Below are 44,188 nucleotides of genomic sequence, written 5' to 3' on the forward strand. Positions count from 1 at the left end.
GCCCCGGGGCTGCCCCGGCGATCGTGACGTCGTTGTCGTCGGCCCGGACACCGCGACCGGTCATGAGGTCACCGGCTGGGCCGGGGCCGGAGCCGGGGTGGCGGCACGGGCGCGGTCGGCGATCTCGGCGCCGCGCGCGAACCAGATCCCCTCGTCGGCGCGCACCGTCGCCAGGAAGCGTTCCAGCATGCGCAGCCGTCCGGGCCGGCCGATGATCTGCGGATGGACGGTCAGGACGGCGAGTCCGCCCCGGTCGTGGATGGCGTTGCACTCCTCCTGCCACAGCTCGGCGACCTCGCGGGCGGAGCGGATCGTCCGGTCCCAGCTGGAGGCGTCGAACCAGAAGTGGGGGGCGTCGTCGAGGATCCAGTGCACCGGGAGCTCGACGATCTGGTGCGCCGGGTGCCGGTAGGGCACGGTCGCGTCCATCAGATTGGAAGCGTAATCAAACCCATGCTCGATCAGCAGGTCCAGGGTGTTCGGGCTGATGTCCCAGGAGGGCGACCGGTAGCCGTGGATCCGAGGAGCGAAGCGGCGCAGCGCGTCCAGTCCGCGGCCCAGCTCGTCGGCCTCCTCGTCGCGGCTCATCAGGTGCGGGGAGCGGTGCGTGAACCCGTGATGTCCCAGTTCGTGGCCCCGTGCGACGATGGACTCCACGGCGCGCGGGTGACGTTCCGCATCGCCTCCACAGACGAAGAACGTCGCCGGCACATCCAGGCGGGACAGTATGTCGAGAATTTCCGGTAGCGCCCGTTCCACGCCGTACCGGGCCTGGGACAGCACTCCGGGCCGTGCCGCATTGGCCGGGTCTTCGGCGAGCCAGAGTTCCTCAGCGTCGAAATCGACGGTCAGCGCCATCGCGGCGCGGCTGCCAGGCGGCCACATAAGAAATTCCTCTCGCTCTGCGTGAACCATGTGCAGATTCGAGGAACACACTAATGCCCGGACTGGTTGCGGGAACTCCGTAATCTTACGTACGGGCAGCCGCGGGCCGTCCGGTACACGGCCCGGAGGGAAACGCCGGTAGGGGGCGTACGTAAAGATACGTATATGGCCCCGGTGCGGGATTTGCCACTCTACGGACATCCCCATGAACCCCCGTTGAAGCAACGGCGACGGAGAGCGACCATGCCGGTGTCCCCATCCACGAATCAGCAGCCTCGGGCTCAGCTCACGAGAGTCCTGCGGCTTCCCGCGATCGTCCTGTTCGGCCTGACCTACATGTCCCCGGTGGCGGTCTTCACCACCTACGGGATCGTCGACGAGCAGACCCGCGGCCACCTCCCGGCGGCCTATGTGCTGGCCCTCGCGGTCATGATGCTGACGGCGCACAGCTACGGCCGAATGGTCCGCGCCTTCCCCGAGGCGGGGTCGGCCTACAAATACGCGCAACGAGCCTTCGGCGGGCACGTCGGATTTCTCACCGGCTGGGCCCTGATGCTGGACTATCTTTTCCTGCCGATGATTTCCTTCCTGCTCGCCGGAATTTATTTGCATGCGCAGTTCCCGGCGATTCCCCAGCAGGTGTGGAGTATCGGACTTCTACTGATCGTCCTGGTCTTCAATATCCTCGGCGTGAAATTCCTGAGCCGGGTGACCGCGGTCATCATGGGAGCCACGGCGGTCCTGCTGTTCCTCTTCATCCTCCTGGCCGGCACGAAGACCCAGGCTTCGCCTGGCCAGATGTTCGACTCCTTTGTACCGGGGTCGGGCCAGTGGTCCCTGCTCACCGGGGGCGCGGCGATCCTCGCGCTGGGCTTCCTGGGCTTCGACGCGGTGTCGACGCTCGCCGAGGAGGCCCACGATCCCCGGCGGACCGTGCCGCTGGGCATCCTGCTGACCACGGTGATCGGCGGTCTGCTGTTCGTGCTGGTGGCCTGGCTCGGCGAGCTGGTGCGGCCGGGCGGCGGCTTCGCCGACCCCGACTCCGCGGGTGCCGAGCTGATGAGGTCGGTCGGCGGCGCGGCCCTGGCCACCGCGTTCACCTTCATCTACGTGCTGAACTGCTTCGGGTCCGCGATGGTCTCGCAGGCCAGCGTCGCCCGGATCATCTTCTCCATGGGCCGCGACGGTGTGCTGCCGCGCCGCCCGTTCGGCAATCTGCACCCGCGCTTCCGCACCCCCGTGGGGCCGCTGGTGCTGGTGTCTCTGGTGGCCGTGCTGTCGGCGGTGCTGAGCCTGGACGACGCGGTGGTCATGGTCAACTTCGGCGCCCTGGCCGCGTTCTCCATGGTCAACCTCAGCGTGATCAAGCACTATCTGTACCGTCGCGGCCCCATCACGCCGCTGTCCTGGCTCCTGGACGGCCTGCTGCCGGCGCTCGGCTTCCTCAGCACGGTCTGGCTGTGGACCAGTCTGACCGGTACGACGTTCACGGTGGGCCTGATCTGGATGGCGGCGGGCATCGTCCTGCTGGCCGTGATCACCCGGGGCTTCACCCGCAGACCGCCGGAGCTGCGGATGGACGAGGGCGAGATCGACGCGGAGGCGGGGGCGGACGCGGAGGCGGAGGCCGATGTCGACACCGTCGGCGGCACGGGCGCCGACGCCCCCGCCGGGGACACCCCGCACGCCCCCCGCGCGGACCGCACCGGCCCACTCGCCTGATCCCGTACGCCACTTGATGCCGTACGCCACTTGATGCCGTACGCCACTTGATCCCGTACGTCGCCAGATGCCGTACACGCCGAATCCCGTACGTCGCCTGGATGCCGCACGTCATCAGATCCCGTACGCCCCCTTCCCGGAACGGAAGAGCCACACCCATGAGCAACAGCCTGTTCGACCCCCTCACTCTGCGTTCCCTCACCATCCCCAACCGGATCTGGATGGCGGCGATGTGCCAGTACAGCGCGGCACCCGAGGGCCTTGGAACCGGCGCCCCCGACGACTGGCACTTCGCGCACCTCGCCTCCCGCGCCGCCGGCGGGGCCGGGCTGATCCTCACCGAGGCCACGGCGGTGACGCCCGAGGGCCGTATCACCCCCTACGACCTCGGCCTCTGGAACGACGAGCAGGCCCGGGCGTTCCGCCGGATCACCGCCTTCCTCAAGGCCCGGGGCACGGTGCCCGGCATCCAGCTCGGACAGGCCGGCCGCAAGGCGTCCACCGAGCGCACCTGGGTCGACGACGGCGCCCCCATCCCACCGGGCCACGGCCACGGCTGGACCCCGGTCGCCCCGAGCCCGATCGCCTTCGACGAGGCGTCGACCGTGCCCCGGGAGCTGAGTGTGCCGGAGATCAGGGGACTGGTGGTGGCGTTCGCCGACGCGGCCCGAAGGGCGCTGGACGCCGGGTTCGAGGTCGTGGAGATCCACGGCGCCCACGGCTACCTCCTCCACCAGTTCCTCTCCCCGGTCAGCAACCACCGCACCGACGCGTACGGCGGCTCGTTCGACAACCGCGCCAGGTTCGTCCTTGAGGTGACGGACGCCGTGCGCGCGGTGTGGCCGGAGCACCTGCCCGTGCTCTTCCGGGTCTCGGCGACCGACTGGCTCCAGGAGAGCGGCCGACCGGAGCCGGGGTGGACGGCGGACGACACCGTGCGTCTGGCGCGGGAGCTGCGCGCCCACGGGGTGGATCTGCTCGACGTGTCCACCGGTGGCAACCTCCCCGACGCGGATATCTCCGACTCTCCCGACTACCAGGTGCCGTATGCCGAGCGGGCGCGCGCCGAGGCCGGCATCCCGGTCGCCGCGGTCGGCCGGATCACCGCGCCGCGGCAGGCCGACGCCATCATCGCGAGCGGGCGGGCGGACGCCGTGCTGCTCGGCCGGGAACTGCTCCGCGACCCCTACTGGCCGCGCCGGGCGGCCCGTGAGCTGGGCGGCGAGGTGACCACCCCGGTGCAGTACCTGGCGGCCTCGTAGCAGGCGGCTGCCCGCGCCGCCGGACGGCGCCCGGGCAGGACATCACCGTCCGTTCCCAGCGCCTTGCCGAGCTCCAGGCGATCTCTGACGGTCCTCGCCCTTTCTACGTCTCGTAGTAGTTTGGACCGGCCGGTGAGAGCCCGGTGAGAGCCCTGTCGGGCGGAGGGGACAGCCGAGCAGAGGGAGGTGTCGGCGTGACGGGCGGCAGAGAGTCCGGGAGACGTGCGCGCGGGGAGCTGGAGGGCGAGGTGCTGGCGGCTCTGTGGGCGGCCGGCGGGCCGGCGACGGCGGCAGTGGTGCATGAGCACCTGGGTGGGGACACGGCGTACACCACGGTGCTGACGATCCTGACCCGGCTGTGCGAGAAGGGGCTGGTGACCCGGCGGAAGGAGGGGCGCAGCCACCTGTACGCGCCCGTGCACGACCAGCCGGGGCTTGCGGCGGCGGGGATGCACTCGCTGCTGGACGAGGGCGGGGACCGTGCGACGGTGCTGGCCCGGTTCGTGTCGGACCTGTCCCCGGAGGACGAGCGGCTGCTGGAGCAGCTGCTGCACGGTGACGGCCCCGGGCGGGGGTAGGAGTGTGTACTGGCCGGTGCCGCAGCGTGCACGGGTGCTGCTGACCCCGCCGGTGCCCCGCTGCAACGGTGCGATGGTGACCTTCGCGGTGCTGATGGCAGCAAGCGGGTCAGCGGGCCGGGGTGTGCCGGTCGTCCGGGTCCCGGGACTGGTCCGGCTCCGTGGCCCGGCGGCGCAGCAGGTGGCGTACGACCACGAGGGCGAGGGCAACGCCGGCCGCGGTGAGCACGTACAGCTCGTACCGCTGGACGGCCGGGTACAGGGTGCCGATGTGGTCTCCGGCGAGGGCGCCGAGAGTCACCCAGAGGCCCACCCACAGCGCGGCCCCCAGGGCGTTGAAGGCGAGGAACCGGCGCCAGGGCATCTCACTCAGTCCGGCGACGATGCCGTTGGCCTGGCGCAGGCCCTCGATGAAGCGGGCGACCGTGATGACCTTGCCGCCGTTGCGGGCGAAGAACGCCTCCGCCTTGGCGACCCGGGCCGGAGTGAGCAGTACGTAGCGGCCGTAGCGTGTCACGAGGCGGTGGCCGCCGTAACGGCCGATGACATAGCCGATGTTGTCGCCGCAGACGGCGGCGAGGAAGGCGATCACGGCGACCGCGACGACGTTCAACTGCCCCGCTCCCGCGTACACGGCGGCGGCGATCAGCACTGTTTCCCCGGGAACCGGCACACCGAAGTCCTCCAGGAAGAGCAGGCCGCCGACCGCCGCGTAGCCCCAGTGATTGAGCAGCGGTGCAAGGTCGGCGAAGACCCCGGGCAGAGGAGGCGGTGCGGTCATCACGGATCACCTCTCCAGCCGAGGCTACCGGGCGGGCTGCGCGACGGCTCCGGTCAACAGCGGTCGCAGGGCGCCACGGCTCAGGGCCGCGACCAGCGGGGTGGCCCAGCGGCGCAGCGCCAGGCCGGTCAGATGGGCGACGGGGAGAGCGAGCAGGACGGAGCCGAGGACGTCGTGGGGGTAGTGGGCGCCGACATAGAGCCGGGTGAAGCCCTCCACCACGGCGAAGCCGGCGGCGATGGCGCTCAGCCGGCGGTCGAGCAGAAAGAGCGCGGCCACGGCCGCGGCGGCGACGGTGGCGTGACCGCTGGGGAAGGCGTAGTCGGAGCGTGTGGGGCAGGCGTCGACGAGATAGGCGTGGGGCATCGACCGGCACGGCCGCGCCTCGGCAACGATCTTCTTGACCACCTCGGCGACGGCGAAGGCGGTCACGACGGCGACCGGCGCGGCCAGCGCGACGGTCATCGCCTCCGTAGCGCGGCGGCGCGCCGACCACCAGCCCGCGAGCGTGAGGACCGCGAAGACGCCCAGGCCGAGGTTGGTCCACAGCTCCAGTGGGGTGTTGAGCCACTTGGTGTCGCGGGCGAAGTCCGTGACGGAGGTGAACAGGGAGCCGTCGATACCGGATCCGTCGAAGGCGGGCTGGACGGCGGCCGGCAAGGTCATAGGCGGATGTCCTTACAGGCGAACGCGCGGCGGCGCGGAACAGCCCGCGCTGTCGGTCAGACCTACGCCTCGATGAATGAGTGGTGACGCCGGGGCGAGGCGAAGGTGACCACAGAGCCAAGCTACTACATGTTGTAGGAGTTTCTGTCCGGCAAGTCTTCGCATCCCGCCGCCCCCCCCGCCGCCATCCCCGAGCTTCTACATCATGTAGTAGTTTTCGTTGTCGGTGCCCACCGCAATCGCCCGGCCGGACAGGGCGTGGCTTCGGTCTGCCCACGGCACTGCCGTCACCCGGGCATGCCCGGCCGGGCGCACATCCCGTCAGGAGGCTGATCGACCGTGCCCCAACGCGACGACCTGGTGCCGGAGCCGGTGCCCTCGCCCTCCGCCGCGCCGCTACGGAACTCAGGGCCCCGGCGGATCGCGATCATCTCCGCGAGTGTCGGCGCGGGCCACGACGGCGCGGCCGCGGGGCTCGCCGACCGGCTGACCGCGCACGGGTACCTGGTGGACCGGCACGATTTCCTCGAACTGCTGCCCGCCGGTACCGGAAGGCTGCTGTGCGGCGCCTACCACCGCCTGCTGACCTGGGCACCGGCCGGCTACCAACGCCTCTACCAGGCCACCGAGAACGCGGCGCGCCCCGGCGCGGTGTGGCGGTCGCTGTTCCGCGGCGCCGAGCGGCGCATGCTGGGGATACTCCGGGCGGAGACGTGCGCGGTCGTCTCGACCTACCCGGGGGCCAGCCAGGTTCTCGGCGCGCTGCGGCAGCGTGGCCTGCTGACGGTTCCGGCCTTCACCTATCTGACCGACTTCTCCGTCCACGCCCTGTGGGTCTCGCCCGGCATGGACGCGCATCTCGCCGTGCACGCGATACCGGCCGCTCAGGCGCACGCGCAGGGCGCGGCCGGTGTCACCGTCGCCGGTCCGGTCACCGATCCACGCTTCGCTCCCGCGACCGCCGGGCAACGGTCCGACGCCCGTGCCCGGTTCGGTCTGCCCGCGCGGGTACCGCTCGCCCTGCTGGTCGCGGGCTCGTGGGGAGTCGGTTCGGTGCGGCGGGCCGCTGCCGAGATACGGGAGACCGGGGTCGCGGTGCCCGTGGTGGTGTGCGGGCGCAACCAGGCCCTGGTCGAGCGGTTGCGCCGGGACGGGATCGAGCACGCCTTCGGCTGGGTCGACGACATGCCCGGCCTGATGCACGCCTGCGACGTCCTGGTGCAGAACGCCGGCGGGCTGACCTCGTTGGAGGCGTTCGCCGCCGGGCTGCCGGTGGCCGGCTACCGCTGCATCCCCGGCCATGGCCACACCAACGCCGCCGCCCTGGAAGAGGCAGGGCTCGCAACCTGGATCCGCGATCCGGCAGACCTCGCCCCGGTACTCGCCGAACTCCTCCACGGACCGCGCGGCCGGGCTCAGCGCGCGGCAGGACTCGCCCTGCACCGATCCGCCCCCGGACCCGTGCCCGCCATCGCCGCAAGATCCAGGACACAGCCTGCTCCAGACGCACAGTCGGCGACGACGCGCCCCCTGGCCGGGCGGCGGCTCACCCTGACGATGGCGACCGCGGCGGCCACGGTCGCCCTCGGCGTCGCCGCCCCGCTCGCCTACGCCTACACCGAAACACCCGCCCGCTTCACCGCTGTCGCCCACTACCTGGACGGAGACGGACGATGAGGCCGACCCGTCCCGCACTTCTCGCCGCCGCTGCTGTCCTGCCCACGCTCGCCGCCCTGCACGCCGCCCCCGTGATGTCCACCTTCGGGCCGCTGCGCAACAAGGTCATGCCCCGCCTGGCCGGCCAAGGCCGACCGGACCGCGTCGCCCTCACCTTCGACGACGGCCCCGACCGCCTCTCCACCCCGTACTTCCTCCGTCTCCTCGAAGCACGCGGGATCCACGCCACCTTCTTCGTGCTCGGCTCGATGCTGGTCCGCTCGCCCGGGCCGGCGAAGGAGATGGCCGCCGCCGGACACGAGATCGCCGTCCACGGCTGGCACCACCGCCCCCTGCTCCTGCGCGGCCCCCGGGCCACCCACGACGACCTCGCCCGCGCCCGCGACGCCGTCACCGATCTCACCGGCCGGCCGCCGACGCGCTTCCGGCCCCCGTACGGGGTGATGACCACCGCCGCCCATCTGGCCTGCCGTCACCTCGGGTTGACCCCCGTACTGTGGACCTGCTGGGGCGAGGACTGGCGCAAGAAGGCCACTCCACGCTCAGTCCACGACACCGTCCTACGGGACCTGCGCGGCGGCGGAACCATCCTGCTGCACGACTCCGACTGCACCTCCGCCACCGGTTCCTGGCGCACCACCCTCGGCGCGCTGCCCCACATCCTCGACACCTGCCAGGCACGCGGCTGGCAGGTCGGTTCCCTCCAAGAGCACGGCATCTTTGGCGATCGCACCGACCGCCGACCGCTGGAGCACCGCACCGTTACACGGTGACCCGGCCGATCCCGCCGACGACCGCGACCAGCAACGGCTCTCCCGCATCACCGAGTTCGCGGTCACGCTCGGCCGCGCCCTTGGTCCGGTCCGGACACGGTAAAGAATGAAGAAAGTTCCAAACTGAAGTCGATTGATGGTTCATCCTTCGTTCATCAACTGGGGTGAACTTTTTTCCATCCGGACTCTACGGTCGCGACATGCGACAGATGCGTGTAATGACCGTGGGCGACGTTGTCGGCCCCGAAGCGGCTGCGTGGCTCGGCGCCCGCCTGCCGGAACTCCGTGCCGAGTACGAGCTCGACTGGATCGTGGTGAACGCCGAAAACGCGGCCGTCACCGGCCCGTTGCCGTACAACGGATTCGGTACCACTCGCAAGGAGCTGGACGTCCTCATCGCCGGTGGCGCCGACGTCATCACCGGCGGGAACCACTCGTGGGACGGTCCCGAGGTCGCGGAGTCGTTCGCGTACCCGCAGGTCGTCCGCCCCCTGAACGTGCCGGAGACGCGCGGAAAGGGTGTCCTGACCATCGGTGAGGGCGACAAGACGCTGACCGTGGTGAACCTGCTGAGCCCCGGCGCGGTGGGCAAGGGATGCCTGGCCCCGAAGCCGACCGACCTGTGGGACGCGTGGACGGAGTTGGCCGAGGGCGGTCTGCTCCAGGGGACGGTCGTGGTCGACCTGCACAGCGGGTCGCCGGGGGAGAAGGCGTGGTTCTCCGGCGCCGTCGACGGGCAGGTCGCCGCGGTCGTCGGCACACACACCCACGACGGGACGAAGCTCGCACACGTGCTGCCCGGCGGCACCGGCTTCGTCGCGGAACTCGGTATGGTCGGCCGCCTGGGCTTCAGCGGGTACGGGTTCGACCCGATCCACTTCGTCAAGGAGTACCGCGGTGAGGACACCTCCTCACTGCCGCCTTTCCAGCTCGCCACCGGTGATTTCACCCTGGGCGCGGCGATCTTCGACATCGCCGACGGGCTCACCACATCGGTGATCCGCGTCGATGCCGGCTGAGCACCGTTCCTCTCCTCATTCCTCTCCTCCTCGAACCCCTCCAGAGAGCAGTCATGATGTCCATCTCCCCCGTGCGCCGATGGCGGCGACGGCTTCCGGCCGTCGCCGCGACCGCGGCAGCCGCCGCGTTGGCCCTGAGCGCGTGCTCGTCGTCGTCGACCGCGTCGAACGCGTCGAACGCCCTGAGCGATGAGATCACGATCGCGGACCACGCGATTCCGCAGTCGCTGGACCCGATGAACTCGGCGTCCTACGAGGTAACGCAGCTGACCTTCCTGTGGGGCGGCTACCTCACGAACTACTCCGACGGGAAGGACAGCGGCACCCCGCAGCTGGCCAAGTCGGTCACCGCCTCCTCCGACGGGCTGACCTGGACGGTCAAGCTGCGTTCCGGGCTGAAGTTCTCCGACGGATCCGCCCTGACCTCCAAGGACGTCGCCGCGTCGCTCGACCGGATCCTGTCGACGCCGAACGTCGCCGGTGACAACTTCATCGGCCCCGCGATGAGCAGCATCAAGAAGGTCACCGCGCCCGACGACAACACCGTCTCGCTTGCAATGAACCGTCTTTATCCGGGCATGCCGGCCGCTCTCTCGGTGCCGGAGATGGTCATCCTGCCGGCATCGGGCATCGCCAAGGGCGACAGCTTCTGGAAGCACCCCGTCTCGGCCGGCCGGTTCAAGTTCGACACCATCGACACGACCAACGGCAAGTTCACCCTCTCGGCGAACAACGACTACTACGACACCACGCCGCGCAAGGTAAAGAAGATCAACTTTGTCTCCGTCACCGACGCGGCAACACGTCTCGCGCAGCTCAAGAGCGGGCAGGTCGACTACGCTGACAACATCCCGGGGAACCTGCTGTCGCAGGTGAAGAGCCCGTTCACGCTCGATACGGCGAAGTGGAACGGCGGCCAGATGGGGCTGTCGGTCAACTTCAACAACCCCATCGCCGGTGACCAGCGTGTCCGCCAGGCGATCTCGCTCGCCGTCAACCGTCAGCAGATCGCCGACTCGGCGCTCGGCGGCGAGCGCGTCGGGCTGCCGCTCTACGGTGTCCCGTGGAACCAGGACAACAAGTCGCCGAACGTCAAGGCCACCAAGCAGGACATCGCCGCGGCGAAGGCGAAGCTCAAGGGCACCAAGTGTGAGAACGGGTGCACCATCCCGCTCGTCACCGTCACCGACTCCGCATGGCAGGTGCCGCTCGTCGCGCAGGTCGTGCAGCAGCAGCTCAAGGCCATCGGCATCCAGCTGGAGATCGAGAACACGCCCTTCACCCAGGCCGCCGACCGTCTCAAGAAGGGCGACTGGGGGCTGTTCACCCGGTGGATCGGCTACTACGAAAACACCCAGAGCTACCTCGGTGGCTACATCTACGGCGACCCGACATCGGCGAACAACGCCAACTTCTGGGGAACGCTGCCGACGAAACCTCACATGCCGGAGCTGAAGAAACTGTCGGACCAGTTGAAGACCGCCTCCCCCAGTGAGGCGCCCGGCCTGGTCGAGAAGATCAACGAGGAGTACGTGAAGGAGCTTCCGTCGATCCCGCTGACGACCCTCAGCTACGTGGGTGTGTCCCGGTTCCCGAGAGACGTCGTCCACAGCGTGGGCGCTTCGTACCTGGTCCTGCCGTAACCCGCGGGAGGGGCCCGCACCGCGGGCCCCTCCCTCTCCCTGCCACACGGCTCCTGCCGTTCCCGAGAGAAAGCACCGCAGATGTCCTCAGCAGTCTGGCCCGGTCCGGCGGCCCGCCGGACCGGTAGCCGCGCAGGCAAGCGCCTGGCCGCCACGGTGAGTCCGATCGTCCAGGCGATCGTCGTGACCCTGCTCGTCCTGATCATCACGTTCTTCCTCATCCGGACGCTGCTCGGTGACCCGGCCGTCGTCATGATCGGGGGGAACACCGGCGCGAGCCCGGAGCGGATGGCGGCGCTCCGCACCGAGCTCGGACTCGACAAGCCGCTCCTGACGCAGTTCCTCGACTACGCAACCGGTCTTCTCCACGGCGACCTCGGCAACTCCTTCCAGCACCCGACCACCACCGTGGCGAGCGTCGTCATGAACGGTGCCGGGGTCACGTTCGCTCTCGTCGGTGTGACGCTCCTGATCTCGTGCGTCGTCGGCATCGGGGTCGGGCTGCTCGCCGCGGGCGGCAACTGGCCGGTGTTCGACAACATCATCCGCGTGCTCTCGCTGCTCGGTCTCGCGGCACCGGGCGCGCTGATCGGTCTCGTGCTCATCCTCACCGTCGCGCTGCGCGGAGGGCTGTTCCCCGCCGGAGGGTGGGGCAGCGGCTACCCCGACAACTTCCAGTACCTCATCCTGCCCGCGGTGACCGTGTCGTTCTGGCTGACCCCGATCATCCTCCGTGCGGTGCGCGAACGCGCCGGAGAGGTGCTGCACGAACCCTTCGCCGAAGCCGCCGCGGCGCGCGGCATGTCGCGGACCCGGCTGATGCTCCGCCACGTCGCCCCGAACTGCGCCGGTCCGGTGCTGGCCATCATCGGCGTCAGCCTGAGCTACCTGATCAGCGGTGCGGTCATCGTCGAGATCGTCTACGGCCTCCCCGGTATGGGACGGGCGATGACGACCGCAGTCGCAGCGCTGGACTTTCCCGTCATCCAGGGCATCGTCCTCCTCACCGGCGCAGTGGTCGTGGTGCTCAACCTGATCGCCGAGTTGGCCACGCGCGTGATCGACCCGAGGACCGCCCGGTGACCGCCGTCGTCGAGCCGCCCAACGTGGCGGCGATGCCCCGGCCCGCTTCCTCCCGTCGCCGTCTCAGCCTGAACCTCCGCGCCGAGCGGCTGGTCGGACTGACGATCGTCGCGGTCCTCGCCCTGGCGTTCATCATCGTTCCGATGGTCAGCTCGGTGTCGTCCTCCGACATCGCCGCGACGCCGCTCGCTCCGCCCAGCACCCACCATCTGTTCGGAACCGACCAGCTCGGCCGGGACATCTTCGTCCGCACCTTCGAAGCCGGCCGGATAGACCTCGGGCTCATCGTCGTCAGCATCGCCGTCGCGGCATTCGGCGGGGCGCTCCTCGGCCTGATCGCCGCCTACCTTCCGGCCGTTGGCCGTGTCGTGATCAGCAGGATCACCGACGCGACGATGGCGTTCCCGTACATCGTGCTCGTGATCGGGCTCGCCGCAGCGCTCGGCAACCGTGAGCTGATTCCTGGCCTGCCGCGCGGCGCCGCCGCGATCAGCATCGCGATCGCGATCGCGTGCTGGCCCCCGTACACCCGGCTGACCATGTCCCACGCCCTCCTGCTCCGGGAGCGGGACTCCGTCGTCGCCGCCCGCGTCCTCGGATACGGACCGGTGCGCATCCTGTTCCGGCACATCGCCCCGGCGCTGGTGTCGATGAATCTGTCCTACGCCGCGACGCAGGCGGTCGCGACGACCGCGCTGGTCGGTTCGCTGGCCTTCCTCGGCGTCGGCATCGTCCCGCCGACACCCGAACTCGGTCAGATGATGGCCGACAGCATCGCCCTGCTGCCGATCGCCTGGTGGGCACCGATCATTCCCGGCCTTGTCGTGCTCGTGCTCGGCGTCGGCTTCGCCCTCATGGCCGACTCCGCCGGTGGAAGGAACTCCCGATGACCGCTCTGCTCGACGTCCGCGACATCAACGTCACCATCGCACGGACGAAGGTGCTCACCGATGTGTCCCTCGCGCTCGACAGCGGTGAAGCGCTCGGCATCATCGGTGAGACCGGCTCAGGGAAGACCATGACCCTGCGCGCCGTCACGGGCCTGCTGTCCTCGGCCGGCGGCCGGATCGAGTCCGGCGCGATCCACGTCGACGGCCGCGACGTGACCCGTGAGTCCCTGCGGAGCCGGCAGCGCACCCTCCGCGGAATCGTGTCGATGGTGCCGCAGGCGAGCATGTCGAGCCTTGACCCGCTGCAGCGCATCGGCAGCCAGGTGCGCGAAGCCCTGCAGCAGACCCGGCGCACCCGGGCGACCGATGACGACGTCAACCACGCGCTCGAGGCGGTGCGACTCACCCCGACCGAAGAGCTGCTGCGCTCGCGACCCCACGAACTCTCCGGTGGGATGCGGCAGCGAGTGATGATCGCGCTCGCGCTCGCCTCCGAACCGCGCCTGCTCCTCGCCGACGAGCCGACCACCGCGCTGGACGCATCCGTCCGCTTCAGCGTGCTGAACCTCTTCACCGAGCTGCGGCGCGAGCGTCGGCTCGGGCTCGTGATCGTCTCGCACGACATCAACGCGATCGCGTCCGTGACCGATCGCGTTGTCGTCATGAACCAGGGGCGGGTGGTCGAGACCGGCCGCACCGCCGAGGTGCTCGGGAACCCACAGGATCCGTATACGCAGATGCTCGTCAGTGCCCTGCCGGAACGCACGCCTCGCGGGTACTACCTTCTGGCGCGCCCCGGGAGCGTCGGCTCGGAGGACGCCACCGACAGCGGGTACGTACCGGTGCCGGCCCGAGCGGAGCCGACCGGGAACGTGTCGACGGTCGAGGCTCGCGGGCTGGACTTCTCCTACGGCGACCGGCAGATCCTGCACGACATCTCCGTCCGCGTCCGGGCCGGCGAACGGCTCGGGATCGTCGGCGAGTCCGGCAGCGGGAAGTCCACGCTCGCCCGGCTGCTCACCGGCGTCCTCCCCTCGGACCAGGTGACCGTCGACGGCGGGCCGTGGCGCCGCTTCGGCGGCCGGCAGCCGCAGCGGCACGAGGTGCAGCTGATCCTCCAGGACCCGTTCGCATCCCTCACCGAAACGCAGACCGCGCTCGCGAGCGTCGAGGAAGCATGCCGGACGGTGCAGAAGCTGCCGCGGCGGGCAGCGCACGAGCGGGCCCTCGAACTGCTGGAGGCGGTCGGCCTCACCGGCGATCTGGTGCACCGGCGACCGGGCCGTCTCAGTGGCGGGCAGTGCCAGCGCGTCTCGATCGCACGCGCCCTGGCCGCGAATCCGTCCATCCTCGTCGCCGACGAACCGACGTCGGCGCTGGACCTGTCCGTGCAGGCGGGCATCGTGAACCTGCTGCTCACGCTGACCACGCAGCGTCCGCTCGGCCTCGTCGTCGTGTCGCACGACCTGGCGGTGATCTCCCATCTCTCCGACACCATCGTGGTGATGAAACAGGGGCGCATCGTCGAGGCCGGTCCCACCGACCAGGTCCTCTTCCGGCCTGAACACCCCTACACCCAGCAGCTGGTGTCCGCCAACCCCTGGCTCGCACCGAACGCGGCACCCGATCCGGACGTGGCCCCCGGTCCGAACGCGGCACCGGATCCGGACGCGGCCCCCGGTCCGGACGCGGACCGGCGAACCGGGACCCGCACGCTGGAACAGACCGACGCGTAGCCGTGATTCGAACCGAACCGAACCGAATCGAGTGCGGCGCTCGCGCGTCGAGTGCCGACAATGCTTGGATAAGATCATGTCCGTTGACCTGACTTCGGCGCCGCACACGAGCCACGATCGCGGCACACTCATCGCACGGATACGGGCGCTCCTCCCGTCGATGTCACCCACCCAGGCAGCCGTCGCGAACGTCGTTCTCACCAACCCCGCGGGTGTCGTCCGCATGACGGTCAGCGACCTCGCCACGGTGTCCCGAAGCTCCGTGGGCAGCGTGGTGCGGTTCTGCAAGGACCTCGGGCTCAAGGGGTTCCACGAGTTCAAGCTGCAGCTCGCGTCGGAGGCGCCGGCCGACGCCGCTGAGCACGACGTGGCACAGGACGGAACACCGAGCTCGATCATCGCGTCGGTGTTCCAGTCGACGTCCCGGTCGATCGCGGCGGCGGAATCGAGCATCGACCCGAAGGAGTTCGAGCGCGCGGTCCACGCGCTCGACGCCGCACAGCGGATCGTGCTCGTCTCGACCGGCCCGTCCGCGCCGTTGGCGATGGACACCGCCCTGCGGTTCCGCAGCGTCGGCCTGCCGATCGAGAATCCCACGGACCCGATCTCGCAGCACATCTCCGCGTCGATGCTCACCGCGGGTGACGTCTGCCTGGCGATCAGCCACACCGGCAGAACACGCGAAACGGTGGCCGCGGCGGAAGCGGCCCGTGATGCCGGCGCAACGGTCGTCGCGGTGACGAGCTTCTACCGCTCACCGCTGGTCGCGGCCTCGTCGGTAACCCTCGTCGCCGGTTCCGGCGAGACCCGGTTCCAGATCGAGGCGATGATGAGCCGGTTCATCCATCTCGCGGTCCTGGACGCGCTCTACTCCGCGGTGACCGCGGAGAACGCCGAACGCACCCTGCGCGGCGCGGCGTTGTCCGCGCGCGCCGAAGAGACGCACCGTATCTGACCGCGCGCTCCCCCTCTGTCCGGCCGTTGCCGGGAGTGGGGGAGCGCCTTCGTTGTGCGCCGTGCGCCGGGACACAACGAAACGGCGCGGCCCCCGGGACGAGGGAACCGCGCCGCGATCGCCGCTGACGCCTACGCCCACGCAGTGGGCTTGTCGAGCGCGTTGAACTCGAACTCGGTGAGCACGCCGTAGTGGTCGCTGGCGGTCGGGTACTCGTTGAACACGACCTTGCTGCTGTTGATCACGCTCTCCACCTCCAGGTGGTTCTCCGTCGAGCCGGCGAACACATAGTCGATGCGGCGATGGTGCGGCTCCTGCACCCAGTAGTTCGGGACGATGCCCTGTGCGTCGACGACGCTGCGTGCCACCCACGGGCTGTCGGTCGTCCAGGTGTACCCGGGAGTGCCGTCCCCGGCGATCGCCCAGCTGTCGCGGAACGCCGCGCTGCGGCCGTTGATCGCGGACTTGCCGGTGTAGAAGCGGATGCAGTCCTGGTCGGGGGCCGCGTCGAAGTCGCCGGCGAGGATCGTCGGCGCCGCCTGGCGTCGCCGCTCCTCGAGTTCGGTGATGAACAGCGCCTGCTCGACGCGGGCCGCCTCGCGGGTGAACTTGAAGCTCGGCCGGGCGCCGAGGAAGAGCATGTCCACGCCGATCGGGAGAGGCACGACCGCCTCCCACACATACGGGCCCTCCTCAGCCGGGAGCTGGTGCACGTCGATGCTCTTCGGTGCCCAACGGGTACCGACGGCGGTGCCCCACGCGGGCCAGCCCACCGGGGTGTAGTCGGAGACGTGGTGCCAGTGCAGGGGCGAGTTGTCGGACACGAGCTGGAACACGTCACGCTCCGGGGTGCGCACCACCTCCTGGAGGAACACGATGTCGGCGTCGAAGGTGCGCAGCCCCTCGAGCAGAAGGGAGTCCCGCTTCTCACGGTCCCGCGGGTCCATCCAGATGTTGAGGGTGAGCACGCGGAGGTTCATTTTCTTGGACATGTCGCAACCCTAGGAGCCTTCGATGAACAATCTTCCACCCATGACTAAACGATGGAAGTAACCTCAGCGGCTTCGTCAGTGTCCGCCGTGGTCGTTGAACTGGTCGAAGTCGATGTCGAGCTCCACGCGATCGGCGCGGAAGCGTGTGCTCGTGTACTGCAGCGGCGTGCGGTCGACGAGCGTGTTGACGGACCGCACGACCAGGACGATCGATCCCGCCGGAAGGTTCATGTCCTCGGTTTCGGTCCCATTCGCGATGCGGGAGCTGACCGCGCTCCAGGTGCGGACGTAGTCGTCGATGCCGACGGCGCGAAGCGCCTTGGTGATGGACCGGGTCTGCCGTAGATGGATGTCGAGGTCCGGCGTCAGGGCGACGTCGAACCAGGAGGTCGACCGTGCGACCGTGGTCCCGTTCACATCGGAGACGGTCTCGACCTGCAGCGCGGGCCGTCCGTCGAGCCGCAGCCGGGTGGCTGCTTCGTGAGGTGGGTTTGCCACGATCTCCGCGGCGATGGGCCGGATTGACGTTGCGCCCGCCCGGCCGATGCTGTCGCTGAGGCGCGTGCGCAGACTGATCCGGTGCACCAGGAGTGTGTGCGGGACGACGAACGTGCCGCTGCCCTGGCGTGTCGCCACGAGACCTTCGGCGGCGAGAGCCGCGACAGACTGGCGCACGGTGTTGCGGTGCACGCCGAATCGGTCGGCGAGCTCGCCTTCGGTCGGCAGTTTCGCTTCGGGCGGGAACGAGCCGTCGACGATCTCGCTGCGGAGCTGGTCGGCGATGAGGCGCCACGTCGAGTAACCGGTGGCAGAACGTGTGACGCGAGACATGATGCATCGAACACTACCGCCTGTCTGTGGCCTCGCGGACAACCCGACCGCGAGTTCACCTCGCATCCATCCCATATTCGTCTAGCTAGATGGACAAATCTGCGATGGCTCGTTACGTTTCGATTCGTCCAAAGAGCCAGACAAATCTGGAGGCACGAGTGACGAGTCCGACTGAGGCACATGCGGCGCGAAGGCGGTGGATGCGAACCCTTGCGCAGGCGTCGCCCCATCAGCTCGCCGACGCCTGGGGCGCCGGGGAGGCGAAGCCCGAGATCGAGGCGATCCGCGGCCCCGAAACGGGCCTGGTCATGGTCCGCGGCCGGGTGGGCGCCGGCGGGGACCGGTTCAACCTCGGTGAGGCGACGGTGACCCGCGCCACGGTACGGCTGCACGGCGGGCCGCTCGCGGCGGACACCGTCGGCAGTGCGTATGTGCTGGGGACCGACCTTGAGCACGCCTGGTTCGCGGCGGCGTTCGACGGTCTGCTGGCGGACGAGCGGCTGCGCGCGCAGGTGCTCCACGACGTGGTCGCGCCGCTGGAGCGTAGCCAGGCGTCCTACGACGACACCCGACACGCAGAAGCGCGCAGCACCAAGGTTGACTTCTTCACGGTCGCAAGGGAACACGAATGAGCACCCCGTCCACCACTGCGCCGGCGCCCGGTTTCGCCGATCCGTCGATGGAGGCGCAGCGCGTGTTCCGCGCCGTCCTCGACGCGCTCGCCCACCCCGGCCGCTCGTATCGGATCGCCGGTCCGGCTCAGGCGCCAAAGGCGCTCGGCACGGGGCTCGCGGCCGTCGCGCTGACCCTGTTCGACGAGGACGTGTCGGTGTGGCTGCACCGGACGCTGGCGGAGAACCCCGACGTCACCTCGTACCTGGCCTTCCACACCGGCGCGCGGACGACGAACGGGCCCGGGTCGGCGAACTTCGTCGTCGCCACCCCGGACACGCTCCCGGCGCTCGATGCGCTCGCGCTCGGCACCGATGAGGCGCCTCACCAGTCGGCCACCATCGTCCTCGACGCGCGGACCCCCGGCGTCGGGGCACGCTTCACCGCGACGGGTCCCGGCATCGACGGCCGGGTCGAGATCGAGGCCCCGTGGGCACCCGAGGGGTTCTTCGCCGCGTGGACCCGCAACGGCGCGCTGTTCCCCCGCGGCGTCGACCTGCTCGTCGTGAGCGACGACTGGGTCGTCGCACTTCCTCGCACCACGCGTCTCAGCGCGGTGTCCGATCAGGATCAGGAGGTCTGATGTACGTCGCAGTCAAGGGCGGTGAGAAGGCGATCGCCAACGCCCACGCGTTGCTCGCCAAGGAAGGCCGCGGTGATCCCGACATCCCGGCGATCAGCCAGGAAGCCGCCGCCGGCCAGCTGCCGGTCCTGGTGTCCCGGGTGATGACCGAAGGATCCCTCTACGACCCGAAGCTCGCGGCACGAGCAATCCTGCAGTGCCAGGGCGACGTGCTCGAAGCGATCACGCTGGTGCGTTCCTACCGGACCACGCTGCCGCGGTTCGGCTACTCCGAACCGATCGACACGGCCGAACTTCCCCCGCAGCGACGCGTGTCCGCAACGTTCAAGGACATCCCCGGCGGGCAGCAGCTCGGTGCCACGTTCGACTACACGCACCGACTGTTCGCCGACCCCACCAGCGACGGCCCGACGGACCCCGACGCCGATGCCGTGCCGATGCCGCGCGTGTCCGACCTGCTCGGCTCGGGCGCCCTTCTTGAGCCGGACCGCGCCGCGGACTGGACTGACCCGGAACCGGCCGACCTGACGCGCGAACCCACCGTGTTCCCGATGACCCGGGCGGAGCGGCTCCAGGGACTGGCACGCGGCGACGAAGGGTTCCTGCTCGCCCTCGGGTACTCCACCCAGCGCGGGTACGGGAGCACGCACCCGTTCGCCGGTGAGATCCGCGTCGGAGAGGTAGAGGTCGAGTTCGACGCACCCGAGCTCGGCTTTCCGGTGCCGCTCGGCCGGATCGAGGTCACCGAATGCCAGATGATCAACCAGTTCACCGGTAACGCGGACACCCCCGCTCAGTTCACCCGCGGCTACGGGCTCGTGTTCGGCCGCGGCGAGCGCAAGGCGATGTCGATGTCCCTGGTCGACCGTGCCCTGCGGGCGGACGAGTTCCAGGAGCGGATCGTCGCCCCCGCGCAGGACGAGGAGTTCGTGCTCAGCCACGCCGACAACGTGCAGGCCGCGGGCTTCGTGGAGCACCTCAAGCTCCCGCACTACGTCGACTTCCAGGCCGAGCTGCACCTCATCCGGCAGTTGCAGCGCGACTTCCACGACAACGCCGGAAGCAAGCAGGAGACGAACGCGTGAGCGCCCAGCAGGTCGAGTACAACATCGGCTACCTCGACGAGCAGACGAAGCGGATGATCCGCAGGGTGCTGCTCAAGGCCGTTGCGATCCCCGGGTTCCAGGTCCCGTTCGCGTCCCGCGAGGTGCCGCTTCCCCGGGGCTGGGGCACCGGCGGCGTGCAGTTGACCGCGGCGATCATCGGCTCCGACGACACGCTCAAGGTGATCGACCAGGGCGCCGACGACACCACGAACGCCGTGTCGATCCGTGCGTTCTTCAACTTGGTGGCGGGCGTGCCGACCACGACCCGCACCGAGGACGCGACGATCATCCAGACCCGGCACCGCATCCCCGAGACGCCCCTCGGCGAAGGGCAGATCATGGTCTACCAGGTGCCGATCCCGGAGCCGCTGCGCTTCCTCGAACCCCGTGAGACCGAGACCCGGCGCATGCACGCACTCCACGAGTACGGGCTGATGTACGTCAAGCTGTACGAGGACATCGCCAAGTACGGGCACATCGCCAAGACGTACGACTACCCGGTGCTGGTGAACCACCGGTACCTGATGGCGCCGTCGCCGACGCCGAGCTTCGACAACCCGAAGCTGCACCGGAGCCAGGCGCTGCACATCTTCGGCGCCGGCCGGGAGAAGCGCATCTACGCCATCCCGCCGCACACCGACGTCGAAAGCCTCGGCTTCGAGGACTATCCGTTCGAACCGCAGAGCTTCGACCAGCCGTGCGCGATCTGCGGGTCCACCGGCGTGTATCTGGACCAGATCATCACCGACGACGCCGGCGGCGTCATGTACGCCTGCTCGGACAGCGACCACTGCGAGCGCACGGCCGCCCGCGCCGACAACGAAGAGGCCACCGCATGAGTGACGAGCGTCCGCTCCTCGAAGTACGAAACGTCAGCCATCGATACGGCGACCGGTTCGGCTGCCGCGGCGTCGACTTCGATCTGTGGCCGGGCGAGGTACTCGCGGTCGTCGGCGAATCCGGCTCCGGCAAGTCCACCTTGCTCGGCACCCTCTCGCAGCGCCTCGACACCAGCGAGGGCAGCATCCGGTACCGGCTCGACGACGGTGACGTCGTGAACCTCGCGGAACTCAGCGAAAGCGCGGTGCGCCGGCTCTGGCGCAGCGAGTGGGGCTTCGTGCACCAGAACGCGGCGGACGGGCTCCGCATGCACGTCAGCGCGGGCGGCAACGTCGGTGAGCCGCTGATGGCCAACGGGTGGCGCCACTACGGGCGCATCCGCGCGGAGGCGACCGACTGGCTCGAACGCGTCGAGATCCCCCGGGACCGGGTCGACGACACCCCCGCCGCGTTCTCCGGTGGCATGCGGCAGCGGCTGCAGATCGCCAGGAACCTCGTCGTCTCACCGCGCCTGGTGTTCATGGACGAGCCGACCAGCGGCTTGGACGTGTCCGTGCAGGCACGCCTGCTCGACCTCATCCGCTCGATCGTCAGCGACCTGGGGCTGGCCGTCATCATCGTCACGCACGACCTCGCCGTCGCCCGCCTGATCTCCCATCGAACTCTGGTGATGAAGGGCGGCCGGGTCATCGAGTCCGGTCTGACCGACCGGGTACTGGACGATCCGCAGGCCCCGTACACACAGCTGCTCGTCTCCTCGATCCTGCAAGGGTGACCATGACCACCGACCAGCCGACCCTCGCCGTCTCCGGCCTGGACAAGACCTTCACCATGCACCTTCAGGGCGGGCAGCGACTCGCCGTGCTGCGCGGGCTCGACTTCGATGTGCACGCCGGGGAGTGTGTCGTCCTCGGCGGCGCGTCGGGCGCCGGCAAGAGCTCGATCCTGAAGATGGTGTACGGCAACTACGCCGTTGATCGCGGCAGCATCCGCCTTCGCGCCGGGAACATCGACGTCGACATCGCGACCGCGAACCCCAGGGAGATCCTCGCCGCCCGTCGCCAGGCCATGGGGTACGTCAGCCAGTTCCTGCGCTGTGTGCCCCGTGTGCCCGCCCTCGAAGTCGTCGCCGAACCGCTCGTCGAGCGGGGCGTCGACGCCAAGGAGGCGAACGAGCGCGCCGCCGAACTGTTGTCCCGCCTCGGCATTCCGGACCGCCTGTGGGGGCTTCCACCGGCGACGTTCTCCGGCGGCGAGCAGCAGCGGGTGAACATCGCGCACGGCTTCATCGCCGACCTGCCGATGCTGCTCCTGGACGAGCCCACCGCCTCCCTCGACGCCCACAACCGCCGTGTGGTCGTGGAGTTGATCGCCGAGAAGATCGAAGCGGGCACCGCGATGCTCGGGATCTTCCACGACGCGGAGGTCCGCGAAGCCGTCGCGGACAGCGTCGTGCCGGTCGAGGACTTCACCCCGATGAGCAAGGCGGCGGTGTGAGTCACCGCTACGCGATCTACGCCGTACCAGGCATGGGAAGCACCGACGCCACAGAAACGCTCCTGTGCGAGCGCGCGGAATCCTGGCTCGGGCGCAGCCTCACCGGCCGCGCCACCCCCCAGGGCGTGCCGGACGGGTGGACACGGACAGCCGTCGACCGGATCACTCACGACGCGCGCCGGTACGGCTTCCACGGCACCCTCAAAGCACCCTTCCGACTCGCCCCCGGACACACCGTCGACGACGTCGCCACCGCCACCGCACAACTGGCCGCATCGACCGCGCGGGTCACGATTCCGCGGCTCACGATCAGCCGAATCGGCCGGTTCTACGCGCTCACCCCTGGCGAGGACGCGCCGGCCCTGCACGCGCTCGCCGCGTCCGTCGTGACGGAACTGGATCAGTTCCGGGCGCCGGCGACACCCGAGGAGCTCGCGCGGCGAAAACCACACACGCTCACGGAACGCCAGCGCACCCTGCTCACCGAACTCGGATACCCCTACGTGCTCGACGAGTTCAGGTTCCACCTCACCCTCACCGATCGTGTGCCGGACGACCGGCTGGACCAGGTCGAGCAGACGCTGCGGCACTGGTTTCGTGACTGCCTCGACCGGAACGTCACCCTCGCCGCGCTCGCCCTCTTCGTGGAATCCGAGCCCGGCGCCCCGTTCCGCATCCACTCACTGCACCCGCTGGAAGGTTCCCGATGACCCATGACGAACTCGTTCTGACCAATGCCCGCGTGGTGCTCGGCGATGAGGTCATCGTCGGCTCGGTGGTCGTCCGGGACGGCCGGATCGCCGACATCGGCACCGGCATCGTGGCGGCAGGTGAGGACCTCGACGGCGACTACCTGCTGCCCGGCATCGTCGAACTGCACACCGACCACGTCGAGTACCACATGCGTCCCCGGCCCGGCGTGTACTGGGATGCGCTGCCCGCCGTGCTCGCGCACGACGCTCAGCTGACGGCCGCCGGCGCCACCACTGTTCTCGACGCGGTCCGGCTCGGGTCGGAGCCGAGCAACCGCGAGACGGCGGCCCGGTCGGCCCGGCGACTGACGGACGCGATCACGACCGCGGCAGCGGCCGGAGCGTTCCGGGCCGACCACTCGATCCACCTCCGATGCGAGGTGTCCGCCGAGGACTGCCTGGACCGGTTCGAGGAGTTCGCGGACCACCCGCGCGTGCTCCTGGCGTCGCTGATGGACCACACCCCCGGCCAGCGCCAGTTCTACGACCTCGCCGCGTTCAAGAAGTACTACATCGGCAAGGGGCTCGTGTCCGAGAGCAACGTCGACGCGTACGTCGACGAACTCGTGCGCGAGGGGCGCCTGCACGCCGACCGGAACCGCCACGCCGTCGCTGAGGCGGCGCGCCGGCGCGGCATTGCCCTTGCGGCGCACGACGACGCGACGACCGAGCACGTGAAGGAGTCCGTCGGACTCGGAGTGCGCATCGCCGAGTTCCCCACCACGATCGTGGCCGCCGAGTCCGCCGTCGCCCACGGCCTGTCCGTCGTCATGGGCGCGCCGAACATCGTGCGCGGCGGCAGCCAGTCCGGGAATGTCGCCGCGTCGGCGCTCCTCGAACGAGGACTGCTCCATGTCCTCTCGTCCGACTATGTGCCCTCCAGCCCGTTGCAGGCCGTGTTCCAGCTCGTCGCCGACGGCACGGTGCGTCTTGAGGACGCCGTCAAGCTGATCAGCTCCCATCCCGCCAAGGCCGTCGGTCTGGACGACCGGGGCGACATCACTCTCGGCAAGCGCGGTGACCTGGTCCGTGTCCGCACGCACGCGCTGCCCGGCACCCCGGAACACCCGGCGGGGCTGAGCGTGCCGATCGTCCGCTCCGTGTACCGGCAGGGCGTGCGCGTCGCATGACCACGCAGAAAATCGGCCCGGGCAGGTTCGTCGCGGTCGTCGGTGCGAGCGGCGTCGGCAAGGACGCGCTCATCGCGGAGACCCGACGCCATGCGGGTCCGGACGTTTCCCTGCCACAGCGGCACATCACACGTGCACCCGGCCCCGGCGAGAACCACCTCCCGGCGACCGCGCAAGAATTCCGGATCGCCTCCGAGGCGGGCCACTTCGCGATCGAGTGGAACGCACACGGCCTGCGGTACGGGATCCCGATCGCGATCGACGACGACATCAGGGACGGACGCTCCGTCGTCGCGAACGTGTCCCGATCCGTGCTCGACGAACTGGCGGCACGCTACGAACACCTCGTCGTCGTCCGCGTCACGACCTCCGAAGCGGTCCGGGCGAGCCGACTGCGGACCAGGGGCCGGGAGGACGCTGACGACATCACCCGACGGCTGCACCGCCCCGACCCCGCCCCGGACTACACGGTGGACGCGGAGATCCGCAACGACGGAACCATCGCGGACGGCGCCGCCGCACTGCTGCGCGCCATCCGGACAACGCCGCGCCGCACCTCCGCGCCGGACGCCGTCTCCGAATCGGTCATCGGACCGGGCGCGCTGCCGGCGGCAGGGATCGTGCACGAGGGCTCGACCGTCGTCGCCGGCACACTCGGCCGGTACACGGAGGTCGGGGAGGGCTCTCGGCTCGCCGATGTCGAGCTGGGTGACTACAGCTACTGCGACCGGTACTGCGACCTTGCGAACACGACCGTCGGGAAGTTCTCGAACATCGCGAGCTTCGTGCGGATCGGCGCGACCGACCACCCGCTCGACCGGGCGAGCCTGCACCACTTCATGTACCGCTCCGCGAAGTACTGGCCCGACGCCGAGGACGACGCGGAGTGGTTCGCGAAGCGGCGCTCCCGCCGGACGACGATCGGGCACGACACGTGGATCGGGCACGGGGCGCAGGTCAAGCCGGACGTCGTCGTCGGGAACGGGGCGGTGATCGCGTCGGGCGCCATCGTCACGAAGGACGTCCCGCCGTACGCGATCGTCGCAGGTGTGCCGGCGCGGGTCATCCGGTTCCGGCAGCCGCCCGAGATCGCGGAGCGGCTGGAGCGGCTCGCCTGGTGGGACTGGGACCATGCCACGCTCCGCGAGCGGCTCGACGACTTCCGCACGCTGAACGCTGTCGAACTGCTTGACCGCTATGAGCCCTGATCCTCGGCGTAGTCGGCTCAGCGACGCCGATGGTCGGCGAACAGCATGGTCAGATCTCTACTGGTCAGATCTCTGGTGACGGAAGCCGCACGACGGTCGGAGCGCCCTCCTTGGGATTCGGGCCGCTCCGACCGTCGACGGTCGCTGTTCCGATCCTCTTCGAGGTCGATCCGCCGCCACCGCAGTACGGTCCGGCCCGGCCCCGCTGCGGTCGGTGATCCACGGCCCGGAGGCGGCATGAAACGGCTATTCGTGTAGAAATGTGTCATGCGCGAGGTTTCAGGTCAGGGCCGGCGCAGGTTGTCCCTGCGCTCCCTGCTGAGTGTGCGCAGCCTCGCTGGACAGATGTTTCTTCTGGTGCTGGCGGTCGTGATGGTGCTCGTCACCGCCGCGCTGGTGCTCCTCGTGGTGCAGGCTCGGCACGAAAGCATGTCCGAGGCCCAGCGCCGGACGCTTGTCGCCGCCCAGATGTTCGCAAACTCTCCCGGGGTCCAGACGGCCCTGGGGACCACCGACCCGACGGCGGCGCTGCAACCGCGCGCCGAGGCCGCCCGAACGGCTGCCGACGTCGACGCCCTCATCGTGTACGGGCTGGACGGGATCATCCTCGCCCACAGCGACCCGAGTCAGGTCGGGAAACGTGTCATCGGCCCCTACGCGGAAGCGGCGGGCGGCACGGCCTTCACGAGGACTTTCGAAGGGTCCCTGGGGCTGTCCGTGATCTCGGCGGTCCCCGTCAAGAACGCTGACGGCTCGGTGGTCGCCATCGTCTCCTCCGCGGTCAGGGTCCGGGAGGTGCACGACGTGGTGAACCGGCAACTGCCGGTGCTGTTCGGGAGCGCGGCTGGGGTTCTTGCCCTCGCCGCGGGCGGGACCGGGCTGGTGAGCCAGCGGTTGCGGCGGCAGACACATGGCCTGGGCCCGGCCGAGATGACGCGGATGTACGAGCACCACGACGCGGTCCTGCATGCGGTGCGGGAGGGCGTACTGATCATGGGGGGTGACGGCCGACTGCTGCTGGCCAACGATGAGGCCCGGCGGCTGCTGGAACTGCCGGCGGACGCGGAAGGGCGCCACGTCACCGTTCTGGGTCTGGAGGAGGACCTCGCCGGCCTGCTGGCCTCCGAGCGCGCGGCCACCGACGAGGTCCACCTGGCGGCCGACCGTCTTCTCGCGGTCAACAAGCGGCCCACCACCCCCTATGGCCTTGCCAGCAGTGTGGTGACGATGCGGGACACCACCGAGCTGCGGGCACTGTCCGGCAGGGCCGAGCGAGCACGCGAACGGCTGAGTCTGCTCTACGACGCCGGGGTGCGGATCGGGAGCACGCTGGATGTGACGCGCACCGCCGAGGAACTGGCGCAGGTAGCGGTCCCCCAGTTCGCTGACATCGTCACCGTCGAGCTGCTGGACCCGGTCCTGCATGGCGAGGAGCCGCCCGAGGCGAGCACCGAAATGCGCCGGGTCGCGCTCGCGGGCCTGGACCAGGACCATCCTCTCTACCCGGTCGGCGAGCTGATCCGGTTCATCGCCGCCCACCCCGTCTCCGCGGGACTGGATGAAGGCCGATCGGTCCTGGTGAAGGACCTGAGCGCCGTTGACGGCTGGCGCGACCAGGACCCCGAACGGGCGCGGCGGATCCTCGCCCACGGCGTACACTCCCTGCTCGTCGTGCCGCTGCGGGCCCGCGGTGTGGTGCTGGGTGTGGCCGACTTCTGGCGGGCGGCCACCTCCGCGCCGTTCGAACAGGAGGATGTGTCCTTCGCCGAGGAGCTGGCCGCCCGGGCTGCGGTGGCCATCGACAATGCCCGCCGTTACACCCGGGAACACACCATGGCCGTCACGCTGCAGCGCAGCCTGCTGCCCCGCGACCTGCCCGAGCAGTCCGCCCTCGAGGTGGCCTACCGCTACCTGCCCGCCATGGCCGGGGTGGGCGGGGACTGGTTCGACGTCATCCCGCTGCCCGGCACCCGGGTCGCCCTGGTGGTCGGTGATGTCGTCGGCCACGGCCTGCACGCCGCGGCCACCATGGGCCGGCTGCGCACCGCCGTGCACACCTTCTCCGCCCTCGACCTGCCTCCGGACGAGCTGCTGGGCCATCTGGACGAGCTGGTGACCCGCATCGACACCGACGAGGCCGCCGAGGAGGACGGGCTGGGGATCACCGGGGCCACCTGCCTGTACGCCATCTACGATCCCGTCTCCGGACGGGTGGCTGCCGCCACCGCAGGCCATCTGGGGCCGGCGGTGGTCCACCCCGACGGGACCGTGGCCTTCCCCGAGCTGCCCATCTCCCCACCGCTGGGCCTGGGCGCCGGCCAGCCCTTCGAGAGCGCCGAACTCACCCTGTCCGAAGGCTCCCGGCTGGTCCTCTACACCGACGGTCTCGTCGAGGACCGCACCCGCGACCTGGACACCGGCCTGGAGGTGCTGCGCGCCGCCCTGACCGGGCCCGACCGCACCCCCGAGGCCACCTGCGCCACAGTGATCGAAGCACTGCTGCTGGCCCGGCCCAGCGACGACACCGCTCTGCTGGTGGCCCGCACCCACCGGCTGGACCCCGCCCAGGTCGCCGAGTGGGAGGTGTCCCGCGACCCGGCGGCGGTGGCCCCGGTCCGCACCGCCTGCGTCGGCCGGCTGGCGGACTGGGGCCTGGAGCAGACCGCCTTCACCACCGAGCTGATCCTCAGCGAACTGATCACCAACGCCATCCGCTACGGCACCGAACCCATCACCGTCCGGCTGCTGCACGACCGCACCCTGATCTGCGAGGTCTCCGACGGCAGCAACACCTCCCCCCGCCTGCGCCGGGCAAAGACCACCGACGAGGGCGGCCGCGGACTGTTCCTGGTAGCCCAGTTCGCCCACCGCTGGGGCACTCGCTATACACCCACAGGAAAGATCATCTGGACCGAGCAGGCCCTCCATGACGGCGCTGTCCCGGCCGGCGAGGACCTCGGCGAGATCATCCTCGACGCCTGGGACGACACGAAGCTGTGAGGGGCGCCATGGCCGCAACGGTGGCCGTGCGAACGCAAAGGCGGCCGTGCGAACGCCTCACTCGCACCACCCGGCCGCAGCCGTCCTGAGCGGGGCGCCGCACAGAACCGAGCCACAACTTCCCGCCTTGTCAGGTGCCCGCGCCGCACCGGGTAGGGCCCCCGGTCCCAGGCGCCAGCTTGGCCGGTACCCTCGCCCGGGAGATGATCGAGTTAGTCTGGGCTTGATGGTTGATGTATCTGCTGCGTCGACGCCGTAAGCCAAGGACGCCCCGCGTCGGGACACACGGACGAAGCCCGCAGCGAGAGGTGTTCTTTGCTGATTGCGGATTGGCAACGTATCCCTGTTTCTGTTCCTGCCCTGTCCCTCGCCCCTTCCTGGGAACGTTCGTGACTGCACCCCGTGTCCGAGCAATGGTCGTCCCCGGTTGCCTTGCCGTCGCGGCTGCCCTGGTCCTGGGTTCCTGCGACAACAGTCCTTCTGCCACACCCGAGAAGCCGTCGGTGGCCACCTCCGCCGAGAACGCGGGCGGCATGAAGGCACTGATCGCCGCGGCGAAGCACGAGGGCAGGTTCAACACGATGGGGATCGTGCGCGACTGGGCCAACGGCGGCGCCCTGCTCGACGGCTTCGAGAAGAAGTACGGGATCAAGGTCACGGACGAAAACCCGCAGGCCCTGAGCCAGGACATGATCGACGCCGTGCGGAGCCGCAGAGGCCAGGCCAACGCCCCCGACGTGATCGACCTCGGGGACACGTTCGCGCGGGCGGCAGCCCGACAGAACCTGCTCGCTCCGTACAGGGTCGCCGCGTACGACGCGATCCCGAACTACCAGAAGGACCCCCAGGCCCGCTGGGCCAACAACTTCGGCGGCTACATCTCCATCGGCTGCGACGCCAAACGTGTCAACAGGTGTCCCCAGACCTTCGCCGATCTGCTGAAACCCCAGTACAAGGGCAAGGTCGCGCTCGCCGGCGACCCCACCACGAGTGGTTCCGGCCAAGCCGCCGTGTACGCGGCGGCCCTCGCGAACAAGGGATCGTTCGACTACATCCAGCCCGGGCTCGACTTCTTCGCCAGGCTCAAGAAGAAGGGCAACTTCGACCCCGTCATGCCCATCACCGTGGCCACGATCGAGAACGGTCAGACGCCGATCAGCATCAGCTGGGACTACGTCAACCTCGGCTACACCGAAACGCTCCGCAGCAAGGGCGTGGCATGGCACGTCTCCATCCCCTTCGACGGCAGCTTCGCCCAGTACTACGCGGCCACGGTCAACAAGGACGCCCCGCACCCGGCGGCCGCACGCCTGTGGATGGAATGGATTTTCAGCCCCGAGGGCCAGAACATCCGGCTCGACGGCTACGCACGCCCGGTGCTGCAGGATGCCATGGAGAAGGACGGCACCCTCGACAAGACCGCCGCGGCAAGGCTGCCGATAGTCGAGGGCACACCGCAGTTCCCCACGGACGCGCAGCTGGCGATAGCGGGGGAAACGATCGCCCGGGGCTGGGCGAAGGCCGTTTCGGGGTGACACCTCAAACCGTTGCGCGGGGCCTGGGTGCGTGCGGCGCCCGCGAACAGGTTCAGGTGCCCCGGCCGTGTCGACGGTCCAGGCGGGTTTCAGACGAGGACGGATCCGCCGGCGACGTCGAGGACCACGCCGCTGATCCAGGAGGCTGAGTCCGCGGCGAGGAACAGCGCGGCCTGAGCGACGTCCTCGGGGGTGCCGAGGCGACGGACGGGATGGGACTCCACCAGTGCGCGCCGGATCGCGGCGGGGATCTGGCGCTCGTTGCGCTCCGTCATGATCGTTTCGGGTGCGATGCAGTTGACCCGGATGCCGTGTGGGCCGGCTTGGACGGCGAGGCCCTTGGTGAGGAGTTCGACTCCGGCCTTGGCCGCGACGTAGGCGAAGGGGGACTGGAGCGTGGGTCGGCGGGCCGCCGCGGAGGAGAGGGTGACGATGCTGCCGTGGCCGCGCTCCTTCATACCGGGCAGGAAGCTCTTGACCGTCAGGAAGGTGCTGGTCAGGTTGGCGTCGATGCTGGCGTGCCAGCCCTCCTCGCTGATCTCCTCGATCGGTCCGGGCCGCACCGGGTTGCCGCCGGCGTTCGTCACGAGGATGTCGACGGGGCCGAACTCGGCCTCGACGCGGGTGCGCAGCGCCTCGATCTCGTCGAAGCGGGTGAGGTCGGCGGTCAGGGCCAGGACGTCACCGCCTGCGGCGGCGATCTTCGCGCGGACGGATTCGAGCGCGTCGATGTCACGACCGTGGAGGACGACGCGTGCGCCCTCGGCGGCGAAGAGTTCGGCGATGCCGGCTCCGATGCCCCGGGAGCTGCCGGTGACGAGGGCGACGCGGTTCTGAAGAGTGTTCATGGGGGTGGTTCTCCTGGCTGGTGTCGTGCTGGTAGGTGTCGAGTGGGGTGGCTGATCAGGACGGTGCGGCCGACGGCATCGGCGGGGTATGCAGGCTCAGAAGGATGCCGACCGGCTTTTGTCCGGGACCGCCGGTCAGGGCGAGGGCAGTGTGGAAGGCGCCGTCGGCTGGGTCAGGGCGTGACGGGCTGGTTGTTGCCCGTGGGGTTGGTCCGGGGGCGGGTGCGGGGCAGCAGGGCAGCGACGAAGACCAGCCACAGGGTGCCGCCGAAGCGGACGACGGGGAGCAGGTAGGAGAAGCCGGCGGACAGGAAGGTCAGCTCGGCGACCATCCCGACGACGGCCAGGGCCAGTCCGGTCCGGGTGACGGCTCGCGGCAGCAGGCCGGCCATCAGTCCGGTCACGGAGATACCGGCGGCGAACAGGGCGTACATGACCACGTAGCCGGGGCCGCCCGAGATGAAGGACAGGTCTGCGAGCGCGCGGGCGAGCGTGGGGGAGGCGTCGGCGGACAGGCGGCCGCCGGTCCAGGTGAACATCGCTGACAGGGTGGTGGAGCAGGCGGCCAGGACGCCTCCGACGAGGGTGATCGCCGGCCCGGGTGCGGTGACGCCGAGCGCCCGCAGTCGCCGGTAGAGGATCGCGGCGCACAGGGCAAGGGCCACTGCGGAGCTGAAGAGCAGCAGGGCTCCGACCTCGATGGTGGTCGCGTGGCTCTGGGCGTAGTGCAGGACCGCGGTGCCCGAGGCGTCGGGGTGCGGGGTGGAGCTGTTCACGGCGACGTAGGCCACGGTCAGGGCGGCGAAGGCGAGGACGGGGACGAGTAGGGGCGGCCCGGACTGCGGGCGGCTGGTACGGGCCTCCGAGCGCTGGGGGGCGGGGGCGATGGTCATGGTTCCTCCTGGGTAACTCATATACAAACTCGTGCTGTTCGCCCCGACGGCGTCGGGCCGCCGCCGCGCGAGCGGGTGGGTGCGGTCATGGCCGCCGCGTTCGACGTCGCATGGCCGGGGTGGCCCGGGACGGTCGGGAAGCCGGGCGCAGAGCAGGTGCCTCGGACGGCTCGGACGGCTCGGACGGCCGACGACCGGCGCCGTGGCGCGCGGGTCTCGCGGTCGGCCCGTTCGGCGGTCGCGCCGTGCGTCATCGGCCCATGCGGGCGTACCGGCGGGCGGCGAAGGCCATGAAAGCGATCATGATCCCTCCGCTCCAGGCGAGGGAGGTCCACACGTCGTGAGCGGCGCGGTTGCCCAGGACCAGGGCGCGTTCCGCGTTGACGAGCGCGGTGACCGGCTGGTGGGCGCCGATTGCCTGGAGCCAGCCCGGCATGGTGTGCAGGGGAACGAAGGCGTTGGCCCGAGCCGTTCGGGCCCAGCAGGCCGAGCACGGTGCCCGGGACAGCTCGCAGTGTCAGCCCGTCCAGCGCTTTGACCTGGCCGTATGTCCTGACGAGTGTGTCCGCTTCGATGGCCATCGCATCCATGGCCCGCTCCTGTTCCGTCGTTCTCTTGCTTCCGTGACATCTAATGCTTAGAGATCTAATCATTAGATGTCAAGCGGCTCCCTGCTAGGCTGTGCCCGTGTGGAACTTCCAGGCCCCGATAGGTCTTCAGCTCAGCCAGACGGCCCGCGTCGTCAGTCGTGCATTCGACGAGGCGCTCGACAAGGCCGGCGGATCGCTGCCGGTCTGGCTGATCCTGCTGAACCTCACGATCAGGCAGACGCCCCACCAGCGAGCGCTCGCCGAGGCGGTCGGGGTCACCGGAGCCACGCTGACGCACCACCTCAACGCGATGGAGAAGCGCGGCCTGATCACCAGGCGGCGCGATCCGGAGAACCGGAGGGTGCATGTGGTCGAGGTGACCGAGGAGGGGCGCCAGGTGTTCACGCGACTGCGCCAGGCCGCCATGGAGTTCACCGCCCGGCTGAACGCCGGCCTGAGCGCGGAGGAGACCGACGCGCTGTCCCAGCTCCTCGCCCGGCTCGCGGCCAACGTCGGCGCCCCCACGGAGGGTACCCCGCCGTGGGCGGGCCTCGCGGAAGGAAAGTAGAACGTCAAGCACTCGGCTCAGCAGCAGCCGCTCAGGCGGCGGGCGTCCAGCCGAAGACCATGAACATGGCCAATGCCTCTATGCGGCGGCTGCGCTTCGCCACCGCAGCACCGATGCTCGATCCCGCTGCGGTGACGAGGTGAGTGCCCGTGACCCGTCCGTGTTCAGGACCGTTGCCAGCGTACTTCGCCGCCGACGACAGTGGTGAGAACCCTTGTAGTCGGGAGGACATCGACGTAGGGGTCGGTGTCGACGGCGATGAGGTCGGCCAGCCGGCCGAGGGCGAGGACGCCCTTGGTCTGCTCCTCGCCCGCCGCGTGGGCCGGACCGAGGGTGTGTGCGGTGATCGCCTCGGCGACGCTGAGCCGCTGTTCCGGCTGCCATCCGCCGGACGGCGTGCCGTCCGGCCTCGTACGTGTTACGGCGGCATGCAGCGCGGCGAAGGGGTTCGGGTGCTCTATGGGAGCGTCGGAACCGAAGGCCAGGGGAACACCCGCGTCGAGCATGGCCCGCCAGGCGTAGGAGGACAGGTCTTGCTCCGCCAGCAGCGAGTCGACCAGATCCATGTCACTGGTGCAGTGAACCGGCTGCATCGAGGCGATGATGCCGAGCCCCGCCATGCGGACGATGTCCTCGTGCCGTAGGTGTTGTGCATGCTCGATCCGGTTGCGTAGATACCCCGACCTGCCGGCTGCTTCGTAGGCATCGACGACCAGGCGGTTCGCTCGGTCACCGATGGCATGCGTGGCGACCGCGATGCCGGCACCGTTGGCTGTGCGGACGAGTTCGACGAGATCCTCGTACGGGGTCACAGCGATGCCCACATTGGCCGCGTCCCCGGCGAACGGCTCGTGCATGTGGCATGTGTGCGCTCCCAACGCGCCATCGCTGAACAGTTTCACCGGGCCGGTACGGAACCAGGTGTCGCCCTGACCGGTGAAGCGTCCTTCAGTGATCGCCTTCTCCAGATGCGTGACCGGGATGGCCTTGTGCACCCGCAGTTTCAGCTCTCCCGCCTTATGCATGTCGAGAAACGCCGCACGGCACTCCTCACCGTCGATGTCGTGGATGCTGGTCAGTCCGAGTCCCAGCAGTTCCTCCTGGGCAGCACGCAGCTTGGGCCGTAGATCGTCTGCGGTCATCAGATCGCGCAGCGGATAGGTGGCGGTTTCCCGCAGGATTCCGGTCGGCTCGCCATGATGGTCCCTGACGATCTGTCCGCCCACTGGGTCTGGGGCCTCGCGGTCGATACCGATCAGCCGCAGGGCCATCGAGTTGGCCCATATGGTGTGCCCGTCCACGCTCGGGAGCGCGGCCGGCCGGTCGGGACACACCGAGTCGAGCGCGAGCCGGTCCGGCTGCACCGGCCGCTGCCAGACATTGCTGTTCCACCCACTGCCGAACAGCCACACGCCCGGCTGTAGTCGCTCGGCATACGCTGCGATCTTCCGCAGCGCCTCTTCCAGGGAACGGGCTTCCCGGAGATCCACCTCACTCAGTCCGCGCGCATACAGCGCGGTGTGAATGTGACCGTCGTAGAAGCCGGGTAGGACAGCTGCCCCGTCAAGCTCCACGAACTCGGCGTGCGGGCCTGTGACCTGCCGTACTTCCGCCGCGCTGCCGGTTGCGACGATCCTCTCGCCGTCCACCGCGAGCGCTTCGACCAACGGCTTGCTGCGGTCACCTGTATAGATCCTGGCATTGCGGAAAACACGCACAGGGAAACACCTCGCTTCGGAGTCCTGCCAACGAACAGGTCATTACGAAAGGCAGTGCGCTCAGCGGAGTCGGGGACTGGCGCGGTCGCTGATGCGCTGTTTCCAGTCCCCGACTTCTTCAGACGGATTCGGTCACCTGGGTGGTGCCCATGGGCGACGAGGACTTCTCGCTGTGCTGCCTCACGGCCAGCAGGCAGACGATGCTGACTACTACGGCCGCTGCCTCGTACAGCGACACGGACAAGGTCGAGCCGAAGTGCTGGAACAGAGCCGTGGCCACGTACGGAGCGACGCCGCCGCCCAAGATGCCGGCGAACTGGAAGCTGAACGACGTGCCCGTGAACCTGACCCGCACCGGGAACACGTCCGCGAGCAGGCCCGCGTAGGGGGCCCATGCCGCCGTAGAGCCGGCACTTACGAGCACCAGCGCCAGCCAAAGCAGAGCGGTGTTGCCCGTATTGAGCATCGGAAAGAACGCGAACGCCATCACGCCGAGTATCACCAGACCGCACACCGACACAAGGCGTGAGCCGAACCGATCGGCCAAGGAACCCGACAGCACCGTCGGCACCACGCTGAGCGCGGAGATCACCGTACTGGCGATCAGGATCTGGCCGGAGCTGAACAGACCTTGACTCGTCGCATAGGTGAGCAAGAAGACGGAGAAGACGTAGAAGCCGATGTCGACGCCGAACCGACAGCCCATCGAGAGCAGGAAGTTGCCCGGCATCGTCCGTAGCACCGTGAGCAGCGGTGCACGCTCCGGTGCGGACTCCTCCATCTGCTTGACGAACTCCGGGGTTTCCTCCAGCAGGAGCCGCAACCACAGGCCAACCGCGACGATGGCGGCACTCAGCAGGAACGGCACCCGCCAACCCCAGCTCAAGAACGCGGAGTTGCTGAGCGTCGTGGTCATCACGGCGAACACGCCCGAGGACAACATCGCGCCGATGGTGTCGCCTGTCTGAGGGAAACTGCCGAGGAACCCTTTTCGCCGGCCATCGGACAGCTGCTCCACGGCGAGCAGTACCGACCCACCCCATTCGCCGCCGAGCGCCAGACCCTGCACCACGCGCAGCAGCACAAGCAACGCCGGTGCTGCGTACCCCACTTGGGAGTAGGTCGGCAGCAGACCGATGGCGAATGTCGCCACACCCATGATGAGCAGCGTGGCGAGCAGTACGTTGCGTCTGCCGCCGCGGTCACCGAAGTGGCCGGCGACAATCGCGCCCACCGGCCGTGCCACGAACCCCGCCGCGAATGTTGCGAACGAGCTGAGCAGGCCAACGACGGGATCTGAGTCGGGGAAGAACACCTTCGGGAACACCAGCGCGGCCGCGGTCCCGAAGACAAAGTAGTCGTACCACTCCAGCGTGCTGCCGACCATGCTCGCGGCGAGCACGGTACGCAGCGACTTCCGGTCGCCCGGCTTCCTCATCGCGCCACCCCCGACAGTGCCGCGTCGAGCGCGGTCAACGTGGGCTCGAGCACGGGCGGCTTCGGCAGCCGTTCCGCCGTCGAGCCGGGATCCTTCAGGCCGGTGGACGTGCCGACCACGACGACGGTGTCACCGCGACCGACCTTCCCCTCGGTGACCAGCCGCGCCACCGCGGCGAGTGGCGTGATGCCGGCCGCCTCCTGATACAGCCCTTCGGTACTGGCGAATCGTGCTTGCATGGTCATGATTTCCTGATCGTCGCCGACCGCTACCGCGGTGCCCGCCGTACGTCTGATCGCGTCGAGTCCTTGGAACGTGCCGAAGGAGCCGGAGATCGAGAACGCCTTCGACGCGCCCGCCGACACCGGACCCACCTGGTCGACGCCATGCGCGAGAGCATGACTGTAAGGCCCGAACACCTCCGCTGCGACGATCCGCGGAAACCTGTCGGCGCAGCCCAGCGCCACCAGGTCGGCGAACCCGCGGTACATGCCGGCGAGGCCATCCGCATACGCGGCGGGCGCCACGACCACGTCCGGAACCGCGCCCAGGTCGCGCCACAACTCGAACGCAATCACCTTGTAGCCGTCGACGCCGAACGGGTTCGAGCCGATCGGCGGGTCCCAGTGGCCGGACATCGGCACCCAGCCATGGGCATGTACCGCTTCCGCCATGACCCGCCACCGGTCCGGCCCGTGCTCGTACGCCACCACCTCCGCGCCGTACACCTGCATCAGCGTCAGCATCGTCACCGGCACCTCGGTGAGGGTCAGCGCGACGCAGCGCAGGCCGGCGGCCGCGGCGTGCGCGGCGACGGCAGCACCGTGGTTGCCCGTGGTCGCGACGACGACGGTCTCAGCGCCGTCCGCAGCCGCCCTACTGATGCCGGTGACGGCCAACCGGTCCTTCCACGACCAGGTCGGGTTGCGCGACTCGTCCTTCAACAGCAGACGACCGACGCCGAGGTCGGCGCCGAGCCGATCGAGCGGCAGCAGCGGCGTATCTCCCTCCCCGAGGGAGACGAACGGTGCGGACCCGGGCACGGGCAACGCCTGACGCCACGCGGCCGCGCCCCTCGCCCCGGCGACCGGCTCCAAGGGGCCGGGCTCGATGGCGTAGTCGGGCCGCAGCGAGACCGATACGCCCTCGTCCGCGCACACCGTGCACCTGCTGAACGCCGCGCTCTCGGCGTAGGGCCGGTCGCAGCGCACGCAGCGCAACCGGGCAAGGTAGCGGATGCTCATGCGATCACCCGCAGCGACCTGTCGATGCTCGTGAACAGCTCGAACCCCTGGGCGGTCACCGCACCGGTGTCCTCGACCATCATGCCGCCCCAGCCGAGCTCGTAGTAGGGCGTCTCAAGGCAGAACACCATGCCCTCGCGCAGCACCGTCGCGTCGTCCGGCGCCACCACCGGCTGCTCGTACACATCCAGTCCGATCGTGTGGCCGACGTGGTGCCTGCGGTACCGGCGAGGCCCGCCGCCTTCCTCCACGGTGCGCACGGCTTCGGCGAACACGTCGTGAGCCACCGCCCCCGGCCGGGCGGCCTCGAACTCGGCACGGACGCCGGCGAGGAGCGCATCGTAGTAACGCTGCTGCCGGTCGGTCGGCTCACCGATGACGGCGGTGCGCGCGATGTCCGACCAGTACCCGTGGTAGACGCAGCCGACATCAAACCTGAGCAGGTCCCCCGGCCGACAGGGCCGATCGGTGGGAAACGTGTCTACGAGCGCCGTGCGCTCGCCCGCGGTCGCCACGATGAACCGCGGCTCGCCACCGCCGACAGCCATCGCCTGCGCGACCGCGGCCGCGAGTTCGCGTTCGGTCACGCCGACCGCCGCAGCCTTGAGCGCCGCCTCGATGCCGGCCTCGGCCAGCTCGGCGGCCCGACGCAGCAGCGCCTGCTCCGCCGGCAGCTTCACCGCCCGCACACCGAGCAGCCAGTCGTCGGCGGGCACCACATCGGCCGGCAGCACGGCACGGTGCGCATCGGTGAGCCCGGCATGCTCGACGGCGAGCCGACCGGCCCGCACCGTTGAGAGCGCGGCACCGAGCGCGGCGGCCAGGTCGGGGTGGTCGCCGCCGTCCCGGGCTCCCACGCCCTCCTGGTAGAAGCGGCCAAAGCCGATCACATCGTCCGCTGCCCACCCGTCGTGCGTCACCTCGCCCACCTCCGCCATGGGCACAACGAGCAGAGTCCGCTCCGCCGTCACCACCGCGGCAAGCGAGGCGCCCAGGCTGCGGTGACCGGTGGCGTACAACACCGACTCCGCCCGGGTGACGAGCAGAGCGTCGAAACCGGCGTCGTCCAGGGCCGCGCGCAGCCGGTCGGCGCGCGCCGCGGTCAGCTCGGGACCGGCATGGGGATCTACAGGTATAGGCATGTCGACCTCTCGGTGAACTTCGGGAGTGCCTCATTTTTGGCCACCGCGACCGCCCGTTCCTATGGGAAGGCACCCACCGTCTGGCAGGATGCCGATGTGTCATTCGCACAAGTCGTCAAGGAACTCGTCTCGGTGGCCGACCGGGCCTCCGAGGAGACCTACGACCGCGTGTGGGGCACCGTCGGCTACGACGAAGCGCACCTGCAGCGGGACGAGATCTCCCGCTGGGCGGCCGTGTTCAGGCGCGCAGAATTCGCCGCGCTCACCGCGGACGGACCGGTCGAGGCCGCCGCACTCGAGGCGGCCCGGGAGATCGGCGCCAACCGCGCGCTGCAGGGCGTGCCCATCGAATCTGTCATGCACTCGTGGATGACCGGCGAGCGCATCTGGGTCGAGCGCCTGGTGGCGTACGCCGACCGGCTCGCCCCCGAGGAACTGAGTTCCGCGATCCAGCGGATCAGCAAGGTGATGGGTGAAATCTCACGCCATGCCATTGAGGAGTACCGGCGTACCCAGGCCGAGGTCACCGTGCACTACGACCAGCTGGCCACCGACCTGGTCGCCCAGCTGGTGGGCGGCCGGCTCTCCGAGCCCGACGACGTGGAACGCAGGGCACGGGCCGTCGGCAGCCGCGCCTTCCAGACACACACCGCCGTCGTCATGACGGTGCCCACCACCGACCCGGCCGTGCACCTGCGGCTGGAACGCCACCTGCTCGCCGCGATTTCCGGCGCGACGGACGGCCGGATCCTGGTGGGTCGCGTCGACGATCAGCAGCTGCTGCTGTGCCCGCTGCCCGACACCGATCCGGCAGCACTGCACGCGCGATTGCATGCGGCGATCGACGATCCACACCGGCCGGGTTCGGTGCTGCTCGGCACGACCACGAGCACAGACGCGCTCGCGGGCATCACGGCGGTGTGCAGGCGGGCCCGCCTCGCCACGGAGGTCGGCATCCGGCTCGGCTGGAGCGACCGGGTGGTCCGCTTCGAGGACGTCGCCCCCGAGGTGCTGCTGCTGCGCGGTGGGGACGAGGTCACCGACGTGCTCACCGACTTGCTCGCCCCCATCCGCGACCGACCAGAGCTGCTCGCCACCCTCCGTGCGTACCTGCGTAACGGCCTGTCCGCCCGCGCCGCCGCCCGTGAGCTGTACGTGCACCAGAACACGGTGCCACAGCGGCTGCGTACGATCGAGCGTCTCCTCAACCGCGACCTCGGGGACGTCAACGGCCTGCTCGATGTGCTCCTGGCTGTCCGCGCCATGGATCTGAACAACTGATCAGCGTCCGACGCGCCGACGGCCACGTCGTGCACGCCTCTACTTGCACGACGGCTACATGAGCGGCGACCGCCTTCGAGCACTTCTGGCTGGTGCGCGGTCTTGCTGCGTCGGGTGCACAAACGATGCTCCCGCCGGTACCGCACTGCGCAGAGAACACGGCGAACTCGTCGCGGCCGGCGGCACGTACGCCTCCTTCTGGGAGCGACGGGCCCGCGCCCACGGCTGGCGACTGGCGGCGGCACCGTCGTGACCCCTCACCCGGCACCCGCGATCAACCGGACCCAGCGGCAGAGAGAAGGCACGACACGATGAGCACCGGATCCCGGAACACCTGGGAGGCATGGGCGAGGTCCGTCCCCCCGCTCACGTGCGCGAGCACCCGGGAGCCCTGCCACGACCCGGCGGCCACCGCCACCCGCCTCGCCCAGGCGCGACTCGCCGACCAGTACATGGTCTACGAGACGGAAGGCGGCCCGACACCCCCGAGGTCCTGACCGGCCCGGACCGCACCACGGCCCGGGCCGGTCGGCCTGGACCGCACCACGCTTCGACCATCTCCTCAAGCTCGACCTGATCCGGGCACGCCACTAAGTGGTCAGCTTCGGAAGTCCTTCGGGGCTTGACGGCGGGGCGGGCGCCGAGCGGGTGGGCGGGCCTCCGCGTTCGCTGGAGCGGACGGGGTGGTGGCGCTTGGCCTCTTCGACATCATGGACAGTTGTCCATGTATAGTGGGCGGCTGTCCATGATGCCTGAGAGTGGGATGCCTCGATGGAGACGACCGCGAACGTGCTGGTGGGGCTGGTGGGCGCGTTGCACGCCTACTTCCTGGTTCTGGAGATGTTCCTGTGGGAGAGGAGGCCGGGCCGCAAGCTGTCCGGCTTCGATGCGGCCATGGCTAGTGCCACCGCCCGGCTTGCCGCGAACCAGGGCCTCTACAACGGTTTCCTGGCTGCCGGGCTGGTCTGGGGTCTGATCGCGGAGAATCCGACCGGGTTCCGGGTGCAGGTCTTCTTCCTCGCCTGCGTGCTCATCGCCGGGCTGTACGGCGGACTCACCACCAACCGGCGGATCCTCGTGGCCCAGGCCGCGCCCGGGGCTCTGGCGCTCATCGCCGTCCTGCTCGCCCGGTGACCGCCGTGCCGGCAGATCCCCGCACGGCACGGACCCAGGCCAAACTGCGCCGGGCGCTGCTGGAAGAGTGCACTCACGGTCCGCTGGCGGAGGTCAGCGTCACCGCTGTGGTACGCCGGGCGGGAGTCGGCCGCGCAACGTTCTACCTCCACTACGGCGATCTGGAGGCACTCGCCGTCGACGCCTGCGCCGATATCGTCCGCGAAGCTGTCGACGCTCTGCACGCCTGGCGCGGCACACCCGATCCCGGGCTGCCTCCGCCCGCCCTGCTGGCCTTCTTCGAGAGCCTCGATTCACAGGCCGGGCCCTACCGGGAACTGCTGAGTCCGGGCGGCAGCGGCCCCCTCGGCCACGTACTCCACCGAGATCTGCGTACCCGCAGCCACACCGAGCGCACCCTGGCCGGTGCGCCGGCGCCGGACCTGTTCGCCTCCGCCGTGGCCGCGACTTTCGTCGGGGTCCTTGCCGACTGGCTCCATGGCCTCATCGAGGCCACTCCCGCCCAGATCACGCAATGGATCTGGCGCCTGCTCGTCCACCTGCACCGCACCCCGCTGTCCTGACCAGCCGCTCTGCCCCAACAACGGTTTCCCGCTGCCGCTGCCGCTGCCACCTCACCCTCGCCCCCGGCCAGGCGAGAGCGACGCGCATGAACCACACCCACAGCCACGGCGGAGCCGTGGCCCACCTGGCCGCCTGCAACGTCGACCAGGCCAGAGTGCTCGGCCGCACCGAGCCACGGGCCAGCATCACTCCGTTCATGAACCTGGTCGCCCCTGGAAGATCTGCTGGCCGGGCTCGACCGGCACACCATCGATCACCAGGAAGAATCCTCCCCGCACTGGCAGCATGATCAACCCCCGAAGGACTTCCGGAGCCGACCACTAAGTTCTAAGGCTAAGACGCCGACCTTCTCTGCGACCTGCTGGAGGGTCACCGGGCCAAAGGGGCGGGAGCCGACGGCTCTTGACGTGGGTTTCGGCATGCTCGTAACGTACCGCGCTAGAAAGCGCTTTCCATCCGGTCGCGCGGGTATGTGTGGAAAGCGCTTTCCCTGCAGCCGGACTCTCACACGAAAAGGGGATGCAGATGACCCGCAGGTCCATTGGCATCATCATGAACGGCGTCACCGGACGGATGGGCTACCGCCAGCATCTGGTCCGTTCCGTGCTGGCGATCCGTGAGCAGGGCGGGCTTGCCCTGCCGGACGGAACGGTGGTGTGGCCGGAGCCGGTTCTGGTCGGCCGCAGTGAGGCCAAGATCCGGGCTCTTGCGGATCGTCACGGCCTGGAACGGTGGACGACCGACCTCGATGAGGCCCTGTCCGACCCCGCCAACGAGATCTACTTCGATGCCCAGGTCACACAGGCCCGCGAGAAGGCCGTCAAGGCCGCGGTGGCTGCCGGCAAGCACATCTACATCGAAAAGCCCACCGCCGAGTCCCTCGAAGGTGCTCTGGAGCTGGCCCGGCTGGCACGAGAAGCGGGTGTCAAGAACGGCGTGGTGCAGGACAAGCTGTTCCTGCCAGGACTGATCAAGCTCAAGCGCCTGGTCGAAGGTGGCTTCTTCGGCCGCATCCTGTCGGTGCGCGGTGAGTTCGGCTACTGGGTGTTCGAGGGGGATTGGCAGGAGGCCCAGCGCCCGTCCTGGAACTATCGGGCCGAGGACGGCGGCGGCATGGTCCTGGACATGTTCCCGCACTGGCGGTACGTGCTGGAGCAGACCATGGGTGTGCCCATCCGCTCGGTCTACGCCCACACCGCCACCCACATCCCCGAGCGCCGGGACGAGCAGGGCCGTCCGTACGCTGCCACGGCCGATGACGCCGCCTACGGCATCTTCGAGATGGAGGGCGGCATCATTGCGCAGATCAACTCCTCCTGGGCGGTCCGCGTGGACCGCGACGAACTGGTCGAATTCCAGGTCGACGGCACCGAAGCCAGCGCGGTCGCAGGGCTGCGCAACTGCCGCATCCAGCACCGCGCCGCTACCCCCAAGCCGGTATGGAACCCGGACCTGCCCGTGCGTGAGTCGTTCCGTGGTCAGTGGCAAACCGTCCCCGACAACACCGAGTTCGACAACGGCTTCAAGGCGCAGTGGGAGCAGTTCCTGTCCCACGTCGTCGCCGATAGTCCCTTCCCCTACGACCTGCTGGCGGGCGCCAAGGGTGTGCAACTTGCCGAGCTCGGCCTGCTCTCGGCCCGTGAGGGCCGCCGTGTCGAGGTTTCCGAGCTCACCGTCTGACCGCCCCGATCCTGCGAGGCACACACATGCCTGACATCCTGCTGCCGCTGCCCGGCGGTCCTGTGCGCTACCAGGTCCCCGAGCCCCCGGCCCTGCCCCGCTCCAACGCTCCGGCGCGCAGCCGCACCGTCTATGCAGCCGCGCACGTGGTCGCCGACCCGGCAGCCGATCAGCGCCCGGGCGCACCCTCGGCGGTGGACTGGGACACCACCCTCTCCTTCCGCCATCATCTGTGGTCGCTCGGCCTGGGCGTAGCCGATGCGATGGACACCGCCCAGCGCGGCATGGGCCTGGACTGGCCCGCCGCACGCGAACTGATCACCCGCTCCGGCGGCGAAGCCCGTTCGGTCGGCGGACGGCTCGCCTGCGGTGCGGGCACCGACCACCTCACCATCGCCGAGCCCACGCTCGAAGACGTCCTGGGCGCCTACGAGGAACAGATCACGGTGGTCGAGGCAGCCGGCGCCCAGGTGATCCTGATGGCGAGCCGGGCGCTGGTGAAAGCCGCCACCGGTCCCGAGGACTACGCCGAGGTCTACGGCCGGCTCCTCGCCCAGACCGAGCAGCCCGTGATCCTGCACTGGCTCGGCACCGCCTTCGACCCGCAGTTGGAGGGCTACTGGGGGTCGGCCGACCTCGACCAGGCAGCTCACCACGTCCTGCAGATCATCAAGGACTACGCGCACAAGGTTGACGGGATAAAGATCTCGCTCCTGAACGCCGACCGGGAGATCGCACTGCGCAGGGCTCTGCCCAAGGGCATCCGGATGTACACGGGGGACGACTTCAACTACCCCGATCTGATCCTCGGGGATGATGTCGGCTTCAGCCACGCACTGCTCGGTGTGTTCGACCCGATCGCCGCCCACGCATCCGCTGCCCTGGAAGCCCTCGACCGCGGCGACATCAACGCCTACAAGGCCGTCCTGGACCCCACCGTGCCGCTGGCACGGCACCTCTTCACCGCACCCACCCGGTACTACAAGACCGGCGTGGTCTTCCTCGCCCACCTCGCAGGCCACCAAGACCACTTCACCATGGTGGGCGGGGAACAGGACAGCCGCAGCACCGAGCACCTGGCCCAACTGTTCCGCCTCGCCTGCGACGCCGGGGTGTTTTTCGACCCTGACCAAGCCGTGGCACGGATGCGCGCCTTCCTGACGGAGAAGGGGGCCGACGCATGAGTTTCCTGAGTCAACCTCTATGCCGCCAAGGGCACCTCGGCGGATGTGTTGGTCTTCCCGTTGGCTTCGTGAATGGCGGGGTCGTAGC

Annotated in this window: 40 protein-coding genes and 2 pseudogenes; 29 read left to right on the forward strand and 13 right to left on the reverse strand. The window is 69.5% G+C overall.

The features are described from left to right. Positions 1-60: 60 nt before the first annotated feature. Positions 61-885 carry a polysaccharide deacetylase family protein gene (locus ACWEKM_RS28930; RefSeq protein WP_451624192.1) on the reverse strand — a complete coding sequence of 275 codons (825 nt, stop codon included), beginning with the start codon at positions 883-885 and terminating at the stop codon, positions 61-63. A 243-nt stretch (positions 886-1,128) separates the two neighbouring features. On the opposite strand from ACWEKM_RS28930, the gene ACWEKM_RS28935 reads away from it, so the two are divergent. From ACWEKM_RS28935 to ACWEKM_RS28945, 3 genes are all read left to right on the forward strand, one after another. Then, the gene (locus ACWEKM_RS28935) at positions 1,129-2,607 is read left to right on the forward strand and encodes an APC family permease (RefSeq protein ID WP_451624193.1); all 1,479 of its coding nucleotides are present in this window, start codon (positions 1,129-1,131) and stop codon (positions 2,605-2,607) included. 158 nt (positions 2,608-2,765) lie between these two features. Continuing rightward, on the forward strand, positions 2,766-3,869 hold the full coding sequence (locus tag ACWEKM_RS28940; RefSeq protein WP_451624194.1) for an NADH:flavin oxidoreductase/NADH oxidase: 1,104 nt from the start codon (positions 2,766-2,768) through the stop codon (positions 3,867-3,869). 194 nt (positions 3,870-4,063) lie between these two features. Next, entirely contained in the window at positions 4,064-4,447 is a 384-nt protein-coding gene (locus ACWEKM_RS28945; protein WP_451624195.1) for a BlaI/MecI/CopY family transcriptional regulator, read from the forward strand. Between the two features lie 109 nt (positions 4,448-4,556). Here ACWEKM_RS28945 and ACWEKM_RS28950 read toward each other — a convergent pair whose 3' ends face one another. Both ACWEKM_RS28950 and ACWEKM_RS28955 read right to left on the reverse strand, forming a co-directional pair. Next, the gene (locus ACWEKM_RS28950) at positions 4,557-5,228 is read right to left on the reverse strand and encodes a DedA family protein (RefSeq protein ID WP_451624196.1); all 672 of its coding nucleotides are present in this window, start codon (positions 5,226-5,228) and stop codon (positions 4,557-4,559) included. 24 nt (positions 5,229-5,252) lie between these two features. Next, positions 5,253-5,894, reverse strand: a complete 642-nt coding sequence (locus ACWEKM_RS28955) for a phosphatase PAP2 family protein (RefSeq protein WP_451624197.1) — start codon at positions 5,892-5,894, stop codon at positions 5,253-5,255. Between the two features lie 339 nt (positions 5,895-6,233). Here ACWEKM_RS28955 and ACWEKM_RS28960 point away from each other — a divergent pair, with 339 nt between their 5' ends. The 8 genes from ACWEKM_RS28960 (at position 6,234) to ACWEKM_RS28995 (ending at position 15,670) form a co-directional block, all read left to right on the forward strand. After that, positions 6,234-7,571 carry an MGDG synthase family glycosyltransferase gene (locus tag ACWEKM_RS28960; RefSeq protein WP_451624198.1) on the forward strand — a complete coding sequence of 446 codons (1,338 nt, stop codon included), beginning with the start codon at positions 6,234-6,236 and terminating at the stop codon, positions 7,569-7,571. Beyond that, the gene (locus tag ACWEKM_RS28965; RefSeq protein WP_451624199.1) at positions 7,568-8,344 is read left to right on the forward strand and encodes a polysaccharide deacetylase family protein; all 777 of its coding nucleotides are present in this window, start codon (positions 7,568-7,570) and stop codon (positions 8,342-8,344) included. The genes ACWEKM_RS28960 and ACWEKM_RS28965 overlap by 4 nt, the downstream gene beginning before the upstream one ends. Positions 8,345-8,544: 200 nt before the next feature. Then, on the forward strand, positions 8,545-9,363 hold the full coding sequence (locus ACWEKM_RS28970; protein ID WP_451624200.1) for a YmdB family metallophosphoesterase: 819 nt from the start codon (positions 8,545-8,547) through the stop codon (positions 9,361-9,363). Positions 9,364-9,416: 53 nt separating this feature from the next. Continuing rightward, the gene (locus ACWEKM_RS28975; RefSeq protein WP_451624201.1) at positions 9,417-11,006 is read left to right on the forward strand and encodes an ABC transporter substrate-binding protein; all 1,590 of its coding nucleotides are present in this window, start codon (positions 9,417-9,419) and stop codon (positions 11,004-11,006) included. A gap of 81 nt (positions 11,007-11,087) precedes the next feature. Beyond that, the gene (locus ACWEKM_RS28980; protein WP_451624202.1) at positions 11,088-12,089 is read left to right on the forward strand and encodes an ABC transporter permease; all 1,002 of its coding nucleotides are present in this window, start codon (positions 11,088-11,090) and stop codon (positions 12,087-12,089) included. After that, positions 12,086-12,979, forward strand: a complete 894-nt coding sequence (locus ACWEKM_RS28985; RefSeq protein ID WP_451624203.1) for an ABC transporter permease — start codon at positions 12,086-12,088, stop codon at positions 12,977-12,979. The genes ACWEKM_RS28980 and ACWEKM_RS28985 overlap by 4 nt, the downstream gene beginning before the upstream one ends. After that, on the forward strand, positions 12,976-14,715 hold the full coding sequence (locus tag ACWEKM_RS28990; RefSeq protein ID WP_451624204.1) for an ATP-binding cassette domain-containing protein: 1,740 nt from the start codon (positions 12,976-12,978) through the stop codon (positions 14,713-14,715). The genes ACWEKM_RS28985 and ACWEKM_RS28990 overlap by 4 nt, the downstream gene beginning before the upstream one ends. A 76-nt stretch (positions 14,716-14,791) precedes the next feature. Beyond that, on the forward strand, positions 14,792-15,670 hold the full coding sequence (locus tag ACWEKM_RS28995; protein ID WP_451624205.1) for a MurR/RpiR family transcriptional regulator: 879 nt from the start codon (positions 14,792-14,794) through the stop codon (positions 15,668-15,670). Positions 15,671-15,801: 131 nt separating this feature from the next. On the opposite strand, the gene ACWEKM_RS29000 is transcribed toward ACWEKM_RS28995, so the two are convergent. Beyond that, positions 15,802-16,662, reverse strand: coding sequence for an endonuclease/exonuclease/phosphatase family protein (locus ACWEKM_RS29000; RefSeq protein WP_451624206.1), 861 nt, complete (start codon positions 16,660-16,662; stop codon positions 15,802-15,804). Positions 16,663-16,737: 75 nt separating this feature from the next. Continuing rightward, on the reverse strand, positions 16,738-17,493 hold the full coding sequence (gene phnF / locus ACWEKM_RS29005) for a phosphonate metabolism transcriptional regulator PhnF (RefSeq protein WP_451624207.1): 756 nt from the start codon (positions 17,491-17,493) through the stop codon (positions 16,738-16,740). Between the two features lie 104 nt (positions 17,494-17,597). On the opposite strand from phnF, the gene phnG reads away from it, so the two are divergent. From phnG to ACWEKM_RS29060, 11 genes are all read left to right on the forward strand, one after another. Continuing rightward, complete coding sequence (gene phnG, locus ACWEKM_RS29010) at positions 17,598-18,125, forward strand: phosphonate C-P lyase system protein PhnG (protein ID WP_451624208.1); 528 nt, start codon at positions 17,598-17,600, stop codon at positions 18,123-18,125. Continuing rightward, entirely contained in the window at positions 18,122-18,748 is a 627-nt protein-coding gene (gene phnH / locus ACWEKM_RS29015; RefSeq protein WP_451624209.1) for a phosphonate C-P lyase system protein PhnH, read from the forward strand. The genes phnG and phnH overlap by 4 nt, the downstream gene beginning before the upstream one ends. Then, positions 18,748-19,833 (forward strand): carbon-phosphorus lyase complex subunit PhnI, encoded by a 1,086-nt coding sequence (locus ACWEKM_RS29020; protein ID WP_451624210.1) that lies wholly within the window; start codon positions 18,748-18,750, stop codon positions 19,831-19,833. The genes phnH and ACWEKM_RS29020 overlap by 1 nt, the downstream gene beginning before the upstream one ends. Beyond that, positions 19,830-20,693 (forward strand): alpha-D-ribose 1-methylphosphonate 5-phosphate C-P-lyase PhnJ, encoded by an 864-nt coding sequence (locus ACWEKM_RS29025; RefSeq protein WP_451624211.1) that lies wholly within the window; start codon positions 19,830-19,832, stop codon positions 20,691-20,693. The genes ACWEKM_RS29020 and ACWEKM_RS29025 overlap by 4 nt, the downstream gene beginning before the upstream one ends. Beyond that, a complete protein-coding gene (gene phnK / locus ACWEKM_RS29030; RefSeq protein WP_451624212.1) occupies positions 20,690-21,469 on the forward strand; it encodes a phosphonate C-P lyase system protein PhnK in 780 nt (259 codons plus the stop codon). The genes ACWEKM_RS29025 and phnK overlap by 4 nt, the downstream gene beginning before the upstream one ends. Positions 21,470-21,471: 2 nt before the next feature. Further along, the gene (gene phnL / locus ACWEKM_RS29035) at positions 21,472-22,191 is read left to right on the forward strand and encodes a phosphonate C-P lyase system protein PhnL (RefSeq protein ID WP_451624230.1); all 720 of its coding nucleotides are present in this window, start codon (positions 21,472-21,474) and stop codon (positions 22,189-22,191) included. Beyond that, positions 22,188-22,901 (forward strand): DUF1045 domain-containing protein, encoded by a 714-nt coding sequence (locus ACWEKM_RS29040; RefSeq protein ID WP_451624213.1) that lies wholly within the window; start codon positions 22,188-22,190, stop codon positions 22,899-22,901. Before phnL ends, ACWEKM_RS29040 begins: the two co-directional genes overlap by 4 nt. Further along, positions 22,898-24,073: an alpha-D-ribose 1-methylphosphonate 5-triphosphate diphosphatase gene (locus tag ACWEKM_RS29045; protein ID WP_451624214.1), complete on the forward strand. Its 1,176-nt coding sequence runs from the start codon at positions 22,898-22,900 to the stop codon at positions 24,071-24,073. The genes ACWEKM_RS29040 and ACWEKM_RS29045 overlap by 4 nt, the downstream gene beginning before the upstream one ends. Next, complete coding sequence (gene phnN, locus ACWEKM_RS29050; protein WP_451624215.1) at positions 24,070-25,281, forward strand: phosphonate metabolism protein/1,5-bisphosphokinase (PRPP-forming) PhnN; 1,212 nt, start codon at positions 24,070-24,072, stop codon at positions 25,279-25,281. Before ACWEKM_RS29045 ends, phnN begins: the two co-directional genes overlap by 4 nt. A gap of 267 nt (positions 25,282-25,548) precedes the next feature. Beyond that, on the forward strand, positions 25,549-28,281 hold the full coding sequence (locus tag ACWEKM_RS29055; RefSeq protein ID WP_451624216.1) for a SpoIIE family protein phosphatase: 2,733 nt from the start codon (positions 25,549-25,551) through the stop codon (positions 28,279-28,281). Between the two features lie 389 nt (positions 28,282-28,670). After that, positions 28,671-29,816: an ABC transporter substrate-binding protein gene (locus ACWEKM_RS29060; RefSeq protein WP_451624217.1), complete on the forward strand. Its 1,146-nt coding sequence runs from the start codon at positions 28,671-28,673 to the stop codon at positions 29,814-29,816. Positions 29,817-29,905: 89 nt separating this feature from the next. On the opposite strand, the gene ACWEKM_RS29065 is transcribed toward ACWEKM_RS29060, so the two are convergent. The 4 genes and pseudogenes from ACWEKM_RS29065 to ACWEKM_RS29080 all read right to left on the reverse strand — a co-directional run. After that, entirely contained in the window at positions 29,906-30,664 is a 759-nt protein-coding gene (locus tag ACWEKM_RS29065) for an SDR family NAD(P)-dependent oxidoreductase (protein ID WP_451624218.1), read from the reverse strand. Positions 30,665-30,837: 173 nt separating this feature from the next. Next, on the reverse strand, positions 30,838-31,557 hold the full coding sequence (locus ACWEKM_RS29070) for a DUF4386 domain-containing protein (RefSeq protein WP_451624219.1): 720 nt from the start codon (positions 31,555-31,557) through the stop codon (positions 30,838-30,840). A gap of 250 nt (positions 31,558-31,807) precedes the next feature. Beyond that, complete coding sequence (locus ACWEKM_RS29075; RefSeq protein ID WP_451624231.1) at positions 31,808-31,993, reverse strand: hypothetical protein; 186 nt, start codon at positions 31,991-31,993, stop codon at positions 31,808-31,810. Between the two features lie 22 nt (positions 31,994-32,015). Then, positions 32,016-32,147 (reverse strand): annotated as a pseudogene (locus ACWEKM_RS29080) (daunorubicin/doxorubicin resistance ABC transporter ATP-binding protein DrrA); the annotation flags it as partial. Between the two features lie 97 nt (positions 32,148-32,244). Between ACWEKM_RS29080 and ACWEKM_RS29085 the strand changes: the two are divergent. Continuing rightward, positions 32,245-32,715 (forward strand): MarR family winged helix-turn-helix transcriptional regulator, encoded by a 471-nt coding sequence (locus tag ACWEKM_RS29085; RefSeq protein WP_451624220.1) that lies wholly within the window; start codon positions 32,245-32,247, stop codon positions 32,713-32,715. Between the two features lie 164 nt (positions 32,716-32,879). Here the strand turns inward: ACWEKM_RS29085 and ACWEKM_RS29090 are convergent, their stop codons facing one another. The 4 genes from ACWEKM_RS29090 to ACWEKM_RS29105 all read right to left on the reverse strand — a co-directional run bounded on the left by ACWEKM_RS29090 (position 32,880) and on the right by ACWEKM_RS29105 (position 38,257). Beyond that, on the reverse strand, positions 32,880-34,433 hold the full coding sequence (locus tag ACWEKM_RS29090) for an amidohydrolase (protein WP_451624221.1): 1,554 nt from the start codon (positions 34,431-34,433) through the stop codon (positions 32,880-32,882). Between the two features lie 118 nt (positions 34,434-34,551). Further along, on the reverse strand, positions 34,552-35,820 hold the full coding sequence (locus ACWEKM_RS29095; protein ID WP_451624222.1) for an MFS transporter: 1,269 nt from the start codon (positions 35,818-35,820) through the stop codon (positions 34,552-34,554). Positions 35,821-35,867: 47 nt separating this feature from the next. Then, positions 35,868-36,968, reverse strand: coding sequence for a threonine synthase (locus ACWEKM_RS29100; RefSeq protein WP_451624223.1), 1,101 nt, complete (start codon positions 36,966-36,968; stop codon positions 35,868-35,870). A gap of 143 nt (positions 36,969-37,111) precedes the next feature. Next, complete coding sequence (locus ACWEKM_RS29105; RefSeq protein ID WP_451624224.1) at positions 37,112-38,257, reverse strand: M24 family metallopeptidase; 1,146 nt, start codon at positions 38,255-38,257, stop codon at positions 37,112-37,114. A 96-nt stretch (positions 38,258-38,353) separates the two neighbouring features. On the opposite strand from ACWEKM_RS29105, the gene ACWEKM_RS29110 reads away from it, so the two are divergent. From ACWEKM_RS29110 to ACWEKM_RS29135, 6 genes and pseudogenes are all read left to right on the forward strand, one after another. Beyond that, entirely contained in the window at positions 38,354-39,538 is a 1,185-nt protein-coding gene (locus ACWEKM_RS29110; RefSeq protein ID WP_451624225.1) for a PucR family transcriptional regulator, read from the forward strand. Positions 39,539-39,849: 311 nt separating this feature from the next. After that, positions 39,850-40,014, forward strand: a pseudogene (locus ACWEKM_RS29115) (salicylate synthase); the annotation flags it as partial. A gap of 295 nt (positions 40,015-40,309) precedes the next feature. Further along, positions 40,310-40,672, forward strand: coding sequence for a DUF1304 domain-containing protein (locus tag ACWEKM_RS29120; protein WP_451624226.1), 363 nt, complete (start codon positions 40,310-40,312; stop codon positions 40,670-40,672). A gap of 5 nt (positions 40,673-40,677) precedes the next feature. Continuing rightward, positions 40,678-41,235, forward strand: a complete 558-nt coding sequence (locus ACWEKM_RS29125) for a TetR/AcrR family transcriptional regulator (protein WP_451624227.1) — start codon at positions 40,678-40,680, stop codon at positions 41,233-41,235. Between the two features lie 526 nt (positions 41,236-41,761). Further along, positions 41,762-42,916, forward strand: coding sequence for a Gfo/Idh/MocA family protein (locus tag ACWEKM_RS29130; RefSeq protein WP_451624228.1), 1,155 nt, complete (start codon positions 41,762-41,764; stop codon positions 42,914-42,916). A 26-nt stretch (positions 42,917-42,942) separates the two neighbouring features. Continuing rightward, entirely contained in the window at positions 42,943-44,100 is a 1,158-nt protein-coding gene (locus ACWEKM_RS29135) for a dihydrodipicolinate synthase family protein (protein ID WP_451624229.1), read from the forward strand. Positions 44,101-44,188: the final 88 nt, after the last annotated feature.

Source organism: Streptomyces sp. NPDC004752, from assembly GCF_053601275.1.

Bases quoted from the DNA above. Each gene is read 5' to 3' on its own strand.
- ACWEKM_RS28930 (WP_451624192.1), bottom strand. From the start codon at position 885: ATGTGGCCGCCTGGCAGCCGCGCCGCGATGGCGCTGACCGTCGATTTC.
- ACWEKM_RS28935 (WP_451624193.1), top strand. From the start codon at position 1,129: ATGCCGGTGTCCCCATCCACGAATCAGCAGCCTCGGGCTCAGCTCACG.
- ACWEKM_RS28940 (WP_451624194.1), top strand. From the start codon at position 2,766: ATGAGCAACAGCCTGTTCGACCCCCTCACTCTGCGTTCCCTCACCATC.
- ACWEKM_RS28950 (WP_451624196.1), bottom strand. From the start codon at position 5,228: ATGACCGCACCGCCTCCTCTGCCCGGGGTCTTCGCCGACCTTGCACCG.
- ACWEKM_RS28955 (WP_451624197.1), bottom strand. From the start codon at position 5,894: ATGACCTTGCCGGCCGCCGTCCAGCCCGCCTTCGACGGATCCGGTATC.
- ACWEKM_RS28965 (WP_451624199.1), top strand. From the start codon at position 7,568: ATGAGGCCGACCCGTCCCGCACTTCTCGCCGCCGCTGCTGTCCTGCCC.
- ACWEKM_RS28970 (WP_451624200.1), top strand. From the start codon at position 8,545: ATGCGACAGATGCGTGTAATGACCGTGGGCGACGTTGTCGGCCCCGAA.
- ACWEKM_RS28975 (WP_451624201.1), top strand. From the start codon at position 9,417: ATGATGTCCATCTCCCCCGTGCGCCGATGGCGGCGACGGCTTCCGGCC.
- ACWEKM_RS28980 (WP_451624202.1), top strand. From the start codon at position 11,088: ATGTCCTCAGCAGTCTGGCCCGGTCCGGCGGCCCGCCGGACCGGTAGC.
- ACWEKM_RS28990 (WP_451624204.1), top strand. From the start codon at position 12,976: ATGACCGCTCTGCTCGACGTCCGCGACATCAACGTCACCATCGCACGG.
- ACWEKM_RS28995 (WP_451624205.1), top strand. From the start codon at position 14,792: ATGTCCGTTGACCTGACTTCGGCGCCGCACACGAGCCACGATCGCGGC.
- ACWEKM_RS29000 (WP_451624206.1), bottom strand. From the start codon at position 16,662: ATGTCCAAGAAAATGAACCTCCGCGTGCTCACCCTCAACATCTGGATG.
- phnF (WP_451624207.1), bottom strand. From the start codon at position 17,493: ATGTCTCGCGTCACACGTTCTGCCACCGGTTACTCGACGTGGCGCCTC.
- phnG (WP_451624208.1), top strand. From the start codon at position 17,598: ATGGCTCGTTACGTTTCGATTCGTCCAAAGAGCCAGACAAATCTGGAG.
- phnH (WP_451624209.1), top strand. From the start codon at position 18,122: ATGAGCACCCCGTCCACCACTGCGCCGGCGCCCGGTTTCGCCGATCCG.
- ACWEKM_RS29020 (WP_451624210.1), top strand. From the start codon at position 18,748: ATGTACGTCGCAGTCAAGGGCGGTGAGAAGGCGATCGCCAACGCCCAC.
- phnK (WP_451624212.1), top strand. From the start codon at position 20,690: ATGAGTGACGAGCGTCCGCTCCTCGAAGTACGAAACGTCAGCCATCGA.
- phnL (WP_451624230.1), top strand. From the start codon at position 21,472: ATGACCACCGACCAGCCGACCCTCGCCGTCTCCGGCCTGGACAAGACC.
- ACWEKM_RS29045 (WP_451624214.1), top strand. From the start codon at position 22,898: ATGACCCATGACGAACTCGTTCTGACCAATGCCCGCGTGGTGCTCGGC.
- phnN (WP_451624215.1), top strand. From the start codon at position 24,070: ATGACCACGCAGAAAATCGGCCCGGGCAGGTTCGTCGCGGTCGTCGGT.
- ACWEKM_RS29055 (WP_451624216.1), top strand. From the start codon at position 25,549: ATGCGCGAGGTTTCAGGTCAGGGCCGGCGCAGGTTGTCCCTGCGCTCC.
- ACWEKM_RS29065 (WP_451624218.1), bottom strand. From the start codon at position 30,664: ATGAACACTCTTCAGAACCGCGTCGCCCTCGTCACCGGCAGCTCCCGG.
- ACWEKM_RS29070 (WP_451624219.1), bottom strand. From the start codon at position 31,557: ATGACCATCGCCCCCGCCCCCCAGCGCTCGGAGGCCCGTACCAGCCGC.
- ACWEKM_RS29075 (WP_451624231.1), bottom strand. From the start codon at position 31,993: ATGCCGGGCTGGCTCCAGGCAATCGGCGCCCACCAGCCGGTCACCGCG.
- ACWEKM_RS29095 (WP_451624222.1), bottom strand. From the start codon at position 35,820: ATGGTCGGCAGCACGCTGGAGTGGTACGACTACTTTGTCTTCGGGACC.
- ACWEKM_RS29105 (WP_451624224.1), bottom strand. From the start codon at position 38,257: ATGCCTATACCTGTAGATCCCCATGCCGGTCCCGAGCTGACCGCGGCG.
- ACWEKM_RS29120 (WP_451624226.1), top strand. From the start codon at position 40,310: ATGGAGACGACCGCGAACGTGCTGGTGGGGCTGGTGGGCGCGTTGCAC.
- ACWEKM_RS29130 (WP_451624228.1), top strand. From the start codon at position 41,762: ATGACCCGCAGGTCCATTGGCATCATCATGAACGGCGTCACCGGACGG.
- ACWEKM_RS29135 (WP_451624229.1), top strand. From the start codon at position 42,943: ATGCCTGACATCCTGCTGCCGCTGCCCGGCGGTCCTGTGCGCTACCAG.